General features: G+C 61.9%; 36 protein-coding genes. 9 read left to right on the forward strand and 27 right to left on the reverse strand.

Annotated features, from left to right (window positions below; genetic code table 11):
- Window positions 1-64: 64 nt before the first annotated feature.
- The 22 genes from nuoN to J7E36_RS18025 all read right to left on the reverse strand — a co-directional run bounded on the left by nuoN (window position 65) and on the right by J7E36_RS18025 (window position 26,364).
- Entirely contained in the window at window positions 65-1,528 is a 1,464-nt protein-coding gene (nuoN, locus tag J7E36_RS17920) for an NADH-quinone oxidoreductase subunit NuoN (protein ID WP_215005590.1), read from the reverse strand.
- 7 nt (window positions 1,529-1,535) lie between these two features.
- A complete protein-coding gene (gene nuoM / locus J7E36_RS17925; RefSeq protein ID WP_215005593.1) occupies window positions 1,536-3,068 on the reverse strand; it encodes an NADH-quinone oxidoreductase subunit M in 1,533 nt (510 codons plus the stop codon).
- Window positions 3,069-3,107: 39 nt separating this feature from the next.
- Window positions 3,108-4,961, reverse strand: coding sequence for an NADH-quinone oxidoreductase subunit L (gene nuoL, locus J7E36_RS17930; protein ID WP_215005596.1), 1,854 nt, complete (start codon window positions 4,959-4,961; stop codon window positions 3,108-3,110).
- The gene (gene nuoK / locus J7E36_RS17935) at window positions 4,958-5,266 is read right to left on the reverse strand and encodes an NADH-quinone oxidoreductase subunit NuoK (protein WP_003180046.1); all 309 of its coding nucleotides are present in this window, start codon (window positions 5,264-5,266) and stop codon (window positions 4,958-4,960) included. Before nuoK ends, nuoL begins: the two co-directional genes overlap by 4 nt.
- 4 nt (window positions 5,267-5,270) lie before the next feature.
- On the reverse strand, window positions 5,271-5,771 hold the full coding sequence (nuoJ, locus tag J7E36_RS17940) for an NADH-quinone oxidoreductase subunit J (RefSeq protein WP_215005599.1): 501 nt from the start codon (window positions 5,769-5,771) through the stop codon (window positions 5,271-5,273).
- Window positions 5,772-5,780: 9 nt separating this feature from the next.
- Window positions 5,781-6,329, reverse strand: coding sequence for an NADH-quinone oxidoreductase subunit NuoI (nuoI, locus tag J7E36_RS17945; protein WP_215005602.1), 549 nt, complete (start codon window positions 6,327-6,329; stop codon window positions 5,781-5,783).
- 11 nt (window positions 6,330-6,340) lie between these two features.
- Window positions 6,341-7,345 carry an NADH-quinone oxidoreductase subunit NuoH gene (gene nuoH / locus J7E36_RS17950; protein ID WP_215005605.1) on the reverse strand — a complete coding sequence of 335 codons (1,005 nt, stop codon included), beginning with the start codon at window positions 7,343-7,345 and terminating at the stop codon, window positions 6,341-6,343.
- Entirely contained in the window at window positions 7,342-10,056 is a 2,715-nt protein-coding gene (gene nuoG / locus J7E36_RS17955) for an NADH-quinone oxidoreductase subunit NuoG (RefSeq protein WP_215005608.1), read from the reverse strand. The genes nuoH and nuoG overlap by 4 nt, the downstream gene beginning before the upstream one ends.
- Window positions 10,057-10,198: 142 nt before the next feature.
- Window positions 10,199-11,557, reverse strand: a complete 1,359-nt coding sequence (nuoF, locus tag J7E36_RS17960) for an NADH-quinone oxidoreductase subunit NuoF (RefSeq protein ID WP_215005611.1) — start codon at window positions 11,555-11,557, stop codon at window positions 10,199-10,201.
- Window positions 11,554-12,051: an NADH-quinone oxidoreductase subunit NuoE gene (nuoE, locus tag J7E36_RS17965; protein WP_186709765.1), complete on the reverse strand. Its 498-nt coding sequence runs from the start codon at window positions 12,049-12,051 to the stop codon at window positions 11,554-11,556. Before nuoE ends, nuoF begins: the two co-directional genes overlap by 4 nt.
- 2 nt (window positions 12,052-12,053) lie before the next feature.
- Window positions 12,054-13,835, reverse strand: coding sequence for an NADH-quinone oxidoreductase subunit C/D (gene nuoC, locus J7E36_RS17970; RefSeq protein WP_215005614.1), 1,782 nt, complete (start codon window positions 13,833-13,835; stop codon window positions 12,054-12,056).
- Between the two features lie 73 nt (window positions 13,836-13,908).
- Entirely contained in the window at window positions 13,909-14,583 is a 675-nt protein-coding gene (locus J7E36_RS17975; RefSeq protein ID WP_215005617.1) for a NuoB/complex I 20 kDa subunit family protein, read from the reverse strand.
- Window positions 14,584-14,593: 10 nt separating this feature from the next.
- Complete coding sequence (locus J7E36_RS17980) at window positions 14,594-15,007, reverse strand: NADH-quinone oxidoreductase subunit A (RefSeq protein ID WP_030141323.1); 414 nt, start codon at window positions 15,005-15,007, stop codon at window positions 14,594-14,596.
- 629 nt (window positions 15,008-15,636) lie between these two features.
- Window positions 15,637-16,962, reverse strand: coding sequence for an isocitrate lyase (gene aceA / locus J7E36_RS17985; protein WP_215005619.1), 1,326 nt, complete (start codon window positions 16,960-16,962; stop codon window positions 15,637-15,639).
- A gap of 503 nt (window positions 16,963-17,465) precedes the next feature.
- Window positions 17,466-18,227: a secretin N-terminal domain-containing protein gene (locus J7E36_RS17990; protein ID WP_215005622.1), complete on the reverse strand. Its 762-nt coding sequence runs from the start codon at window positions 18,225-18,227 to the stop codon at window positions 17,466-17,468.
- A gap of 150 nt (window positions 18,228-18,377) precedes the next feature.
- Entirely contained in the window at window positions 18,378-18,803 is a 426-nt protein-coding gene (locus J7E36_RS17995; RefSeq protein ID WP_215005625.1) for a GNAT family N-acetyltransferase, read from the reverse strand.
- Window positions 18,796-19,962 (reverse strand): cupin domain-containing protein, encoded by a 1,167-nt coding sequence (locus J7E36_RS18000; protein WP_215005628.1) that lies wholly within the window; start codon window positions 19,960-19,962, stop codon window positions 18,796-18,798. Before J7E36_RS18000 ends, J7E36_RS17995 begins: the two co-directional genes overlap by 8 nt.
- Window positions 19,963-20,045: 83 nt before the next feature.
- On the reverse strand, window positions 20,046-21,416 hold the full coding sequence (gene purB / locus J7E36_RS18005; RefSeq protein WP_215005631.1) for an adenylosuccinate lyase: 1,371 nt from the start codon (window positions 21,414-21,416) through the stop codon (window positions 20,046-20,048).
- Between the two features lie 124 nt (window positions 21,417-21,540).
- Complete coding sequence (hflD, locus tag J7E36_RS18010; RefSeq protein ID WP_215005645.1) at window positions 21,541-22,164, reverse strand: high frequency lysogenization protein HflD; 624 nt, start codon at window positions 22,162-22,164, stop codon at window positions 21,541-21,543.
- The gene (mnmA, locus tag J7E36_RS18015; protein ID WP_215005648.1) at window positions 22,161-23,285 is read right to left on the reverse strand and encodes a tRNA 2-thiouridine(34) synthase MnmA; all 1,125 of its coding nucleotides are present in this window, start codon (window positions 23,283-23,285) and stop codon (window positions 22,161-22,163) included. The genes hflD and mnmA overlap by 4 nt, the downstream gene beginning before the upstream one ends.
- Before the next feature lie 59 nt (window positions 23,286-23,344).
- On the reverse strand, window positions 23,345-23,791 hold the full coding sequence (locus tag J7E36_RS18020; protein WP_215005651.1) for an NUDIX hydrolase: 447 nt from the start codon (window positions 23,789-23,791) through the stop codon (window positions 23,345-23,347).
- Window positions 23,792-24,138: 347 nt separating this feature from the next.
- Window positions 24,139-26,364 (reverse strand): NADP-dependent isocitrate dehydrogenase, encoded by a 2,226-nt coding sequence (locus tag J7E36_RS18025; RefSeq protein WP_215005654.1) that lies wholly within the window; start codon window positions 26,362-26,364, stop codon window positions 24,139-24,141.
- 496 nt (window positions 26,365-26,860) lie between these two features.
- Between J7E36_RS18025 and icd the strand changes: the two genes are divergently transcribed.
- The gene (gene icd, locus J7E36_RS18030) at window positions 26,861-28,117 is read left to right on the forward strand and encodes an NADP-dependent isocitrate dehydrogenase (RefSeq protein WP_215005657.1); all 1,257 of its coding nucleotides are present in this window, start codon (window positions 26,861-26,863) and stop codon (window positions 28,115-28,117) included.
- A 76-nt stretch (window positions 28,118-28,193) separates the two neighbouring features.
- Here icd and J7E36_RS18035 read toward each other — a convergent pair whose 3' ends face one another.
- On the reverse strand, window positions 28,194-28,463 hold the full coding sequence (locus J7E36_RS18035) for a cold shock domain-containing protein (protein WP_269216541.1): 270 nt from the start codon (window positions 28,461-28,463) through the stop codon (window positions 28,194-28,196).
- 225 nt (window positions 28,464-28,688) lie between these two features.
- Between J7E36_RS18035 and clpS the strand changes: the two genes are divergently transcribed.
- Entirely contained in the window at window positions 28,689-29,051 is a 363-nt protein-coding gene (clpS, locus tag J7E36_RS18040; RefSeq protein ID WP_215005660.1) for an ATP-dependent Clp protease adapter ClpS, read from the forward strand.
- A gap of 29 nt (window positions 29,052-29,080) precedes the next feature.
- Window positions 29,081-31,351, forward strand: a complete 2,271-nt coding sequence (clpA, locus tag J7E36_RS18045; protein WP_053123178.1) for an ATP-dependent Clp protease ATP-binding subunit ClpA — start codon at window positions 29,081-29,083, stop codon at window positions 31,349-31,351.
- 218 nt (window positions 31,352-31,569) lie between these two features.
- Here clpA and infA read toward each other — a convergent pair whose 3' ends face one another.
- The 4 genes from infA to trxB form a co-directional block, all read right to left on the reverse strand.
- Window positions 31,570-31,788 carry a translation initiation factor IF-1 gene (infA, locus tag J7E36_RS18050; RefSeq protein WP_002553999.1) on the reverse strand — a complete coding sequence of 73 codons (219 nt, stop codon included), beginning with the start codon at window positions 31,786-31,788 and terminating at the stop codon, window positions 31,570-31,572.
- Window positions 31,789-31,888: 100 nt separating this feature from the next.
- Complete coding sequence (locus J7E36_RS18055) at window positions 31,889-32,596, reverse strand: arginyltransferase (protein ID WP_215005663.1); 708 nt, start codon at window positions 32,594-32,596, stop codon at window positions 31,889-31,891.
- Between the two features lie 56 nt (window positions 32,597-32,652).
- Complete coding sequence (gene aat, locus J7E36_RS18060) at window positions 32,653-33,333, reverse strand: leucyl/phenylalanyl-tRNA--protein transferase (RefSeq protein WP_215005666.1); 681 nt, start codon at window positions 33,331-33,333, stop codon at window positions 32,653-32,655.
- A gap of 69 nt (window positions 33,334-33,402) precedes the next feature.
- Entirely contained in the window at window positions 33,403-34,362 is a 960-nt protein-coding gene (gene trxB / locus J7E36_RS18065) for a thioredoxin-disulfide reductase (protein WP_215005669.1), read from the reverse strand.
- Window positions 34,363-34,679: 317 nt separating this feature from the next.
- Here trxB and ftsK point away from each other — a divergent pair, with 317 nt between their 5' ends.
- The 6 genes from ftsK to cysG all read left to right on the forward strand — a co-directional run bounded on the left by ftsK (window position 34,680) and on the right by cysG (window position 42,299).
- A complete protein-coding gene (ftsK, locus tag J7E36_RS18070) occupies window positions 34,680-37,085 on the forward strand; it encodes a DNA translocase FtsK (RefSeq protein WP_215005672.1) in 2,406 nt (801 codons plus the stop codon).
- A 57-nt stretch (window positions 37,086-37,142) separates the two neighbouring features.
- Complete coding sequence (lolA, locus tag J7E36_RS18075; RefSeq protein ID WP_215005675.1) at window positions 37,143-37,766, forward strand: outer membrane lipoprotein chaperone LolA; 624 nt, start codon at window positions 37,143-37,145, stop codon at window positions 37,764-37,766.
- A 145-nt stretch (window positions 37,767-37,911) separates the two neighbouring features.
- Window positions 37,912-39,237 (forward strand): replication-associated recombination protein A, encoded by a 1,326-nt coding sequence (locus tag J7E36_RS18080; RefSeq protein ID WP_215005678.1) that lies wholly within the window; start codon window positions 37,912-37,914, stop codon window positions 39,235-39,237.
- Window positions 39,234-39,608, forward strand: coding sequence for a fluoride efflux transporter CrcB (crcB, locus tag J7E36_RS18085; protein WP_215005681.1), 375 nt, complete (start codon window positions 39,234-39,236; stop codon window positions 39,606-39,608). The genes J7E36_RS18080 and crcB overlap by 4 nt, the downstream gene beginning before the upstream one ends.
- A 15-nt stretch (window positions 39,609-39,623) precedes the next feature.
- Window positions 39,624-40,904 carry a serine--tRNA ligase gene (gene serS / locus J7E36_RS18090; RefSeq protein ID WP_215005684.1) on the forward strand — a complete coding sequence of 427 codons (1,281 nt, stop codon included), beginning with the start codon at window positions 39,624-39,626 and terminating at the stop codon, window positions 40,902-40,904.
- Complete coding sequence (gene cysG / locus J7E36_RS18095; RefSeq protein WP_215005687.1) at window positions 40,905-42,299, forward strand: siroheme synthase CysG; 1,395 nt, start codon at window positions 40,905-40,907, stop codon at window positions 42,297-42,299.
- Window positions 42,300-42,336: the final 37 nt, after the last annotated feature.

Here is a 42,336-nt window from a genome sequence, read left to right on the forward strand (position 1 = left end):
GCGCACCATAAAAAAAACCCGCATCTCGCGATACGGGTTTTTTCACAGCGACGAAGCCAGGCGATCAGCCCGCCAGGCCCGCTTGCTGGACCAGGGTCAGCAATGGCTGCGGGTACACGCCGAGGAAGAACGCCAACAGGGCGATGGCCAGCAGCATCACGCCGCCTGCCTTTTGCTCCCAGTGCAGTTCGGCGTCGTGGCGACGCAGGTTCGGTTCCATCAGGTACAGGGTGACCATGACGCGCAGGTAGTAGAACACGCCGATGGCACTGCCCAGCACCAGGGAGCCGACCAGCCACCACTGGTGGGCCTCGACGCCGGTGGCGATGATGTAGAACTTGCCGATGAAGCCGGCGGTCAGCGGGATACCGGCCAGGGACAGCATCATCACGGTCAGCACGGCGGTCAGGTACGGGCGGCGCCAGAACAGGCCACGGTATTCGTACAGGGCATCGGCGTCGCGGCCCTTGTAAGGCGAGGACATCAGGGTGATCACGCCGAACGCGCCGAGGCTGGTGATCACGTAGGTGACCAGGTACACGCCGATGGCTTCCATCGCCAGGCCCTTGCTGGCGATCAAGGCGATCAGCAGGTAGCCGAAGTGGGCGATGGACGAGTAACCCAGCAGACGCTTGAGGTTGCTCTGGGTCAGCGCCAGCAGGTTACCGAACAGGATCGACGCGATGGCGATGACGGTCAGTACGTTGCTCAACACACCGCTGTTGGCCACGGGCGAGATCTGGAACAACCGCACCATCACCGCGAACACCGCCACTTTCGAGGCGGTGGCCAGGAACGCCGCCACCGGCGCCGGGGCGCCTTCGTAGACGTCCGGGGTCCAGAGGTGGAACGGCACCAGCGACAGCTTGAATGCCAGGCCGATCAGCATCATGCCCAGGCCCAGTTGCGCGATCGGGCTTGGCAGGCCGGTGGCCGCCAGGGCCTGGCCGATGCCGGTGAAGCTCAGGGTCCCGGCTTCGGCGTAGAGCAGGGCCATGCCGAACAACAGGAACGCGGAACCGGCCGCCGACAGCACCATGTACTTGATGCCGGCTTCCAGGGAGCGCTTGTTGAAGAAGGCATAGGCCACCAGGCCGTAGACCGGCACCGACAGCAGTTCCAGGCCGATGAACAGGCTGGCCAGGTGCTGCGCGCTGACCAGGACGAGGCCACCGGCGGCGGCCATCAGGATCAGCAGGTACAGCTCTTCGCGGTTGCCCGGGTAACCCGAACCGCCATCGCCGAGGTAGGCGTGGGCGAGGGTGACGCAAGCCAGGGTGGCGACCAGGATCAGCGCCATGTACAGGCAGGCGAAGCTGTCGATCTGGATCAGCGGCGTGACCGCCAGTGGCGCGACTTTAAGCGCCGGCAAAATCGACAGCAGGGCCAGGTTCAGCCCCGCCACCGAAAGCAGGAAGGTCTGTGAGTGATTGCGCCGCCAGGCGATCGCCAGCATCACCACGATGATCGTGGCGCTGGTGATCAACAGCGGCGCAAGCGCGATAAAGTGTTGAATCGTGAATTCCATAGCGCTCTTACCGGGCCGAAGCGAGTTGAGAGAAGGCGGTGCCGAGCCACTGCTGCACGCCATGCATCGTGGCGGCAGAGGTGTCGAGGAACGGTTGCGGGGAAACGCCGAGGTACACCAGCAGCACCGCAAGGCCAAGCACCATGATCAGTTCGCGACCGTCCATGCCACGCAGCACTTCGTCCGACTTGGCCGGACCGAAGTAGGCGCGGTGGATCATGATCAGCGAGTAGACCGAACCGAACACCAGACCAGACGTCGCGATGGCCGTGATCCATGGCGCGCTGACGAACGAGCCGATCAGGATCAGGAACTCGCCGACGAAGTTGCCGGTACCCGGCAAGCCCAGGGAGGCGGCGGCGAAGAACAGGCTGATGGCCGGCAGGTAGGCGATGCGCGACCAGATGCCGCCCATTTCGCGCATGTCCCGGGTGTGCAGGCGCTCGTACAATTGGCCGCTGAGGATAAACAGTGCCGCCGCCGACAAGCCGTGGGCGAGCATCTGGATCACCGCGCCTTGCAGGGCGAGCTGGCTGCCGGAGTAGATCCCGATCAGCACGAAGCCCATGTGCGAGACACTGGAGAAGGCGATCAGGCGCTTGATGTCGGTCTGGGCGAACGCCAGGAACGCACCGTAGAAAATCCCGATCAGGCCCAGGGTCATGGCGATGGGCGCGAACTCGGCCGAAGCGTTGGGGAACATCGGCAGGGCAAAGCGCAGCAGGCCGTAGGCCGCCGTTTTCAGCAGGATACCGGCCAGGTCCACGGAACCTGCGGTCGGCGCCTGGGCGTGGGCGTCCGGCAGCCAGGAGTGGAACGGCACCACCGGCAGCTTCACCGCGAAGGCGATGAAGAAGCCCAGCATCAGCACGTACTCGGTGGTGCGCGACATCTGCACTTTCAACAGGTCGGCGTAGTTGAAGGTAATCACGCCGGTGTTGTTGAAGTTGACCAGCACCAGGCCCAGGATCGCCACCAACATGATCAGGCCGGAAGCCTGGGTGAAGATGAAGAACTTGGTCGCCGCGTAGATCCGGGTTTTCTTGCCGTCCGAAGAACTGTGACCCCAGAGCGCGATGAGGAAGTACATCGGCACCAGCATCATTTCCCAGAAGAAGAAGAACATGAACAGGTCGAGCGCCAGGAACACGCCGACGACACCGCCCAGGATCCACATCAGGTTCAGGTGGAAGAAACCGACGTGACGCTGGATCTCTTTCCAGGAGCAGAGTACCGAGAGGATACCCAGCAGGCCGGTCAGCAGGATCATCAGCAGCGACAGGCCGTCGAGGGCCAGGTGCACGCTGATGCCGAAGCGCGCGATCCACAGGTGCTTGAATTCAAGCGCCCAGGTCGGGTTGGCGCCAGGCGCCGGGGCAAATGAGAAGTCGCCGGTCGCCCACAGCCAGAGGCCGAGCGCGAGTTCCAGGGACATGGTCAGCAGCGCAATCCAGCGCGGGAGCGTGGAGCTGGAGCGCTCCGCGATCCAGCACAGCAGGCCGCCGATGAAGGGGATCAGGATTAGCCAGGGCAGAATCATGACGGGCTCGTTTCCTTTCGCAAGTTCGCAAGGTTCATATCAGACCGCTACCAGCACGATGGCGCCGATAACCAGCACGGCGCCAGCCGCCATGGAAGCCGCATACCAACGCAGTTGACCGGTCTCGGTACGGCTCAGGGCCGTGTGGCCGCCCTTGGCCATGCGCGGGATCAGGCCAATGGTCTGGTCGAGCGGGTCTTTGCGCAGAATGTGGCTGATCGCAAGGTATGGCTTGACGAACAGTTTGTCGTAGATCCAGTCGAAGCCCCAGGCGGCGAACCACCAGGCCGAAAGCACACGGCCGAGGCCGCTGTTGGCGATCGCCGTGACGAAACGACGCTTGCCCAGGAACAGCAGGGCGGCCAGCAGGATGCCCGCCAGGGCGATGGCGCCCGAGGCGATTTCCAGGCTGTGCTTGGCTTCGCCGCCGGCATGGCCGACGCTCTGCGGCAGCACGCCGTGCAGTGGCGGGGCAATCATGGCGCCGACGAAGGTCGACAGCACGATCAGCACCGACAGCGGCAGCCAATGGGCAATGCCGTGGCCGGCGTGGGCTTCGGTCTTGGCTTCACCGTGGAACGCGATGAAGATCAGGCGGAAGGTGTACAGCGAGGTCATGAACGCACCCACCAGGCCGGCATAGAGCAGGCCCTGGTTACCGCTGGCGAACGCTTCCCAGAGGATCTCGTCCTTGGAGTAGAAGCCGGCGGTGACCAATGGCAAGGCCGCCAGGGCCGCGCCGCCAACGATGAAGCTGGCGTAGGCCAGCGGCAGTTTCTTCCACAGGCCACCCATCTTGAAGATGTTCTGCTCGTGGTGGCAGGCAACGATCACCGCACCGGAGGCAAGGAACAGCAGGGCCTTGAAGAAGGCGTGGGTCATCAGGTGGAAGATCGCGCCTTCCCAGGCACCGACGCCCAGGGCCAGGAACATGTAGCCGATCTGGCTCATGGTCGAGTAGGCGAGGATGCGCTTGATGTCGGTCTGCACCAGTGCGGCAAAACCGGCCAGCACCAGGGTCACGCCACCGACGATGCCGACCAGGTGCAGGATGTCCGGCGCCAGGGCGAACAGGCCGTGGGTACGGGCGATCAGGTAGACGCCCGCGGTGACCATGGTCGCGGCGTGGATCAGCGCCGACACCGGGGTCGGGCCGGCCATCGCGTCCGCCAGCCAGGTCTGCAGTGGCAGTTGCGCGGATTTACCGACCGCGCCGCCCAGCAGCATCAGGGTCGCAAGGACGATCCAGAAGTCGCCGACCTTGAAGTGCTCGGGTGCCTTGACCAGCAGTTCCTGGATATTCAGCGTGCCCAGCTGTTGGAACAGGATGAACAGGCCGATGGCCATGAACACGTCGCCGATGCGGGTGACGATGAACGCCTTGAGTGCCGCGTTACCATTGTTGCGGTTGCTGTAGTAGAAACCGATCAACAGGTACGAGCACAGGCCCACGCCTTCCCAGCCGAAGTACAGGAACAACAGGTTATCGCCGAGCACCAGGAACAGCATGCTGGCGATGAACAGGTTGGTGTAGGCGAAGAACCGCGAGTAGCCGTTTTCACCGCGCATGTACCATGAGGCGAACAGGTGGATCAGGAAACCCACACCGACCACGACGCCAAGCATGGTGATCGACAGGCCGTCGATGTACAGGGCGAAGTTCGGCGTGAAGCCTTCCACCGCCATCCAGCGCCACAGCACCAGGGTGTAGTGACCACCCTCGGGTGGCGCGACGTTGAACTGCCAGATCACGTAGGCGGCGACAATCGCCGACAGGCCGATGGAGCCGACACCGATCAGCGCCGAGAGGTTTTCCGAGAAGCGGCCGCGTGAAAACGACAGCAGCAGGAAACCGATGAGGGGAAATACGAAAGTCAGAAAGATCAGGTTCATCCGCGCATCTCACTGGCAGCGTCAATATCCAGAGTGTGGAAGCGGCGATACAGCTGCAACAGAATCGCCAGGCCGATACTGGCCTCGGCGGCTGCCAGGCTGATCACCAGGATGAACATGATCTGTCCATCCGGTTGCGCCCAGCGAGCGCCCGCGACGATGAAGGCCAGGGCGGAGGCATTCATCATGACCTCCAGGCTCATCAGCACGAACAGAATGTTGCGGCGGACCATCAGGCCGACCAGACCGAGACAGAACAGGATGCCGGCAACCGCCAGGCCATGTTCGAGAGGGATAGCAGGCATGTGATTACTCCTTCGCCTCGTTACGGCCCAAATGGAACGCCGTGACGGCTGCGGCAAGCAGCAGCATCGAGGCGAGTTCGACCACCAGCAGGTACGGGCCGAACAGGCTGATGCCCACGGCTTTCGGACCTACGGTGGCGTGGCCGATGGCCTGGCCGCTCTGGTGAGCGAACAGCACGTACAGCAGTTCACCCAGCAGCAGGGCGGCGAGGATTACCGGGCCTGCCCAGATGCCGGGCTTGAGCCAGTTGCGCTCCTGCTGAACCGAGGCCGGGCCCAGGTTCAGCATCATCACCACGAACACGAACAGCACCATGATGGCGCCGGCGTAGGCGATCACTTCCAGCGCACCGGCAAACGGCGCGCCGAGGGCGAAGAAGGTCATGGCCACGGCGATCAGCGAAATGATCAGGTAGAGCAGGGCATGTATGGGGTTGGTGTTGGTGACCACACGAAGCGTGGACACCACCGCGATACCCGATGCGAAATAGAAAGCGAATTCCATCTTTCTTCCTTAAGGCAGCAAGCTCTTCACGTTGATCGGTTCGGCTTCGTTCTGCGCGGCGCCTTTGGGCTTACCGGCAATCGCCATACCTGCAACACGATAGAAGTTGTAATCAGGGTTTTTACCGGGACCGGAAATCAGCAAATCTTCTTTCTCGTACACCAGGTCCTGACGTTTGAAATCCGCCATTTCGAAATCCGGCGTGAGCTGGATCGCGGTGGTCGGGCATGCTTCCTCGCAGAGGCCGCAGAAAATGCAGCGCGAGAAGTTGATGCGGAAGAAGTCCGGGTACCAGCGACCGTCTTCGGTTTCGGCTTTCTGCAACGAAATGCAGCCCACCGGGCAAGCCACGGCGCACAGGTTGCACGCTACGCAGCGTTCTTCGCCGTCGGGGTCGCGGGTCAGCACGATGCGGCCGCGATAACGCGGTGCCAGATAGACCTGCTCTTCGGGGTATTGCAGGGTGTCGCGCTTGCGAAAGCCATGGCCGAAGATCATGACCAGGCTTCGCAGTTGGGTACCGGTACCCTTAACGATGTCGCCAATATATTTGAACATGGGTCAAATCCTCACTGAACCGCGGCCGGCGCGTTCATCAAAACGATCGCAGCGGTCACCAGCATGTTGATCAGGGTCAGCGGCAGGCAGAATTTCCAGCTGAAGTCCATCACCTGGTCGTAGCGTGGGCGCGGGATCGAGGCGCGCAGCAGGACGAATAGCATGATGAAGAACGCGGTCTTCAAGGCGAACCAGACGAAGGACAGTTGCGGCAGGATGCCGAACGGACCGTGCCAGCCACCGAAGAACAGCGTCACCAGCAACGCCGAGATCAGGATGATGCCGATGTATTCGCCAACGAAGAACATGCCCCATTTCATGCCGGCGTATTCAATGTGGTAACCGTCGGCCAGTTCCTGTTCCGCTTCCGGCTGGTCGAAGGGGTGACGGTGAGTCACGGCCACGCCGGCGATGAAGAAGGTACAGAAACCGAAGAACTGCGGAATGATGAACCACAGGTTCTGCGCCTGGTACTCGACGATGTCGCGCATGTTGAACGAGCCGGCCTGGATCACGATGCCCATGAGCGACAAGCCCATGAACACTTCGTAGGACACGGTCTGGGCCGAGGCCCGCAGGCTGCCGAGCAGGGCGAACTTGTTGTTGCTCGACCAGCCGGCGAACAGCACTGCGTACACCGACAGGCCGGCCATGGCGAAGAAGAACAGCAGGCCGATGTTCAGGTCCGCCACGCCCCAGGTCGGGGTGATCGGGATGATCGCGAAGGCAATCAGCAAGGCGCTCATGGCCACGACCGGTGCCAGGGTGAAGATCACCTTGTCGGCAAACGGTGGCGTCCAGTCTTCCTTGAAGAACATTTTGACCATGTCGGCGGCGATCTGGAACATGCCGAACGGGCCGACGCGGTTCGGACCGTAGCGGTCCTGCCACCAGCCCAGCAGGCGACGTTCGACGAAGCTCAGCAGTGCACCGCAGACCACCACGGCCAGCAGCACCACGATGGCCTTGATGACCGTCAGGATCACATCGATCACTTCAGGGGTGAACCAGGTCATTGCGCTGCCTCCTGCAGACCGTCGACGGTTTTGCCGAATACCGCTGGCGGGATGCCCGCCAGGCCGGCCGGCAAGGCTACCAGGCCGGCGCCCAATGCTTCATTGATACGCAGTGGCAGACGCAGGGTCTGGCCGGCCACGCTCAGGCTCAGCAGGGCACCGTCGTTGACGCCCAGGCGATCGGCTTCGGACTTGGCCAGCGCCACGTAGGCGGCCGGGATGCGTTCCTGTACCGGCGCGGCCTTGGACGAGTTCTCTTCGCTGCCGAACAGGTGATGGAACGGCACCACCTGCCAGGTGCCCGGCGCCGGGTTGAAGGCGCGCGGCACGCTGGCGAACCAGCTGAGGCCATCGCCCTGGCTTTCGATCAGGCGGGTGCCCGGGTCACCGGCACGCAGGTGACCACCGACTTCGTCCTGGAACTTGTTCCAGGCTTGCGGCGAGTTCCAGCCCGGCGACCAGGCGAACGGCACTTGCGAGCGCGGTTCGGCGGAGCCCGAGTAACCTTCCATGGAGAAGGCGAACGCGGTGTCGTTGTCTTGCGGGGTGCGCGGCTCATGTACGCTGATGTTGGCGCGCATGGCCGTGCGGCCGGAGTAGCGCAGCGGTTCACGGGCCAGTTTCAGGCCCTTGATGCGGAACGCGGCCGACGGCGCGGCGTCGACAATGCCGGCCAGTTGCGCGCTGCTCGAAGCCACGGCGGCGGTGACGTGATCCAGCTGCGTCCAGTCGATCGGCTGGTTGAGCAGGGTCGCGCGCAGGGCGTGCAGCCAGCGCCAGCCTTCGTGGACCAGGATGCTTGCATCCAGGTATTGCGGGTCGAAGACCTGGAAGAAGCGCTGGGCGCGACCTTCCTGGCTGACCAGCGTACCGTCGCCTTCAGCGAAGCTCGCCGCCGGCAGCACCAAGTGGGCGCGGTCGGTGGTGGCGGTCTTCTGGTGGTCGGCGACGATCAGCACTTTCGCGGCGTTCAACGCAGCGTCCACACGAGCGTTATCGGTGCGGGTGAAGAGGTCGTTTTCCAGCACCACGATGGCGTCGGCGTTGCCGTCGATCACCGCTTGCAGGGCGGCATCGACCGATTCGCCACCGAGCATGGCCAGGCCGAGGCTGTTGGCTTCCGGCACGACCAGGCTGATGGAGCCGTTTTTCTCGCGCAGCTTCAGGGCCTTGGCGATGTTGGCGGCGGCTTCGATCAACGCCTTGGAACCCAGGGAGGTGCCGGCGATGATCAAGGGGCGCTTGGCCGCGAGCAGGGCGTCGGCGATGCGCTGGACCAGGGCGGCGGCTTCGCTGTCCAGGCCTTCGACGGCCGGGGCGCTGGCGTCCAGGGCGTGGGCCACGGCAAAGCCGATGCGGGCCAGGTCGTCAGGCGCAGCGTGAACGCATTCTTCGGCGACGTCGTCGAGCTTGGTTTCGGCGAGGCTGGCAATGAACAGCGGGTTCAGCGCGTCCTGGCCGATGTTCTTCACGGCGGCGTCGAGCCAAGGCTGGACGCGCATGGCGTCGGCCATGGCCTCGGCCTTGCCCTTGACCGACTGGCGCAGGGCCAGGGCCATGCGCGCGGCGGTCTGGGTCAGGTCTTCGCCGAGGACGAAGACTGCGTCGTGGTCTTCGATGTCACGCATCGTCGGCACGGGTAGCGGGCTGTCCTTGAGCACTTGCAGCACCAGGCGCAGGCGTTCCAGCTCAGCGGCTTCGATGCCGCTGTAGAAGTGCTCGGCACCGACCAGTTCACGCAGCGCGTAGTTGCTTTCCAGGCTGGCCCGTGGCGAGCCGATGCCAACGATGTTGCGTCCGCGCAGCAGCTCGGCGGCCTTGTCCAATGCCTGATCCAGGCTCAGCTTGGTGCCGTCTGCCAGCAGCGGCTGGCGCGGACGGTCGGTGCGGTTGACGTAGCCATAGCCGAAGCGGCCACGGTCGCAGAGGAAATACTGGTTCACCGAACCGTTGTAGCGGTTCTCGATGCGACGCAGTTCACCGTAGCGCTCGCCCGGGCTGATGTTGCAACCGCTGGAGCAGCCGTGGCAGATGCTTGGCGAGAACTGCATGTCCCACTTGCGGTTGTAGCGCTCGGAGTGGGTCTTGTCGGTGAACACACCGGTCGGGCAGACCTCGGTGAGGTTGCCGGAGAACTCGCTTTCCAGGGTGCCGTCTTCAACGCGACCGAAGTACACGTTGTCGTGGGCGCCGAATACGCCCAGGTCGGTACCGCCGGCGTAATCCTTGTAGTAACGCACGCAGCGGTAGCAGGCGATGCAGCGGTTCATCTCGTGGGAGATGAACGGGCCCAGTTGCTGGTTCTGGTGGGTGCGTTTCTTGAAGCGATAACGGCGCTCGTTGTGGCCGGTCATCACGGTCATGTCTTGCAGGTGGCAGTGGCCGCCTTCCTCACAGACCGGGCAGTCGTGAGGGTGGTTGGTCATCAGCCATTCGACGACGCTGGCGCGGAACACTTTCGCTTCTTCGTCGTCGATGGAGATCCAGCTGCCGTCGGTGGCGGGGGTCATGCAGGACATGACGATCCGACCACGCTTGTCGTTTTCGTCGGTGTACTGCTTGACCGCGCACTGGCGACAGGCGCCAACGCTGCCAAGGGCGGGGTGCCAGCAGAAATAAGGAATGTCGAGGCCCAGCGACAGACATGCCTGTAACAGGTTGTCTGCGCCATCGACTTCGAGCTCTTTGCCGTCTACGTGGATAGTGGCCATGGTTCAAAGTTCTTCGTTGGCCCGGTGTCAGCGGGCGTGGCTAATGGAATCTTGTCATTGGTCCGAATCCAAACAGCCTCGGTGAAAGGCGTCATCGGACGAAAGGCGAAGGGCACGGACCCTTTGCCTTTTTAAAGCGTCGTTACGCGCCGACCATGGTCGGCGAGACCACCTGATTGAGATCACCGGCGCGGGTTGGCGCGATGCCGGCCTCGAATTCAGGGCGGAAGTATTTGATCGCGCTGCCCAACGGCTCCACGGCACCCGGTGCGTGAGCACAGAAGGTCTTGCCTGGGCCGAGGAAACCCACCAGGCCCAGCAGGGTCTCGATGTCGCCGGGCTGGCCTTCACCGTTCTCGATGGCCATCAGCAGCTTGACGCTCCAGGGCAGGCCATCGCGGCAAGGGGTGCAGAAACCGCAGGATTCACGGGCGAAAAACTGTTCCATGTTGCGCAGCAGGGAGACCATGTTGACGCTGTCATCCACCGCCATGGCCAGGCCGGTACCCATGCGGGTGCCGACCTTGGCGATGCCGCCGGCGTACATTTGCGCGTCCAGGTGTTCCGGCAACAGGAAGCCGGTACCGGCGCCGCCAGGCTGCCAGCACTTGAGTTTATAGCCGTCGCGCATGCCGCCGGCGTAGTCTTCGAACAGCTCGCGAGCGGTGACGCCGAATGGCAGCTCCCACAGGCCCGGGTTCTTGACCTTGCCGGAGAAGCCCATGAGCTTGGTGCCCATGTCTTCGCTGCCATCACGGGCCAGGGATTTGTACCAGTCCACGCCGTCGGCAATGATCGCTGGTACGTTGCACAGCGTCTCGACGTTGTTCACGCAGGTCGGCTTGCCCCACACGCCGACAGCGGCAGGGAAGGGCGGCTTGGAGCGCGGGTTGGCGCGGCGGCCTTCAAGGGAGTTGATCAGCGCGGTTTCTTCGCCGCAGATGTAGCGCCCGGCACCGGTGTGGACGAACAGCTCGAAATCAAAACCCGAACCCAGGATGTTCTTGCCCAACAGGCCGGCGGCCTTGGCTTCTTCAACGGCACGGTTGAGGTGCCTGGCGGCGGTGGTGTATTCGCCGCGCAGGAAGATATAGCCACGGTAGGTTTTCAGCGCACGGGCGCTGATCAGCATGCCTTCGATCAGCAGATGGGGCAGTTGCTCCATCAGCATGCGGTCCTTCCAGGTGTTGGGCTCCATTTCATCCGCGTTGCACAGCAGGTAGCGGATATTGATGGATTCGTCCTTGGGCATCAGGCCCCACTTCACTCCCGTGGGGAAGCCCGCGCCGCCGCGGCCCTTGAGGCCCGCGTCCTTCACGGTCTGGACGATGTCGTCCGCGGCCATGTCGGCGAACGCCTTGCGCGCGGCGGCATAGCCGTTCTTGGCCTGGTATTCGTCCAGCCACACGGCCTCGCCGTCGTCGCGCAGGCGCCAGGTCAGTGGATGGGTTTCGGCCGAACGCTGGATGCGGTTGGCGGGCCCGAAGGAAGTCAGGGTCATACGTAGCCCTCCAGCAGTTTGGCGACGCCATCCGGCTTGACGTCACCAAAGGTGTCGTCGTCGATCATCAGCGCCGGTGCCTTGTCGCAGTTGCCCAGGCAGCACACCGGCAGCAGCGTGAAGCGGCCGTCGGCGGTGGTCTGGCCCAGGCCAATGCCCAGCTTGCTCTGGATCTCGCCGACCACCGACTCGTGGCCGCCGATGTAGCAGACCATGCTGTCGCAGACGCGAATGATGTGGCGGCCCACGGGCTGGCGGAAAATCTGGCTGTAGAAGGTCGCGACACCTTCGACGTCGCTGGCCGGGATGCCGAGGATCTCGCCGATGGCGTAGAGCGCGCCGTCCGGCACCCAGCCGCGTTCCTTCTGGACGATCTTCAGGGCTTCGATCGACGCCGCGCGCGGGTCTTCGTAGTGATGCAGCTCGTGCTCGATGGCCGAGCGCTCGGTTTCGCTGAGGGCGAAACGGTCTGTCTGGATAAGCGTGCTGTTCATGCTTAGCGGTCCACGTCGGCCATAACGAAATCGATACTACCCAGGTACGCGATCAAGTCCGCGACCATGCTGCCTTTGATCACCGAAGGGATCTGCTGCAGGTGCGGGTAGCTTGGGGTGCGAATCCGGGTGCGGTAGCTCATGGTGCCGCCGTCGCTCGTCAGGTAATAACTGTTGATGCCCTTGGTCGCTTCGATCATCTGGAAGGACTCGTTGGCCGGCATGACCGGGCCCCACGAAACCTGCAGGAAGTGCGTGATCAGGGTCTCGATGTGTTGCAGCGTGCGTTCTTTCGGTGGCGGCGTGGTCAGCGGGTGATCCGCCTTGTACGGGCCTGCCGGCATGTTGCGCATGCATTGTTCGATGATCTTGACGCTCTGGCGCATTTCTTCGACGCGGACCATGCAGCGGTCGTAGGCATCGCCGTTGGCCGCCAGCGGCACTTCGAACTCGAAGTTCTCGTAGCCGGAGTAAGGGCGGGCCTTGCGCAGGTCGAAGTCCAGGCCGGTGGCACGCAGGCTCGGGCCGGTGACACCCCAATCCAGCGCCTGCTGGGTGTTGTATTCGGCCACGCCGATGGTACGGCCCTTGAGGATGCTGTTCTGCAGGGCGGCCTTGGTGTATTCGTCCAGGCGTTTGGGCATCCACTCGGTGAAATCCTTGACCAGCTTTTCCCAGCCCCGTGGCAGGTCGTGGGCAACCCCACCGATGCGGTACCAGGCCGGGTGCAGGCGGAAACCGGTGATCGCTTCGATCACGGTGTAGGCTTTCTGGCGGTCGGTGAACGTGAAGAACACCGGCGTCATCGCGCCGACGTCCTGGATGTAGGTACCCAGGAACAGCAGGTGGCTGGTGATGCGGAAGAACTCGGCCATCATGATGCGGATCACGTTGACCCGATCCGGCACGGTGATGCCCGCCAGTTTTTCCACCGAGAGCACGTAAGGCAGGTTATTCATCACCCCGCCGAGGTAGTCGATGCGGTCGGTGTAGGGGATGTAGCTGTGCCAGGACTGGCGCTCGCCCATCTTCTCGGCACCACGGTGGTGGTAGCCGATGTCCGGGACGCAGTCGACGATCTCTTCGCCGTCCAACTGCAGGATGATGCGGAAGGCACCATGGGCCGAAGGGTGGTTCGGGCCCAGGTTGAGGAACATGTAGTCCTCGTTGGCGCCCGAACGCTTCATGCCCCAGTCTTCCGGCCTGAAGCGTGCGGCTTCTTCCTCGATCTGTTGCTTGGCCAGGGACAGGCTGTACGGGTCGAATTCGGTGGCGCGGGCCGGGAAATCCTTGCGCAGCGGGTGACCTTCCCAGGTCGGCGGCATCATGATGCGCGTCAGGTGCGGGTGGCCGGGGAAGTCGATGCCGAACATGTCCCAGACTTCGCGTTCGTACCAGTTGGCGTTCGGCCAGATGCCGGTCACGGTCGGCACACTGAGGTCGCTCTCGGACAAGGCGACCTTGATCATTACGTCACTATTACGCTCCACCGACAGCAGGTGGTAGAACACGGTGAAGTCGGCGTCCGGCAGCCCTTGACGCTTGGTGCGCAGCCGCTCGTCCACGCCGTGCAGGTCATAGAGCATGACGTACGGCTTGGGCAGGTTGCGCAGGAAGGTCAGGACTTCGATGAGCCTGGCGCGGGCAACCCACAGCACCGGCATGCCGGTGCGGGTGGCCTGGGCGGTGAACGCCTCGGCGCCAAAGCGGTTGTTCAGTTCGACGACCACATCCTGGTCGTCTGCCTTGTAAGGCGGGATGTACAGAGCACTGCCTGTAGTCATGGTTATTTATCGCTTTCGGTCAACGTAAAGAATGAAGCCAGGTTCTCGTTTCTTGTTCAGGAACAGAGCTGGATCAGACTTCGTCGGGGCTGCGCAGGTTGGTGACTGCGATTCGCTGTTCGCGGCGCTCTACCTTTGTCGACGGCATGTCGGCGCGGTATACGCCTTGATCGCCGACGACCCAGGACAGCGGGCGACGTTCCTGTCCGATGGATTCCTGCAGCAGCATCAAGCCTTGCAGGAACGCTTCGGGACGGGGCGGGCAGCCAGGCACGTAGACATCCACCGGGAGAAACTTGTCGACTCCCTGGACCACGGAATAAATGTCGTACATGCCGCCGGAATTGGCGCAGGCACCCATGGAGATGACCCACTTGGGCTCCAGCATCTGTTCATACAGGCGCTGGATGATAGGGGCCATTTTCAGGAACGGCGTGCCAGCGATAACCATGAAATCCGCCTGGCGCGGCGACGCCCGGATCACTTCGGCGCCAAAGCGCGCGATGTCGTGGGGCGCCGTGAAGGCGGTGGTCATTTCCACGTAGCAGCACGAAAGGCCGAAGTTGTACGGCCACAGGGAGTTCTTGCGACCCCAGTTGACCGTGCTGTTCAGCACGTCTTCGAGCTTGCCCATGAAGATGTTCTTGTGGACTTGATCTTCTAACGGATCGGAGACGGTTTCCCGTTCGCCAATGGGGTACTGCTCGTTAGGAGCATCGGGGTCGATCCTGGTGAGATTGTATTGCATTGCCAAAGCCTCATTGTTTCAGCTTCGCTTGCCGCTTGCGCCGAGCTTCCGGAGCCCAATCAAGTGCCCCCACCCGGTAAAGGTAGACAAGACCTGCCAACAGAATTGCTATGAAAACGAGAGCTTCGACGAATCCGGTCCAGCCGCTTTCGCGGACGGACACAGACCAGGCAAAGAGAAAGAGGGCTTCGATATCGAAGATCACGAAGAGCATCGCGACCAGATAGAATTTGGCTGAGAGCCGCAAGCGGGCGCCACCGGTGGGTAGCATGCCGGACTCGAACGGTTCGTTTTTGCTGCGGCCCCAGGCTTTTGACCCGAGCAGGCTCGACACACCGAGCATGAAGGCACACAGGCCGACAACGCCCAGAAGGAAAATGGCAAAGCCCCAGTTGTGGGCCATGAGTCCTGTCGCTTCGGGCATGCTGGAAATCCTTAACAGAGGGCAAGGGCCTCTGAGCTTGAAAAGAAATAACGCAGTGACGATATGTCGCAGCAATCAATCGCGGTGATTTTATGGCTAAACACCGGGCAAGTAAAATTCCTATAGCGAAATTATTTATTGGAATAAGGACATAGCGCGTCTCCGAGGCTGCGCAGCCCCGGCCCAGCGGGCGTTGGCCGCTTATTCATCGATAATATTTCGTGCAGGGTGCAACAATGATAAAGATTTTCAAATGACAATTATTATTGTTTGCCCGGGCTTTTCATCCATTACCCGGCGCAGTAGCTGAGAACTTTTCTTGCAGGGCCACTACTGCACCTGTCAGCGCCGGCCGTTTTACTCTTTTTCTGACTGCCTGTTGCTGCGTTCGATCAATTTTTTGTGCAGTCGCCTTTTTTTCCTGTGGGAGCGAGCCTGCTCGCGATAGCGGTGCATTAGCTTGCATTGATGTTGAAGGTGCTGGCGCCATCGCGAGCAGGCTCGCTCCCACAAGGTTTGGTGGTTTTCCTGAAGCGTAGGCGAAAAAAAGCCCCGAACCAGTCGGGGCGTCAGATCATCGGCTTTGCGGTTAGCTTTTATTCGGTCCGCAAGGGCCGTTCATGGGTGAATCAGTGGAACTGTTCTTCTTCGGTCGAACCGGTCAGCGCGGTGACCGACGAAGTGCCACCCTGGATCACGGTGGTCATGTCGTCGAAGTAGCCGGTGCCCACTTCCTGCTGGTGAGCCACGAAGGTGTAGCCCTTGGAGGCGTCGGCGAACTCCTGCTCTTGTAGCTTCACGTAGGCCGTCATGTCGTTGCGGGCGTAGTCGTGCGCCAGGTTGAACATGCTGTGCCACATGTTGTGAATGCCGGCCAGGGTGATGAACTGGTGCTTGTAGCCCATGGCGGACAGTTCGCGCTGGAACTTGGCGATGGTCGCGTCGTCCAGGTTTTTCTTCCAGTTGAAGGAAGGCGAGCAGTTGTACGACAGCAGTTGGTCCGGGTATTCCTTCTTGATCGCTTCGGCGAAGCGACGAGCCTCGTCCAGGTCCGGCTTGGCGGTTTCGCACCAGATCAGGTCGGCGTACGGCGCGTAGGCCAGGCCACGGGCGATGGCCTGGTCGAGGCCGGCGCGGACCTTGTAGAAACCTTCCTGGGTGCGAGTGCCAGTCACGAACGGCTGGTCGTACGGGTCGCAGTCGGAGGTCAGCAGGTCAGCGGCGTTGGCGTCGGTACGAGCCAGGATGATGGTCGGTACACCGGCAACGTCGGCGGCCAGGCGGGCAGCGGTCAGCTTCTGCACGGCTTCCTGGGTCGGCACCAGTACCTTGCCGCCCATGTGGCCGCATTTTTTCACCGAAGCCAGTTGGTCTTCGAAGTGAACGCCGGCGGCGCCTGCCTCGATCATGCTCTTCATCAGCTCGTAGGCGTTCAGGACGCCGCCGAAACCGGCTTCGGCGTCAGCCACGATCGGTGCGAAGTAGTCGATGTAGCCTTCGTCGCCCGGGTTCTTGCCGGCTTTCCACTGGATCTGGTCGGCGCGACGGAACGAGTTGTTGATGCGCTTGACCACGGTTGGAACCGAATCCACCGGGTACAGCGACTGGTCAGGGTACATCGACTCGGCGGAGTTGTTGTCCGCGGCCACTTGCCAGCCCGACAGGTAGATCGCCTGGATGCCGGCCTTGACTTGCTGCACCGCCTGGCCGCCGGTCAGGGCGCCCATGCAGTTGACGAAATCTTTATCGGGACGGAAGGATGGCTTGGCGCCCTGGGTGACCAGGTTCCACAGCTTTTCGGCGCCGAGTTTCGCAAAGGTGTGCTCAGGTTGAACCGAGCCACGCAGACGGACGACGTCAGCAGCGGAATAATTGCGCTTCACGCCTTTCCAGCGTGGGTTTTCAGCCCAGTCTTTTTCAAGGGCTGCAATTTGCTGTTCGCGTGTCAGTGCCATGGAGATAAACCTCGTCGCGTCTTGTAAAGAAAATCGTTCGGGGGTGGACAGTGCTCCTGCCCACGGCGCCAATCATTGGCGAAGCAGGCTGCTCGCTGGCCAGGGGGCCGGGCGCACAAGTCGGTTGAGGCGGGGCGGCGACGGGATGAACGATGGGCTCGAGGGGAAAGTGAGCAGGTAGGGGCGAGCTGCGGGCGCATGCAGGCGTCGTGGGCCTTTATACGGACTCAGAGTGATGCCGGGTTACCTAGTACGCTTCCGTCCCTCGGGACAACTTCGTTCCAGTCGCAACCTCGTCAAACACACCTTGTGGGCGGTACAGACACGAATCGGCTCGCAGGGTAGTTGCAAGCGTCGACCCGAAGGCCCTTGCCAGGGCCCCTGATTAGCGGGAGCGAGGCCATCATGCCTTCGGTTTTTTAGCGCGTCAAACGTTTTGTAGTGCTTTTTTTTGAGCACTACATCTTTGGTCTAATACGACTCATCAGTCAGTTTTTGGTGCTTCAGTTCAGGGTGTCGACCTTGACCCGCAGAATCATGTCATCGCGGCCCTGGGTCGAGTAGCTGCGGGTCAGGCCCTGTTTATCGGCCTGGGTCTCGCGATTCACACCGGCCAGGGTGATCCATTCGCCCAGGCGTCCGCTGACGGTTGTGTCGGTACTTTGCACGTTCACTACATCGGGACGTTCCTGGCTCATGCGGTCACGGTTGGTGCTGATGCTCAGGTGCACGGTCTCGCCGGTGACGCTGGCGGTGACATAGAACCCCTGGGTGACGTTGCGGTATTCGGTCTGGCTTTGCATGCGGCCGTAGTTGTCGGTCTGGTTGCTGGTGAACGGCACGCTCTGGCCCACCTGGATCAGTGCCGGCTGGCCTTCGCTGGCTTGCACCTGCTGCACGCCGCCGTCACGGCTGGCGGTGCTGCGGTTGATGATGCGCGTCTGGCTGGGCGCGGCGCCGTTGATGGAGTAGCTCTGGTCGCCCTGGAGGTTGTTTTCGTTGGTGTCGACCGTGATCAACAGGCGCTTGGGCGCGGTGTCCAGCTGGGCGAGGAATTGCCGCAGTTCCTCGATCTTGCCCGGCGCGGCATTGACGATCAATTGATTGCCGTAGGCGCTGACCTGGCCGTCCTTGCCAATGAAATTCTGCGCCACCGGCAGCAGGTCGGCGCTGGTGCGGTAGTTCAGTGGCACGATTTGTGTGTCGGCCATCACCGACAGGCTGCAGCCGAGCAGCAGGGTGGTCAGCAGGGTGCGTAGGGACATTCCATTTCTCCGGGGGACGAAGGCTTGATATTGCCAGTTTGTCGGCCTGGGGTGGGGTAAGTTGAAGGGTAGACGGCAAAACGCCCCGGCATCGGTGGATGGCGGGGCGTTTTCTTGAGCAGCTTGAGGCTCCTGTGGCGACGGGCTTCTTCAGGCCGAGTGACGCACCATGTCCACATGAGGAATCCCGGCTTCAAGGAATTCCTCGCTGACCACCGCAAAGCCCAGCCGCTCATAGAACGGTGTGGCATGCACCTGGGCGCTGAGCATCTGTTGCTTGAGCCCACGCTGCTCGGCTTGCTCGATCACCGCGTGCATCAAGGCGTCACCGACCTTCAGCCCGCGCCAGTCCTTGAGGACCGAGACGCGGCCGATATGGCCGTCGGACAACAGGCGGGCGGTGCCGATGGGGAAGTCGCCTTCGAACGCCAGGAAGTGCACGGCGTCCTGGTCATCGGCGTCCCATTCCAACTCGGGTGGTACGGATTGCTCGGCAATGAACACCGCTTCACGAATGCGCCGGATCTCGGCGTTATCCTTTTGCCAGTCTGCGACACGAACGTGAATTTTATTCATCGGCGAAACCCAGGCTCCCTTGCTTGACCAGCTCGCAGATCAGCCCGCGACCGTCTTCATCGGCCAGCCATGGGCCGAGGTTCTCGATGTGCAGGGCGTCAGCGGCGCAGATCATTTTCAGCAGGTCGCGCAGCTTGCCCGGCAGGTAGCGGCTCTGGCCGCTGGCGAACAGCAGCAGGTCGTCATCGACTTCCGACCAGGCCAGGCGGGCGCTCGGGTTGCGGATGATCACGGCGCCTTGTTCCAGGCCGGCCAGCAGGTCGTCCTCTTCCAGCTCGGGGCCGACCACCAGTTCCGGGTAGCGCGGCTCGGTCATGAACTGGCCGAACCAGGTCAGCAGCAGGCGCTCGTCGCTCATGTGCTCGGCGAGCAAGCCCTTGAGGCGGTCGAGGGCGTCGTGCTGGATCTGGTGCGGGTCGGCCACCGGGCGCGCGTCGGCGTCGGTGTAGCGCTCTTCGTCCGGCAGGAACTGGCTGAGGAAGTCGGTGAAGTGGGTCAGCACTTCGGCGGCGCTGGGTGCGCGGAAACCCACGGAGTAGGTCATGCAGTCATCCACGGCCACGCCGCAATGGGCCAGGCGCGGCGGCAGGTAGAGCATGTCGCCCGGTTCCAGGACCCACTCGTCGGTAGCTTGGAAATCGGCCAGGATGCGCAGGTCGGCGTGGGGCAGCAGCGGGCTCTCGGAGTCGCACATCTGACCGATTTTCCAGTTGCGCTTGCCATGGCCCTGCAGCAGGAACACGTCGTAGTTATCGAAATGCGGACCCACGCTGCCACCTGGGGCGGCGAAGCTGATCATCACGTCGTCGATGCGCCAGCTCGGCAGGAAGCGGAAGTGTTCCAGCAGCTCGCTGACTTCCGGCACGAACTGATCGACCGCTTGTACCAGCAGGGTCCACTCGCGTTCCGGCAGTTTGCTGAATTCGTCTTCGGCAAACGGGCCGCGACGCAGCTCCCAGGGGCGCTCGCCGTGCTCGAGCACCAGGCGCGATTCGACTTCTTCTTCCAGGGCCAGGCCGGCCAGTTCGTCGGCATCGATGGGGCTTTCGAAGTCAGGAATGGCCTGGCGGATCAGCAGCGGTTTTTTCTGCCAGTAGTCGCGCAGGAACTCCCGTGCCGTGATGCCGCCCAGGAGTTGCAGAGGAATATCAGGATTCATGTGTAACCTATTGAAAAAAATTACTTTTCAGACGCGAATAAAAACGCCCGGCGCGGCCGGGCGTCTCAGGGCGGCGCAGTGGATCAGATGCGCTTGGCCTGGGCCGCTGCGTTACCGATGTAGTTGGCCGGGGTGAGCTGTTTCAGCTCGGCGCGTGCTTGCGCAGGCATGTCCAGGCCATCGATGAAAGTCTGCAACGCTTCAGGGCTGATGCCCTTGCCACGGGTCAGTTCTTTCAGCTTTTCGTAGGGGTTTTCGATGTTGTAGCGACGCATCACGGTCTGGATCGGCTCGGCGAGGACTTCCCAGCAGGCGTCCAGGTCGGCGGCGATCTTCTGCTCGTTCAGTTCCAGCTTGCTGATGCCCTTGAGGCTGGCTTCGTAGGCGATAACGCTGTGGGCAAAGCCCACGCCCAGGTTGCGCAGCACGGTGGAGTCCGTCAGGTCACGCTGCCAGCGTGAGATCGGCAGTTTGCTCGCCAGGTGCTGGAACAGCGCATTGGCGATGCCCAGGTTGCCTTCGGAGTTTTCGAAGTCGATCGGGTTGACCTTGTGCGGCATGGTCGAGGAACCGATTTCGCCGGCGATGGTGCGCTGCTTGAAGTAGCCCAGGGAGATGTAGCCCCAGATGTCGCGGTCGAAGTCGATCAGGATGGTGTTGAAGCGCGCGATCGCGTCGAACAGCTCGGCGATGTAGTCGTGCGGCTCGATCTGGGTGGTGTACGGGTTGAAGCCCAGGCCCAGTTCGTCTTCGATGAAGGCGCGGGCGTTGGCTTCCCAGTCGATGTCCGGGTAGGCCGACAGGTGGGCGTTGTAGTTGCCCACGGCGCCGTTGATCTTGCCCAGCAGCGGCACGGCGGCAACCTGGGCGATCTGGCGCTCCAGGCGGTACACCACGTTTGCCAGTTCCTTGCCCAGGGTGGTCGGCGAAGCCGGTTGACCGTGGGTGCGCGACAGCATCGGTACGTCGGCGAAGCGGATCGCCAACTCGCGGATCGCCTGGGCGGTCTGGCGCATCAGCGGCAGCATTACATCATCGCGGCCTTCACGCAGCATCAGGGCGTGGGACAGGTTGTTGATGTCCTCGCTGGTACAGGCGAAGTGGATGAATTCGCTGACGTTGGCCAGTTCCGGCAGCTTGGCCGCCTGCTCCTTGAGCAGGTACTCGATCGCCTTGACGTCGTGGTTGGTGGTGCGCTCGATCTCTTTGACGCGCTCGGCGTGTTCCAGTGCGAAGTTGTCCGCCAGGGCGTTCAGCACCGCGTTGGCTTCGGCGGAAAACGCCGGGACTTCACTGATGGCGGGGTGGGCGGCCAGGCGCTGGAGCCAGCGCACTTCAACCAGGACGCGGGCACGGATCAGGCCGTACTCGCTGAAAATCGGGCGCAGGGCCTGGGTTTTGCCGGCGTAGCGGCCGTCAACAGGGGAAACCGCAGTGAGCGAAGAGAGCTGCATGGGGTGTTCTCGGACAGTCGGGCAACGAAATGGGGCGCGTATCATACATGAAAACAATCGCCGGTCCGTCGCCAACTGACCGGCGTATTACGCGTGACGAGGTAAAAATCCTGCCTGAAGCGACTTATTCGTTGCGCATCAAGGGGTAAAGTTCTTTCAGCAATTTGCGCCGGCTGATCACCAACTGCCAGCGATGGCCGCCCAGTTGCCGCCACAGCCGTGCCGAGCGGATCCCGGCCAGCAACAGGGCGCGGATCTTCGAAGCGTTGCTCGGTTGCTGCAGGTTGCGCATGTCGCCGTGCACCTGGATGCGCTGGCGCAGAGTGCTCAGGGTGTCCTGGTACAAGGCGCCACAGGCGGCGATGACGTTCTCGTGGGACGGGCCGAAGTGCTCGACCTGGGATTGGATCTGCGGCAGGCGCTTGCCGATGGTGTCCAGCATGTCGTCGCGCTTGGCCAGTTGGCGCTCAAGCCCCAGCATCGACAGGGCGTAACGCAGCGGTTCGCGTTGCAGGGCGCTAGGGTCGCGTTCCAGGGCGCCGACCAGTGCACGGTAGCCTTCGCGCAGGTTCAGGTCGTCGCCGCCGTAGACTTCCAGGGTGTCCTTGGGGTCGCGAACGAGCAGGCTGCCGAGCATGCAGCTAATGCCTGCTTCCGTGGCCTGGCCGGTCTTGGCGATCCGGTCCACCAGCACGGCGGCGAGAAACACGCCGCCCAATGCCGTCAGTTGTTCCTGGATCGGCGTCATGCCTTGCTGCTCCAGGCTTCTGCCACTTCGATCACACCACCGCCCAGGCAAATTTCGCCGTCGTAGAACACCACGGACTGGCCGGGTGTGACCGCCCGTTGCGGATCATCGAACGTGGCGCGGTAGCCCGTGACGGTTTTCTCCAGGGTGCAAGGCTGGTCGCCCTGCCGGTAGCGGACCTTGGCCGTCAGGCGGCGTGGTTCGCCGAGGTCGATCGGGTTGACCCAATAGATGTCGGAGGCGAGCAGGGCGCGGGAGAACAGCCAAGGGTGGTCGTTGCCCTGGCCAACGATCAGCTCGTTGTGTTCCAGGTCCTTGACCAGCACGTACCAGGGCTCGTCACCGGCGTCTTTCAACCCGCCAATGCCCAGGCCCTGGCGTTGGCCGATGGTGTGGTACATCAGGCCATGGTGACGGCCGATGACTTCACCTTCGGTCGTCTTGATCTCGCCTGGCTGGGCCGGCAGGTATTGCTTGAGGAAGTCGCTGAACCGGCGTTCGCCGATGAAGCAGATGCCGGTGGAGTCTTTCTTCTTCGCGGTGGCCAGGTCGTGTTTTTCGGCGATCGCCCGCACTTCGGGCTTTTCCAGTTCGCCCACCGGGAACAGGGTCTTGGCGATCTGCTCGCCGCCGACTGCATGCAGGAAGTAGCTCTGGTCCTTGTTCGGGTCCAGGCCCTTGAGCAGTTCGGTGCGGCCGTCGATGTCGCGGCGGCGTACGTAGTGACCGGTGGCGATCAGGTCGGCACCGAGCATCATCGCGTAGTCGAGGAAGGCCTTGAACTTGATTTCGCGGTTGCAGAGGATGTCCGGGTTCGGCGTGCGGCCGGCCTTGTACTCGGCCAGGAAGTGCTCGAACACGTTGTCCCAGTACTCGGCGGCGAAGTTGGCGGTGTGCAGCTTGATGCCGATCTTGTCGCACACGGCCTGGGCGTCCGCCAGGTCGTCCATGGCGGTGCAGTATTCGGTTCCGTCGTCTTCTTCCCAGTTCTTCATGAACAGGCCTTCCACCTCATAACCCTGCTCGATCAGCAGAAGTGCGGAAACGGAAGAGTCCACGCCGCCGGACATGCCGACAATGACGCGCTTCTTTTGTATGTCAGAAGGGGCTGGATCACGCATAGCAGTTCAATGGGTGTCTTGAAAAAGGACGCGATTCTATCAGGCCCGGAGGCGCAAGGCTAAAGAGAAGGACGGATCAACGTCAGGTTGTGGCGATGGCCGGCCAGATAATCGTCGATGCACCGGATGATCAGCTCGCTGCGCCAGTGCTCGCGCTGGTCGAGCAGTTCGTCGCGGCTCAGCCACTTGGCGCCCAGGATGCCGTCGTCCAGTTGATAGTCGGGGTGGTGCTTGAGTGCCGTGGCGGCGAAACAGACCCGCTGGTAGGTCACGCCGTTGCTCGGGGCGGTATACAGGTAGATGCCCACCACGCTGGTGGGTTCGACGTCCCAGCCGGTTTCTTCCAGGGTCTCGCGCACGGCGGCTTCGATCAGCGTTTCGTCCGGCTCCAGGTGTCCGGCGGGCTGGTTGAGCACCGCGCGCCCGCCCTTGGATTCTTCCACCATCAGGAAGCGGCCGTTGTCCTCGACGATGGTGGCGACGGTGATGTGGGGTTTCCAGTCCATGTGGCGTCCTCGAAAAGTGAATAGTGAAATACAAACCCTGTGGGAGCGAGCCTGCTCGCGATGGCGGTGGGTCAGCCAATACAGGTGCTGGATGATAAACCGCTATCGCGAGCAGGCTCGCTCCCACAGGAGTTTGCGGTGAATGCAGTCGCTGCGGCCTGCACCAAGCCCCTGTGGGAGCGAGCTTGCTCGCGATAGCAGTGGGTCAGTTAATGCAGGCGCTGGATGATAAACCGTCATCGCGAGCAGGCTCGCTCCCACAGGGTAATAGGTTGTCCGGGGAATAGGGTGGGGCTGGAAACACAAACCCCGGCACAAGGCCGGGGTTCGTGTACTCGCTTACAACCTTAGACCAGCGCGGCAATCGCTGCGTTGAAGGTTGCGCTCGGGCGCATGGCCTTGCTGGTCAGCTCCGGGTTGGCGAAGTAGTAGCCGCCGATGTCCACGGGCTTGCCCTGTACGGCGTTGAGTTCGGCAACGATTTTTTCTTCGTTGTCGGTCAGCGTCTTGGCCAGGGTGGTGAACTGCGCCTTGAGGGCTGCATCGTCATTCTGTGCGGCCAGTGCCTGGGCCCAGAACAGGGTCAGGTAGAAGTGGCTGCCACGGTTGTCGATGCCGCCGACCTTGCGCGAAGGCGACTTGTTGCGGTCCAGGAACTCGCCAGTCGCCTGGTCGAGGGTCTTGGCCAGCACCAGCGCTTTCGGGTTGTTGTAGGTCACGCCCAAGTGCTCCAGGGACGCGGCCAGGGCCAGGAACTCGCCCAGGGAATCCCAACGCAGGAAGTTTTCTTCCAACAGCTGCTGAACGTGCTTGGGTGCGGAACCGCCGGCGCCGGTTTCGAACAGGCCACCACCGTTCATCAGCGGCACGATCGACAGCATCTTGGCGCTGGTGCCCAGTTCCATGATCGGGAACAGGTCGGTCAGGTAGTCGCGCAGGACGTTGCCGGTCACCGAAATGGTGTCCTTGCCTTCGCGGGTGCGGGCCAGGGTGAACTTCATCGCGTCGACGGGCGACATGATGCGCAGGTCCAGGCCGGTGGTGTCGTGGTCCTTCAGGTACGCCTGGACTTTCTCGATAACCACGCCGTCATGGGCGCGCATCGGGTCCAGCCAGAAGATCGCCGGCGTGCTGCTGGCGCGGGCACGGTTGACGGCCAGCTTGACCCAGTCCTGGATCGGCGCGTCTTTGGTCTGGCACATGCGGAAGATGTCGCCGGCCTCGACGTTCTGCTCCAGCAGGGTGCGACCGTTGCTGTCGGAGACACGCACCACGCCGTCGGCCTTGATCTGGAAGGTCTTGTCGTGGGAGCCGTATTCCTCGGCTTTCTTGGCCATCAGGCCAACGTTCGGCACGCTGCCCATGGTGGTCGGGTCGAAGGCGCCGTGTTGCTTGCAGTCTTCGATCACTGCCTGGTAGATGGTGGCGTAGCAGCGGTCCGGGATCACCGCCTTGGTGTCGTGCAGCTGGCCGTCGGTGCCCCACATCTTGCCGGAGTCACGGATCATCGCCGGCATCGAGGCGTCGACGATGACGTCGCTCGGCACGTGCAGGTTGGTGATGCCTTTGTCGGAGTTGACCATCGCCAGCGATGGACGCACTGCATAGACCGCCTGGATGTCGGCTTCGATCTGCGCCTGCTGCTCGGCCGGCAGGGCCTTGATGCGGGCGTACAGGTCGCCGATGCCGTTGTTCAGGTTGAAGCCGATCTGCTCCAGCACCTGGGCGTGCTTGGCCAGGGCGTCCTTGTAGAACTCGGCCACGATCTGGCCGAACATGATCGGGTCGGAGACCTTCATCATGGTGGCCTTGAGGTGAACCGACAGCAGCACGCCTTGTTGCTTGGCGTCTTCGATCTGGGCGGCGATGAAGTCGCGCAGGGCTTTTTTGCTCATGACCGAGCAATCGAGGATCTCACCGGCTTCTACGGTGGTTTTTTCCTTCAGGACAGTGGCAGTGCCGTCCTGGGCGATCAGCTCGATTTTCACGCTGCCGGCGGCGTCGATCAGGGCGGCTTTTTCACTGCCGTAGAAATCGCCGGTGCTCATGTGGGCCACGTGGGACTTGGAGTCCGCAGCCCAGGCGCCCATTTTGTGCGGGTGCTTGCGGGCGTAGTTCTTGACCGACAGCGGTGCGCGACGGTCGGAGTTGCCTTCGCGCAGGACCGGGTTCACGGCGCTGCCCTTGACCTTGTCGTACCGGGCCTTGACGTCTTTGTCGGCGTCGCTGGTCACGGTTTCCGGGTAGTCCGGCAATGCGTAGCCCTGGGCCTGCAATTCCTTGATCGCGGCCTGCAGTTGCGGCACCGAAGCGCTGATGTTCGGCAGCTTGATGATGTTGGCTTCAGGCGTAACGGCCAGGTCGCCCAGTTCGGCGAGGTGGTCGGCTACGGCTTTGTCGCCCAGTTGCTCGGGGAAGCTGGCCAGGATGCGCCCTGCGAGAGAGATATCGCGGGTTTCCACGGCGATATCGGCCGACGCGGTAAAGGCTTCGACGATCGGCAGCAGTGAATAGGTGGCGAGGGCGGGAGCTTCGTCGGTGAAGGTGTAGATGATCTTCGAGCGGGTGGGCATATTCGGATTAACTCTCTTCTTTGCTAAAGCATGCGCAGAAACTCGAGGGGCGCCGGGTAAGCGCGTTCGTTCAAAGTCATCCGTGAGCCGAATGTCGAGGTTTCTTCGCGGTGATGTTGGGTGCATCAGTCGAGCGTCAAGCGGTGGAGCCGCGGTAACGGTCCGGCTTCATAACTGGCGGAAAATCCTGGCTTTTTTTTCAAAAGCGAAAGCATCCGGCCGGCGTGACCCTGTGGTCAGCGGCGGCATTATACATAGGTAGCTGGCAATCTGCCGATGGTTCATAGACCTCCGTACACGTCCATTGGTCTAAACGTCGCAGGGGCGGGCGGCTGGACTATCCTCATGTTTGGCGCTTTTCCCTTGGTTTTCAGACTTGTACGCTGCCAACTGCAGCGCTTTGCGCCGGATGAGTCGAACGTAGGGTTTGCGTGCCGATACAACTGGGTTACGCTCGAACGCAGCCAGATGTCCAATCCAAGCAATGGAGTTCAGCATGGGGTATCAAAAGATTCAGGTTCCAGCCGTCGGTGACAAAATCACCGTCAATGCAGACCATTCTCTTAATGTTCCCGACAACCCGATCATCCCCTTCATCGAAGGCGACGGCATTGGCGTCGATATCAGTCCGGTCATGATCAAGGTTGTGGACGCTGCGGTGCAAAAGGCCTATGGCGGCAAGCGCAAGATTTCCTGGATGGAAGTCTATGCCGGTGAGAAAGCCACCCAGGTCTACGACCAGGACACCTGGTTGCCCCAGGAAACCCTGGATGCAGTCAAGGATTACGTGGTTTCCATCAAGGGCCCGCTGACCACCCCGGTCGGCGGCGGTATCCGTTCGCTGAACGTGGCCCTGCGTCAGCAGCTCGACCTCTATGTGTGCCTGCGCCCGGTGCGCTGGTTCGAAGGTGTGCCAAGCCCGGTCAAGAAGCCTGGCGACGTGGACATGACGATCTTCCGTGAGAACTCCGAAGACATCTACGCGGGTATCGAGTGGAAGGCCGGTTCGGCCGAAGCCACCAAGGTCATCAAGTTCCTGAAAGAAGAAATGGGCGTGACCAAGATCCGTTTCGACGAGAACTGCGGCATTGGCGTCAAGCCGGTGTCCAAGCAGGGCACTCAGCGCCTGGCGCGCAAGGCCTTGCAGTACGTCGTCGATAATGACCGCGACTCGCTGACCATTGTGCACAAAGGCAACATCATGAAGTTCACCGAGGGTGCCTTCAAGGAGTGGGCCTACGAAGTGGCGGCCGAGGAGTTCGGTGCCACGCTGCTCGATGGCGGGCCGTGGATGCAATTCAAGAACCCCAGGACCGGCAAGAACGTGGTCGTCAAGGACGCCATCGCCGATGCGATGCTGCAGCAGATCCTGCTGCGCCCGGCCGAATATGACGTGATCGCGACACTGAACCTCAACGGTGACTACCTCTCCGATGCCCTGGCGGCGGAGGTGGGTGGCATCGGTATCGCGCCGGGCGCCAACCTGTCCGACACCGTGGCGATGTTCGAAGCCACCCACGGTACCGCGCCCAAATATGCGGGCAAGGACCAGGTCAACCCGGGCTCGCTGATCCTGTCGGCTGAAATGATGCTGCGTCACATGGGGTGGACCGAGGCGGCCGACCTGATCATCAAGGGCACCAACGGCGCGATTTCGGCCAAGACCGTGACCTATGACTTCGAACGCCTGATGGAAGGTGCCAAGCTGGTGTCGTCCTCGGGCTTCGGCGATGCCCTGATCTCGCACATGTAAGCGGATCGGCGCTCAGCGCAGATGCCCGGCTTGAGTGATCGAGCCGGGCATCTGCGTTTGTCCGCGGCGCTGTCGGCTATTGGGTCTCGACGGCCCTGGCGTTGACAGCGGTGGGCGTGTCTTCGACGTTGACCACCTTGATGTTCACCGCATGCAGGCCCTTGGGTCCCTGGATGACTTCAAACGTCACAGGCTGTCCTGCCTTCAGGGTCTTGTAGCCTTCCATGTTGATTGCCGAGTAATGGGCGAAAAGGTCTTCATCATCCCGACCGGCTGCGATAATGAAACCGTAGCCCTTGGCGTTGTTGAACCATTTCACCTTGCCACTCATCTTGACGACCGACATAAACCATATCCCTCTGCAACGCACTCCATCACTGGAGTATCATCCAGTCCATCCGCAGGCTAATCTTAAAGACAGGATAGATTCCACGGACCTTTTTAACCCACGATGGGCTCTATTGGTTGTAACACCGTTTTCCCGATAGTCAAGGTGGCCGGGTGATCGTGGTTGAAATCCCCATAAGCGCCCCCATCACTGTATTCGCCAACTAAACGAACTTTTCTTTCCATGCATGCAGCCAGCCAGATTCGACTAACATTCAATCAGGATCGCCCGGATCTACACGACGACGATTCCGCAGGCATTGCTATTCAGGAGGCAAAGCCTGCATTACAGGCGCCACCGATGTACAAGGTGGTTTTGTTCAATGATGACTACACACCGATGGATTTCGTCGTCGAAGTGCTCGAGGTGTTTTTTAACCTGAATCGCGAGCTGGCGACCAAGGTCATGCTGGCCGTTCATACAGAGGGACGGGCAGTATGCGGAGTGTTTACCCGCGACATCGCCGAGACAAAGGCCATGCAGGTCAACCAGTACGCCCGGGAAAGCCAGCATCCGCTACTCTGTGAAATCGAGAAGGACGGTTAACGCCGACCACTTGGGTATGAGGTGAAGCCATGTTAAACCGCGAGCTCGAAGTCACCCTCAATCTTGCCTTCAAGGAGGCTCGTTCGAAGCGTCATGAATTCATGACGGTCGAACACCTGCTGCTGGCCCTATTGGATAACGAGGCTGCCGCCACCGTATTGCGTGCCTGCGGCGCGAATCTCGATAAACTCAAGCATGACCTGCAAGAGTTCATCGACTCCACTACGCCACTGATTCCCGTTCATGACGAGGATCGTGAAACCCAGCCAACCCTGGGCTTCCAGCGTGTACTGCAGCGTGCTGTCTTTCATGTCCAGAGCTCGGGCAAGCGTGAAGTCACCGGCGCCAACGTGCTGGTTGCCATCTTCAGCGAGCAGGAAAGCCAGGCAGTCTTCCTGCTCAAGCAACAGAGCGTTGCGCGTATCGATGTCGTCAACTACATCGCCCATGGCATCTCCAAGGTGCCGGGGCATGGCGATCATTCCGAGGGTGAGCAGGATATGCAGGACGACGAGGGCGGTGAGTCTTCTTCTTCGGGCAATCCGCTGGATGCCTATGCCAGCAACCTGAACGAACTGGCGCGCCAGGGGCGGATCGACCCGCTCGTCGGGCGTGAGGCCGAAGTGGAGCGCGTAGCGCAGATCCTGGCCCGGCGGCGCAAGAACAACCCGCTGCTGGTGGGCGAGGCAGGCGTGGGCAAGACCGCGATTGCCGAAGGCCTGGCCAAGCGCATCGTCGACAACCAGGTGCCCGACCTGCTGGCCAACAGCGTGGTTTACTCCCTTGACCTGGGCGCCTTGCTGGCCGGTACCAAGTATCGCGGCGATTTCGAGAAGCGCTTCAAGGCGTTGCTCGGTGAGTTGAAAAAACGTCCCCAGGCGATCCTGTTCATCGATGAGATCCACACCATCATCGGTGCCGGTGCTGCGTCGGGCGGGGTCATGGATGCGTCCAACCTGCTCAAGCCATTGCTGTCGTCCGGTGACATCCGCTGCATTGGTTCGACCACGTTCCAGGAGTTTCGCGGGATCTTCGAGAAAGACCGTGCCCTGGCCCGGCGTTTCCAGAAGGTCGATGTGTCGGAGCCGTCGGTGGAAGACACCATCGGCATCCTGCGCGGCCTGAAAGGGCGTTTCGAGCTGCACCACAACATCGAATACAGTGATGAAGCCTTGCGGGCCGCGGCTGAACTGGCCTCGCGCTACATCAACGACCGGCACATGCCGGACAAGGCCATCGACGTCATCGACGAAGCGGGTGCCTACCAGCGCCTGCAACCGTTGGAGAAGCGCGTCAAGCGCATCGAAGTGCCTCAGGTCGAGGACATCGTGGCGAAAATCGCGCGTATTCCGCCCAAGCACGTCACCAGCTCCGACAAGGAACTGCTGCGTAACCTGGAGCGTGACCTGAAGCTGACAGTGTTTGGCCAGGACGCGGCCATCGACTCGCTGTCGACCGCCATCAAGCTGTCCCGCGCGGGCCTGAAATCGCCGGACAAGCCGGTGGGTTCGTTCCTGTTCGCAGGTCCCACCGGGGTGGGCAAGACCGAGGCCGCGCGGCAGCTGGCCAAGGCGATGGGGATCGAGCTGGTTCGCTTCGACATGTCCGAATACATGGAGCGCCACACCGTATCGCGTCTGATCGGTGCGCCTCCGGGCTATGTCGGTTTCGACCAGGGCGGCTTGTTGACCGAAGCCATCACCAAGCAGCCGCACTGCGTATTGCTGCTCGATGAAATCGAAAAGGCGCACCCGGAAGTCTTCAACCTGCTGCTCCAGGTCATGGACCACGGCACGCTGACCGATAACAACGGGCGCAAGGCGGACTTCCGCAACGTGATCGTGATCATGACCACCAACGCCGGTGCCGAAACGGCGGCGCGCGCTTCGATCGGCTTCACCCATCAGGACCACTCGTCCGATGCGATGGAAGTGATCAAGAAGAGCTTTACGCCTGAATTCCGCAACCGCCTGGACACCATTATCCAGTTTGGTCGCCTCAGCCATGAGGTGATCAAGAGCGTGGTGGACAAGTTCCTTACCGAGCTGCAGGCGCAGCTGGAAGACAAGCGCGTGCTGTTGGAAGTCACCGACGCCGCGCGCAGTTGGCTGGCCGAGGGGGGTTACGATGTGACGATGGGGGCGCGGCCGATGGCTCGTCTGATCCAGGACAAGATCAAGCGTCCGCTGGCCGAGGAAATCCTCTTTGGCGAACTGGCCGAGCATGGCGGTGTGGTTCACATCGACATCAAGGACGGCGAACTGACCTTCGACTTCGAAACCACGGCTGAAATGGCCTGATCGTTAACTGCAGTAAAGCAAAAGGCGCCGAAAGGCGCCTTTTTGCTGTGTTTCGGATCGTTCCCACGCTCCGCGTGGGAACGCCTCAACGGACGCTCCGCGTTCGGCTTTGGGACGCAGAGCGTCCCCGGCTGCATTCCACGCAAAGCGTGGGAACGATCCGCGTCGCAGGCAAACAAAAACGCCCGGCATCAGCCGGGCGTTTTTGTATGAACCTGTTAGCGAGCGCGGTAAGTGATGCGCCCTTTGCTCAAGTCATAGGGTGTCAGCTCGACGCGCACTTTGTCGCCGGTAAGAATACGAATGTAGTTCTTGCGCATCTTGCCGGAGATATGCGCGGTAACGACGTGCCCATTTTCCAACTCCACACGAAACATGGTGTTGGGCAGGGTGTCGACGACAGTGCCTTCCATTTCGAAGCTGTCTTCTTTCGACATGCAGTAAAGCCCTCGGTATCCAGTGAATGGCCCGGTGCAACTGCGCCAGGCAAAAGCGGCGTGCATTGTGCCCGAAAAAGGGGGTTTAAGCCAAGGGGTTCTAACTGAGGACAACCCAACGCTGATTAATCAGCAGTTCTATGGGGCGATATTGAGTCTTGTAATTCATTTTCTTGCAGTTCTTTATCCAGTAGCCCAGGTACACCGCTTCGAGCCCCAGGCGCCGGGCTTCGTGGATTTGCCAGAGAATGGCAAAGCGCCCCAGGCTGCGCCGTTCCTCCGCCGGCTCATAGAAGGTGTACACCGCCGAAAGTCCGTTGGGCAGCAGGTCGGTGACGGCAATCGCCACCAGCCGTCCGTCGAGACGGAACTCATAGAAGCGGGAAAAGGGCAGGTCACGCACCAGGAAGGTCGAGAACTGATCGCGGCTGGGCGGATACATGTCGCCATCGGCATGGCGCTGCTCGATGTAGCGTTGATACAGGTCGAAATACTCCTCGCTGAACTGCGGCTTGGCCGGCCGGACGTGAAGATCGGCGTTGCGCTTGAAAATGCGCTTCTGTTGGCGATTGGGCGCAAATTGCGCCACGGGAATGCGCGCCGGCACGCAGGCATTGCAATGCTGGCAATGGGGCCGATAGAGATGATCGCCGCTGCGGCGAAAGCCCATCTCCGACAGGTCCGCGTAGACATGCACATCCATGGGTTGGCTGGGATCGAGGAACAGCGTCGTGGCCTGCTCCTCCGGCAGGTAACTGCAAGAGTGAGGCTGAGTGGCATAAAACTTCAAACGCGCCAACTCGGTCATGATCGACCCTCGGAATAAGCTATGGGGTAAGTGTAAGCCAGGAGCGCCGATGTCGCTCAGCAAACCCAGGTGGCCAGGTTGGGTTGGTCCAGATGCGCCTTGAGGTAGTCGGCAAAGTCCGTGCGTGGAATCGACCGGGCGCCCAGGCTGTGCAGGTGCTCAGTGGGCATCTGGCAGTCGATCAGGACGAAGCCGGCGGCCTTGAGATGCTGGACCAGCGTGGCGAAGCCGAATTTCGAAGCGTTGTCGGCCCGGCTGAACATCGATTCGCCAAAAAACAGCTGGCCCATCGCCAGGCCGTACAGGCCACCCACCAGCACGCCCTGGTCCCGGACTTCGACGGAATGGGCGATGCCGCGCCGGTGCAGTTCCAGGTAGGCGGTTTGCATGGCCTCGGTGATCCAGGTGCCTTCGGCATAGTCCCGCGGCGCGGCGCAGGCCTGGATGACGGCGGCAAAATCCTTGTCGAACGTCACCTGATAGCGCTGCTTGCGCAGCAGCTTGCCCAGGCTGCGGGACACGTGCAGTTCGTCGGGAAACAACACCGTGCGAGGGTCGGGTGACCACCACAGGATCGGTTGTCCTTCGGAAAACCACGGGAAGCAGCCGTGGCGATAGGCCTGGACCAGCCGGTCCGCGGACAGATCGCCGCCGGCGGCGAGCAACCCGTTGGGGTCGCGCATGGCTTTTTCCAGTGGCGGGAAATCAAAGGCGTTGCGTTGTAACCAGGTCAGCATCGTTATCCGCTTGCAGAAGGGGAGGGTAGCGGGCCCTCCGAAAACGGGCGCCCACTTAGAGGTTAACCGTCAAACGGCAGGGATGTCATCGAGATACTTTTCCGCATCGAGTGCAGCCATGCAGCCGGCCCCGGCAGACGTAATGGCCTGGCGGTACACATGGTCGGCAACGTCGCCGGCGGCGAACACCCCTTCGATGTCGGTCGCCGTGGCATTGCCCTCGCTGCCGCCGCGCACCAGCAGGTAACCGTCGCGCATGTTCAATTGGCCCTGGAACAGTTCGGTGTTGGGCTTGTAACCGATGGCAATGAACACCCCGGCGAGGGACAGGGTGCTGGTTTCGCCGGTCTCGCTGTGACGCAGGCGTGCGCCGGTCACGCCGCTGGCGTCGCCCAGTACCTCGTCCAGGTTCTGGTTCCAGTGCAGCTTGATGTTGCCGCTGGCGGCTTTTTCGAAGAGTTTGTCCTGGAGGATTTTCTCCGAACGCAGCTTGTCACGACGGTGGATCAGATGGACTTCCCGGGCGATGTTCGACAGGTACAGGGCTTCCTCGACCGCCGTATTGCCACCGCCGACCACGGCCACCACCTGGTTGCGGTAGAAAAACCCGTCACAGGTTGCGCAGGCGGACACGCCTTTGCCGGCGAAGCTTTCTTCCGAGGGCAGGCCCAGGTACTGCGCCGACGCGCCGGTGGCAATGATCAGCGCGTCACAGGTATAGGTGCCGCTGTCGCCGATCAATTCGAACGGGCGCTGCTGCAACTTGGCGGTGTGGATATGGTCGTAGACGATCTGCGTGTCGAAACGCTCGGCGTGCCGTTGCATGCGCTCCATCAGCACCGGCCCGGTCAGGCCTTCGACGTCGCCGGGCCAGTTATCGACTTCCACCGTGGTGGTGAGCTGGCCACCGGCCTGCATGCCGGTAATGACAACCGGTTTGAGGTTGGCCCGGGCGGCATAAACCGCCGCGCTGTAGCCAGCGGGTCCGGAACCGAGAATGATCAGGCGTGAATGCTTCACTTCGCTCATAAAAACACCTCATAAGCCTTTGTCATGAAAGACAATGCATGGTCCAATTGGCGCGTGTGCAGGCCGGTTTCGGAAACGCATTCGTGCAGCATGCGTGCGATGCCGTGGGGCCGACAAGCCCGTACAATGCTTGAGTTTTAAGCGCAGGATCGGCCAAAGATCAAAATTTTCGGCAACACCTGCGGTTTTCCCGATGCACCTCACAGTGGTAAAAGTAGTACCGGTTGTGCACATTCACTTTTTTACCTGCTCGTAGTGAGCAGTTTTTATAGTCATTCAACAGATGGACGCGCCGTTGGCGCAGGAAAAGAAGCGTTTTGAAGAAATCCACCGCAGCACCTAAAACAGTCGTCCCGCTCTGGCGCCAGCAATTGCACTACCGGCTCAAGGAAGGTGCATTGATCGCTATCGGTGCCTTGTGCCTGTTCCTGATGATGGCCTTGCTGACCTACGGCAAGGACGATCCGGGCTGGAGCCACAACAGCAAGATCGACGACGTGCAGAACTTCGGCGGGCCGGCTGGTTCCTACAGCGCCGACATCCTGTTCATGGTGCTGGGTTATTTCGCCTACATTTTCCCGCTGCTGCTGGCGATCAAGGCCTATCAGATCTTCCGCCAGCGCCACGAGCCCTGGGAATGGAGCGGCTGGCTGTTCTCCTGGCGCCTGATCGGCCTGGTGTTCCTGGTGCTGTCGGGGGCCGCGCTGGCCCATATCCACTTCCATGCTCCCACTGGCCTGCCGGCAGGGGCGGGCGGGGCGCTGGGGGAAAGCCTCGGCGACCTGGCGAAAAACGCCCTGAACATCCAGGGCAGCACCCTGCTGTTCATCGCCCTGTTCCTGTTCGGCCTGACGGTGTTTACCGACCTGTCGTGGTTCAAGGTCATGGACGTCACCGGCAAGATCACCCTCGACCTGATCGAGCTGATCCAGGGCGCCATGAACCGCTGGTGGGCGGCGCGCACCGAGCGCAAGCAACTGGTGGCGCAACTGCGCGAAGTCGATGACCGCGTCCACGAGGTGGTCGCCCCGACCGTGCCGGACAAACGTGAGCAGGCCAAGGTCAAGGAACGCCTGATCGAGCGCGAGCAGGCGTTGAGCAAGCACATGTCCGAGCGCGAGAAGCAGGTGCCGCCGGTCATCACCATGGCCCCGCCCAAGCCGCCGGAGCAGAGCAAGCGCGTGCAGAAAGAGAAACAGGCGCCGCTGTTCGTCGACAGCGCGGTGGAAGGCACCTTGCCGCCGATCTCGATCCTCGACCCGGCCGAAAAGAAGCAGCTCAATTATTCCCCCGAATCCCTGGCGGCCGTCGGCCATTTGCTGGAAATCAAGCTCAAGGAATTCGGCGTCGAGGTCTCGGTGGATTCGATTCACCCGGGCCCGGTCATTACCCGCTATGAGATCCAGCCGGCCGCCGGCGTGAAGGTCAGCCGCATCGCCAACCTTGCCAAGGACCTGGCACGCTCCCTGGCCGTGACCAGCGTGCGGGTGGTGGAAGTGATTCCCGGCAAGACCACCGTGGGTATCGAGATCCCCAACGAAGACCGGCAGATCGTGCGCTTCTCCGAAGTGTTGTCGACGCCTGAATACGACAACCACAAGTCGCCGGTCACCCTGGCCCTGGGCCACGACATCGGCGGCAAGCCGGTCATCACCGACCTGGCGAAGATGCCTCACCTGCTGGTAGCCGGTACCACCGGTTCCGGTAAATCGGTGGGGGTGAACGCGATGATCCTGTCGATCCTGTTCAAGTCCGGCCCGGAAGACGCCAAGCTGATCATGATCGACCCGAAAATGCTTGAGCTCTCGATCTACGAAGGCATTCCGCACTTGCTGTGCCCGGTGGTCACCGACATGAAGGACGCCGCCAACGCCTTGCGCTGGAGCGTGGCCGAGATGGAGCGTCGCTACAAGCTGATGGCCAAGATGGGCGTGCGTAACCTGTCGGGCTTCAACGCCAAGGTGAAAGAGGCCGAGGAGGCTGGCACGCCGTTGAGCGACCCGCTGTATCACCGCGAGAACATCCACGATGAGGCGCCGCTGCTGCACAAGCTGCCGACCATCGTGGTGGTGGTGGACGAATTCGCCGACATGATGATGATCGTCGGCAAGAAGGTTGAAGAACTGATCGCCCGGATCGCCCAGAAAGCCCGTGCCGCCGGTATCCACCTGATTCTGGCGACGCAGCGGCCGTCGGTGGACGTGATCACCGGCCTGATCAAGGCCAACATCCCGACCCGCATGGCGTTCCAGGTGTCGAGCAAGATCGACTCGCGGACCATCATCGACCAGGGTGGCGCCGAGCAACTGCTGGGTCACGGTGACATGCTCTACATGCCGCCGGGCACCAGCCTGCCGATCCGTGTACACGGCGCGTTCGTTTCCGACGACGAAGTGCACCGCGTGGTAGAGGCCTGGAAGCTGCGTGGCGCGCCTGAGTACAACGACGACATCCTCAATGGCGTCGAGGAAGCCGGCAGTGGCTTCGAGGGCAGCAGCGGTGGCGGTGACGACGATGCTGAAACCGACGCGCTCTATGACGAAGCGGTACAGTTCGTCCTGGAAAGCCGCCGGGCCTCGATTTCCGCCGTGCAGCGCAAGCTGAAGATCGGCTACAACCGCGCCGCACGCATGATCGAAGCCATGGAAATGGCCGGGGTCGTGACGGCCATGAACACCAACGGCTCGCGCGAAGTACTGGCGCCGACGCCGATGCGCGACTAACGACCTGAGCGGCCTGCATCACGCCGCTCGCACCCCTACGCATTCATGAGGACTCCCATGCGCCTGATTCGCATGTTGCTGTTGCCCGTACTGGCCCTGACCACCTTGTCGGCCCACGCTGACGAAAAGGACGTGGCGCGCCTGACCCAGCTGTTGGAAACATCCAGGACCCTGACGGCGCGCTTCTCCCAGTTGACCCTGGACGGCAGCGGCACCCAGTTGCAGGAGACCGCCGGCGACATGGCGTTGCAGCGTCCGGGCCTGTTCTACTGGCACACCGACGCACCGGCCGAGCAACTGATGGTGTCCGATGGCAAGAAAGTCTCCCTGTGGGACCCGGACCTGGAGCAGGTCACCATCAAGACCCTTGACCAGCGCCTGACCCAGACCCCGGCGTTGCTGCTGTCGGGTGACATTTCCAAGATCAGCCAGAGCTTCGACATCAGCGCCAAGGAAGCGGGTGGCGTGATTGACTTCACCCTCAAGCCCAAGACCAAGGACAGCCTGTTCGACAGCCTGCGCCTGTCGTTCCGCAACGGCCTGGTCAATGACATGCAACTGATCGATAGCGTCGGCCAGCGCACCAATATCCTGTTCACGGGTGTGAAGGCCAACGAACCGATCGCCGCGTCCAAGTTCAAGTTCGACATCCCCAAGGGCGCGGATGTGATCCAGGAATAAACACAGTCCCCTTGTGGGAGCGGGCTTGCTCGCGAATGCGATTTAACATTCAACATTGATGCTGACTGACATACCGCATTCGCGAGCAAGCCTGCTCCCACATGGAACTCCGGCAGCAGGATCAAATGAGGTTGCACAAGCAGTGATGGACCTGTTTCGAAGCGCCCCGATTGCCCAGCCATTGGCCGCCCGCCTGCGCGCGACCAATCTGGATGAGTACGTCGGCCAGGAACACGTGCTCGCGCGCGGCAAGCCGCTGCGCGAAGCCCTGGAGCAGGGTGCCTTGCACTCGATGATCTTCTGGGGCCCGCCAGGCGTGGGCAAGACCACCCTGGCGCGGCTGTTGGCGGAAGTCTCCGACGCGCATTTCGAAACGGTGTCCGCAGTGCTGGCCGGGGTCAAGGAAATCCGCCAGGCGGTAGAAATCGCCAAGCAGCAGGCCGGCCAGTACGGCAAGCGCACCATCCTGTTCGTCGACGAAGTGCATCGCTTCAACAAGTCCCAGCAGGACGCGTTCCTGCCGTATGTCGAGGACGGTACGCTGATCTTCATTGGCGCAACCACCGAAAATCCCTCCTTCGAACTCAACAACGCCTTGCTGTCGCGCGCGCGCGTCTATGTGCTCAAGAGCCTCGACGAGGCCGCGATGCGCAAGCTGGTACACCGGGCGCTGACCGAGGAGCGCGGCCTGGGCAAGCGTCAGCTGAGCCTCAGCGATGAAGGCTTCCAGATACTGTTTTCGGCCGCCGATGGCGATGGCCGGCGGTTGCTCAACTTGCTGGAAAACGCCTCCGACCTGGCCGAGGACAACAGCGAGATCGACGTCGAGCTGCTGCAAAGCCTGTTGGGCGATACCCGTCGACGCTTCGACAAGGGGGGCGAGGCGTTCTACGACCAGATTTCGGCGTTGCACAAATCCATCCGTGGTTCCAATCCCGACGCGGCCTTGTACTGGTTTGCGCGGATGATCGACGGCGGTTGCGACCCGTTGTACCTGGCGCGGCGCGTGGTGCGCATGGCCAGCGAGGACATCGGCAATGCCGACCCGCGGGCCCTGAGCCTGTGCCTCTCGGCCTGGGACGTGCAGGAGCGCCTCGGCAGTCCGGAAGGCGAGCTCGCCGTGGCCCAGGCCATCACTTACCTGGCCTGCGCGCCGAAAAGCAACGCGGTGTACATGGGCTTCAAGGCGGCCATGCGCAGTGCCACCGAGCACGGTTCCCTCGAGGTGCCGCTGCACCTGCGCAACGCGCCGACCAAACTCATGAAACAGCTGGGTTATGGCGAGGAATACCGCTATGCCCACGATGAGCCGGACGCCTATGCGGCCGGCGAAGACTATTTTCCCGACGAACTCGAACCCCAGCGGTTCTATCAGCCCGTGCCTCGAGGCCTGGAGCTGAAGATCGGCGAGAAGCTCAACCATCTGGCGCAACTCGATCGCCTGAGCCCACGACAGCGGAGAAAACCTTGATCCCCTTGATCCTTGCAGTGTCCGCCGGCGGCGTTACCGGCACGTTGTTGCGTTTCGCCACGGGCAACTGGATCAATGCAAATTGGCCCCGGTACTTCTATACCGCGACGCTCGCCGTTAATATCGTGGGCTGTCTGCTGATCGGCGTTCTATACGGTCTGTTTTTGATGCGTCCCGAAGTGCCCATCGAGGTACGCGCGGGGCTGATGGTTGGCTTTCTCGGCGGCCTGACGACTTTTTCATCCTTTTCACTGGATACGGTGCGCCTGCTGGAAAGCGGGCAGGTGCCGCTGGCCCTGGGCTACGCGGCCATCAGCGTATTCGGCGGGCTGCTCGCCACCTGGGTCGGCCTGTCCCTGACCAAACTTTGATAACGAGAGACCGACATGCTCGATTCCAAACTGTTACGTAGCAACCTCCAGGACGTAGCGGACCGCCTGGCATCCCGGGGCTTTGCCCTGGACGTCGCGCGCATCGAAGCGCTGGAAGAACAGCGCAAGACCGTCCAGACGACCACTGAGAAGCTCCAGGCTGACCGTAATGCCATCTCCAAGAGCATCGGCCAGGCCAAACAGCGCGGTGACGACATTGCTCCGTTGATGGCCAGTGTCGAGAACATGGGCAGCGAACTCAACGAAGGCAAAGTCGCCCTGGAGGCGATCCAGACCGAGCTGGACGCGATCCTGCTAGGCATCCCGAACCTGCCTCACGAATCGGTACCGGTCGGCGAAGACGAAGACGGCAACGTCGAAGTGCGCCGCTGGGGCACGCCGAAAACCTTCGATTTCCCGGTACAGGACCACGTCGCCCTGGGTGAGAAGTTCGGCTGGCTGGATTTCGAAACCGCCGCCAAGCTGTCGGGTGCGCGTTTCGCCTTGCTGCGTGGGCCGATTGCCCGCCTGCACCGCGCCCTGGCGCAGTTCATGATCAACCTGCACGTTACCGAACACGGCTACGAAGAGGCCTACACGCCGTACCTGGTCCAGGCACCGGCGCTGCAAGGCACCGGCCAGTTGCCGAAGTTCGAGGAAGACCTGTTCAAGATCAGCCGCGACGGCGAGGCCGACCTGTACCTGATCCCGACTGCTGAAGTGTCGCTGACCAACATCGTCGCTGGCGAGATCCTCGACGCCAGGCAACTGCCGATCAAGTTCGTCGCCCACACGCCGTGCTTCCGCAGCGAAGCCGGGGCGTCGGGCCGTGACACCCGGGGCATGATCCGCCAGCACCAGTTCGACAAGGTCGAGATGGTGCAGATCGTTGAACCGTCCAAATCCATGGACGCGCTGGAAAGCCTGACCGCCAACGCCGAGAAGGTCCTGCAACTGCTCGAACTGCCGTATCGCACCCTGGCGCTGTGCACTGGCGACATGGGCTTCAGCGCAGTGAAAACCTACGACCTGGAAGTCTGGATCCCGAGCCAGGACAAGTACCGCGAGATTTCTTCGTGCTCCAACTGTGGCGATTTCCAGGCCCGCCGCATGCAGGCACGTTTCCGCAACCCGGAAACCGGCAAGCCGGAGCTGGTCCACACCCTCAATGGCTCTGGCCTGGCGGTGGGTCGTACCTTGGTGGCTGTGCTGGAAAACTACCAGCAGGCCGACGGTTCGATCCGTGTGCCTGAGGTGTTGAAACCGTACATGGGCGGCATCGAGGTCATCGGCTGAATGGACTATTTGCCACTGTTCCACAACCTGCGCGGCAGCCGCGTGCTGGTGGTTGGCGGCGGGGAAATTGCCTTGCGCAAATCTCGCCTGCTCGCCGACGCCGGTGCGTTGTTGCGGGTGGTCGCACCCGAAATCGACTCGCAATTGCGCGAACTGGTCAGTGGCAGCGGTGGCGAATGCGTCCTGCGCGGTTACCTTGAGTCAGACTTGGACGGCTGTAGCCTGATCATCGCGGCCACCGATGACGAACCGCTCAACGCCCAGGTCTCGGCCGATGCCCACAAGCGCTGCGTGCCGGTCAACGTGGTGGATGCGCCAGCGCTGTGCAGCGTGATTTTCCCGGCGATTGTCGACCGCTCGCCGCTGGTGATCGCGGTGTCCAGTGGCGGCGATGCCCCGGTGCTCGCGCGGCTGATCCGGGCCAAGCTGGAAACCTGGATTCCATCGACCTATGGGCAGCTCGCCGGATTGGCGGCGCGCTTTCGCAGTCAGGTCAAAGGCCTGTTCCCGGATGTCCAGCAACGCCGGGCATTCTGGGAGGACGTATTCCAGGGGCCGATCGCCGATCGCCAATTGGCCGGGCAGGGCGCCGAGGCCGAGCGTCTGCTGCGGGAAAAGATTGCCGGCCAGGCGCCTGATGCATCGGGTGAAGTTTATCTGGTGGGTGCCGGGCCGGGTGATCCGGACCTGCTGACCTTCCGCGCCCTGCGCCTGATGCAACAGGCGGACGTGGTGCTCTACGACCGTCTGGTGGCGCCGGCGATCCTTGAGCTGTGCCGGCGTGATGCCGAACGGGTCTATGTCGGCAAGCGTCGCTCCGAACACGCCGTGCCTCAGGACCAGATCAACCAGCAACTGGTGGACCTGGCCAAACAGGGCAAGCGTGTGGTGCGGTTGAAGGGCGGCGATCCGTTCATCTTCGGTCGCGGTGGGGAAGAGATCGAGGAACTGGCGGCTCATGGCATCCCGTTCCAGGTTGTTCCGGGTATTACCGCAGCCAGTGGTTGCGCGGCCTACGCCGGGATCCCGCTGACCCATCGCGACTATGCCCAGTCGGTGCGCTTCATCACCGGCCACCTCAAGGACGGCAGCAGCGATTTGCCATGGGCAGACCTGGTCTCCCCGGCCCAGACGCTGGTGTTCTACATGGGCCTGGTGGGTTTGCCGATCATCTGCAACGAGCTGATCAAGCACGGCCGCGGCGCGGATACACCGGCGGCACTGATTCAGCAGGGCACGACGTCCAACCAGCGGGTGTTCACTGGCACCTTGGCGGACTTGCCACGGCTGGTGGCGGAGCATGAGGTCCATGCGCCGACGCTGGTGATCGTTGGGGAAGTGGTGCAGCTGCGCGAGAAACTGGCGTGGTTCGAGGGCGCGCAGGGGCAGGTCTAAAAGACCGCGTGATGATCGTCCCCACGCTCCGCGTGGG

The sequence above is a fragment of the Pseudomonas fluorescens genome (assembly GCF_018614775.1).
Lineage (GTDB): Bacteria > Pseudomonadota > Gammaproteobacteria > Pseudomonadales > Pseudomonadaceae > Aquipseudomonas > Aquipseudomonas fluorescens_BY.

What these genes read in the sequence shown, in the direction of transcription:
- J7E36_RS18000 (WP_215005628.1), bottom strand. Translation starts at nt 19,962, where the DNA reads ATGAATCCTGATATTCCTCTGCAACTCCTGGGCGGCATCACGGCACGG.
- nuoE (WP_186709765.1), bottom strand. Translation starts at nt 12,051, where the DNA reads ATGAACAGCACGCTTATCCAGACAGACCGTTTCGCCCTCAGCGAAACC.
- aceA (WP_215005619.1), bottom strand. Translation starts at nt 16,962, where the DNA reads ATGGCACTGACACGCGAACAGCAAATTGCAGCCCTTGAAAAAGACTGG.
- nuoL (WP_215005596.1), bottom strand. Translation starts at nt 4,961, where the DNA reads ATGAACCTGATCTTTCTGACTTTCGTATTTCCCCTCATCGGTTTCCTG.
- J7E36_RS18080 (WP_215005678.1), top strand. Translation starts at nt 37,912, where the DNA reads ATGGACCTGTTTCGAAGCGCCCCGATTGCCCAGCCATTGGCCGCCCGC.
- nuoI (WP_215005602.1), bottom strand. Translation starts at nt 6,329, where the DNA reads ATGTTCAAATATATTGGCGACATCGTTAAGGGTACCGGTACCCAACTG.
- clpA (WP_053123178.1), top strand. Translation starts at nt 29,081, where the DNA reads ATGTTAAACCGCGAGCTCGAAGTCACCCTCAATCTTGCCTTCAAGGAG.
- nuoG (WP_215005608.1), bottom strand. Translation starts at nt 10,056, where the DNA reads ATGGCCACTATCCACGTAGACGGCAAAGAGCTCGAAGTCGATGGCGCA.
- clpS (WP_215005660.1), top strand. Translation starts at nt 28,689, where the DNA reads ATGCATGCAGCCAGCCAGATTCGACTAACATTCAATCAGGATCGCCCG.
- nuoH (WP_215005605.1), bottom strand. Translation starts at nt 7,345, where the DNA reads ATGACCTGGTTCACCCCTGAAGTGATCGATGTGATCCTGACGGTCATC.
- J7E36_RS17975 (WP_215005617.1), bottom strand. Translation starts at nt 14,583, where the DNA reads ATGCAATACAATCTCACCAGGATCGACCCCGATGCTCCTAACGAGCAG.
- J7E36_RS18035 (WP_269216541.1), bottom strand. Translation starts at nt 28,463, where the DNA reads ATGTCGGTCGTCAAGATGAGTGGCAAGGTGAAATGGTTCAACAACGCC.
- nuoC (WP_215005614.1), bottom strand. Translation starts at nt 13,835, where the DNA reads ATGACTACAGGCAGTGCTCTGTACATCCCGCCTTACAAGGCAGACGAC.
- nuoF (WP_215005611.1), bottom strand. Translation starts at nt 11,557, where the DNA reads ATGACCCTGACTTCCTTCGGGCCCGCCAACCGCATCCAGCGTTCGGCC.
- nuoK (WP_003180046.1), bottom strand. Translation starts at nt 5,266, where the DNA reads ATGCCTGCTATCCCTCTCGAACATGGCCTGGCGGTTGCCGGCATCCTG.
- J7E36_RS18055 (WP_215005663.1), bottom strand. Translation starts at nt 32,596, where the DNA reads ATGACCGAGTTGGCGCGTTTGAAGTTTTATGCCACTCAGCCTCACTCT.
- nuoM (WP_215005593.1), bottom strand. Translation starts at nt 3,068, where the DNA reads ATGATTCTGCCCTGGCTAATCCTGATCCCCTTCATCGGCGGCCTGCTG.
- J7E36_RS17990 (WP_215005622.1), bottom strand. Translation starts at nt 18,227, where the DNA reads ATGTCCCTACGCACCCTGCTGACCACCCTGCTGCTCGGCTGCAGCCTG.
- lolA (WP_215005675.1), top strand. Translation starts at nt 37,143, where the DNA reads ATGCGCCTGATTCGCATGTTGCTGTTGCCCGTACTGGCCCTGACCACC.
- hflD (WP_215005645.1), bottom strand. Translation starts at nt 22,164, where the DNA reads ATGACGCCGATCCAGGAACAACTGACGGCATTGGGCGGCGTGTTTCTC.
- nuoN (WP_215005590.1), bottom strand. Translation starts at nt 1,528, where the DNA reads ATGGAATTCACGATTCAACACTTTATCGCGCTTGCGCCGCTGTTGATC.
- aat (WP_215005666.1), bottom strand. Translation starts at nt 33,333, where the DNA reads ATGCTGACCTGGTTACAACGCAACGCCTTTGATTTCCCGCCACTGGAA.
- mnmA (WP_215005648.1), bottom strand. Translation starts at nt 23,285, where the DNA reads ATGCGTGATCCAGCCCCTTCTGACATACAAAAGAAGCGCGTCATTGTC.
- serS (WP_215005684.1), top strand. Translation starts at nt 39,624, where the DNA reads ATGCTCGATTCCAAACTGTTACGTAGCAACCTCCAGGACGTAGCGGAC.
- cysG (WP_215005687.1), top strand. Translation starts at nt 40,905, where the DNA reads ATGGACTATTTGCCACTGTTCCACAACCTGCGCGGCAGCCGCGTGCTG.
- trxB (WP_215005669.1), bottom strand. Translation starts at nt 34,362, where the DNA reads ATGAGCGAAGTGAAGCATTCACGCCTGATCATTCTCGGTTCCGGACCC.
- icd (WP_215005657.1), top strand. Translation starts at nt 26,861, where the DNA reads ATGGGGTATCAAAAGATTCAGGTTCCAGCCGTCGGTGACAAAATCACC.
- infA (WP_002553999.1), bottom strand. Translation starts at nt 31,788, where the DNA reads ATGTCGAAAGAAGACAGCTTCGAAATGGAAGGCACTGTCGTCGACACC.
- J7E36_RS17980 (WP_030141323.1), bottom strand. Translation starts at nt 15,007, where the DNA reads ATGCCCGAAGCGACAGGACTCATGGCCCACAACTGGGGCTTTGCCATT.
- nuoJ (WP_215005599.1), bottom strand. Translation starts at nt 5,771, where the DNA reads ATGGAATTCGCTTTCTATTTCGCATCGGGTATCGCGGTGGTGTCCACG.
- purB (WP_215005631.1), bottom strand. Translation starts at nt 21,416, where the DNA reads ATGCAGCTCTCTTCGCTCACTGCGGTTTCCCCTGTTGACGGCCGCTAC.
- J7E36_RS17995 (WP_215005625.1), bottom strand. Translation starts at nt 18,803, where the DNA reads ATGAATAAAATTCACGTTCGTGTCGCAGACTGGCAAAAGGATAACGCC.
- J7E36_RS18020 (WP_215005651.1), bottom strand. Translation starts at nt 23,791, where the DNA reads ATGGACTGGAAACCCCACATCACCGTCGCCACCATCGTCGAGGACAAC.
- J7E36_RS18025 (WP_215005654.1), bottom strand. Translation starts at nt 26,364, where the DNA reads ATGCCCACCCGCTCGAAGATCATCTACACCTTCACCGACGAAGCTCCC.